Source organism: Faecalibacterium sp. An192 (assembly GCF_002160175.1).
Lineage (GTDB): Bacteria > Bacillota > Clostridia > Oscillospirales > Ruminococcaceae > Faecalibacterium.
Genome location: NZ_NFKB01000010.1, coordinates 1 through 56,217, shown reverse-complemented (window position 1 = coordinate 56,217; position 56,217 = coordinate 1). Strand labels below are relative to the sequence as shown.

54 protein-coding genes, 1 tRNA gene and 2 pseudogenes (1 of these 57 only partly in view) are annotated in these 56,217 nt (G+C 61.2%); 24 read left to right on the top strand and 33 right to left on the bottom strand.

Annotation, left to right across the window (positions count from 1 at the left end):
- The 3 genes from B5F27_RS05055 to dnaJ form a co-directional block, all read left to right on the top strand.
- Positions 1-220, top strand: the final stretch of a protein-coding gene (locus tag B5F27_RS05055; RefSeq protein ID WP_087365163.1) for a nucleotide exchange factor GrpE. Its footprint begins 437 nt before the window's first position; 220 of the gene's 657 nt are visible here — the last part of the coding sequence; its start codon lies beyond the left edge, outside the window; it ends in the stop codon at positions 218-220.
- Positions 221-342: 122 nt separating this feature from the next.
- A complete protein-coding gene (dnaK, locus tag B5F27_RS05050; RefSeq protein WP_087365161.1) occupies positions 343-2,175 on the top strand; it encodes a molecular chaperone DnaK in 1,833 nt (610 codons plus the stop codon).
- 169 nt (positions 2,176-2,344) lie between these two features.
- Entirely contained in the window at positions 2,345-3,508 is a 1,164-nt protein-coding gene (gene dnaJ / locus B5F27_RS05045; protein ID WP_087246089.1) for a molecular chaperone DnaJ, read from the top strand.
- A gap of 316 nt (positions 3,509-3,824) precedes the next feature.
- On the opposite strand, the gene B5F27_RS05040 is transcribed toward dnaJ, so the two are convergent.
- The 6 genes from B5F27_RS05040 to B5F27_RS05015 all read right to left on the bottom strand — a co-directional run bounded on the left by B5F27_RS05040 (position 3,825) and on the right by B5F27_RS05015 (position 9,374).
- Positions 3,825-4,184, bottom strand: coding sequence for a hypothetical protein (locus tag B5F27_RS05040; protein ID WP_087365159.1), 360 nt, complete (start codon positions 4,182-4,184; stop codon positions 3,825-3,827).
- Between the two features lie 105 nt (positions 4,185-4,289).
- A complete protein-coding gene (locus B5F27_RS05035; RefSeq protein WP_087246093.1) occupies positions 4,290-4,682 on the bottom strand; it encodes a hypothetical protein in 393 nt (130 codons plus the stop codon).
- 204 nt (positions 4,683-4,886) lie between these two features.
- Positions 4,887-6,062, bottom strand: a complete 1,176-nt coding sequence (locus tag B5F27_RS05030) for a DHHW family protein (protein WP_087365157.1) — start codon at positions 6,060-6,062, stop codon at positions 4,887-4,889.
- 12 nt (positions 6,063-6,074) lie between these two features.
- The gene (locus tag B5F27_RS05025; RefSeq protein WP_087365155.1) at positions 6,075-7,493 is read right to left on the bottom strand and encodes an MBOAT family O-acyltransferase; all 1,419 of its coding nucleotides are present in this window, start codon (positions 7,491-7,493) and stop codon (positions 6,075-6,077) included.
- A 173-nt stretch (positions 7,494-7,666) separates the two neighbouring features.
- Complete coding sequence (locus tag B5F27_RS05020; RefSeq protein WP_087365153.1) at positions 7,667-8,269, bottom strand: DUF4358 domain-containing protein; 603 nt, start codon at positions 8,267-8,269, stop codon at positions 7,667-7,669.
- A gap of 151 nt (positions 8,270-8,420) precedes the next feature.
- Positions 8,421-9,374, bottom strand: a complete 954-nt coding sequence (locus tag B5F27_RS05015) for a M15 family metallopeptidase (RefSeq protein WP_242962086.1) — start codon at positions 9,372-9,374, stop codon at positions 8,421-8,423.
- A gap of 98 nt (positions 9,375-9,472) precedes the next feature.
- Here B5F27_RS05015 and B5F27_RS05010 point away from each other — a divergent pair, with 98 nt between their 5' ends.
- From B5F27_RS05010 to B5F27_RS04995, 4 genes are all read left to right on the top strand, one after another.
- On the top strand, positions 9,473-9,916 hold the full coding sequence (locus B5F27_RS05010) for a SpoVA/SpoVAEb family sporulation membrane protein (RefSeq protein WP_087365151.1): 444 nt from the start codon (positions 9,473-9,475) through the stop codon (positions 9,914-9,916).
- A 95-nt stretch (positions 9,917-10,011) separates the two neighbouring features.
- Positions 10,012-11,031 (top strand): stage V sporulation protein AD, encoded by a 1,020-nt coding sequence (locus tag B5F27_RS05005; RefSeq protein WP_087246103.1) that lies wholly within the window; start codon positions 10,012-10,014, stop codon positions 11,029-11,031.
- Between the two features lie 2 nt (positions 11,032-11,033).
- On the top strand, positions 11,034-11,390 hold the full coding sequence (spoVAE, locus tag B5F27_RS05000) for a stage V sporulation protein AE (protein ID WP_087246105.1): 357 nt from the start codon (positions 11,034-11,036) through the stop codon (positions 11,388-11,390).
- A 76-nt stretch (positions 11,391-11,466) separates the two neighbouring features.
- Entirely contained in the window at positions 11,467-11,775 is a 309-nt protein-coding gene (locus B5F27_RS04995; protein ID WP_087365149.1) for a hypothetical protein, read from the top strand.
- A 6-nt stretch (positions 11,776-11,781) separates the two neighbouring features.
- Here the strand turns inward: B5F27_RS04995 and rpsT are convergent, their stop codons facing one another.
- A complete protein-coding gene (gene rpsT, locus B5F27_RS04990) occupies positions 11,782-12,042 on the bottom strand; it encodes a 30S ribosomal protein S20 (protein ID WP_087246109.1) in 261 nt (86 codons plus the stop codon).
- A gap of 157 nt (positions 12,043-12,199) precedes the next feature.
- Here rpsT and gpr point away from each other — a divergent pair, with 157 nt between their 5' ends.
- The 7 genes from gpr (at position 12,200) to B5F27_RS04955 (ending at position 19,495) form a co-directional block, all read left to right on the top strand.
- Positions 12,200-12,994 carry a GPR endopeptidase gene (gene gpr / locus B5F27_RS04985; protein WP_087365147.1) on the top strand — a complete coding sequence of 265 codons (795 nt, stop codon included), beginning with the start codon at positions 12,200-12,202 and terminating at the stop codon, positions 12,992-12,994.
- A 57-nt stretch (positions 12,995-13,051) separates the two neighbouring features.
- Complete coding sequence (locus tag B5F27_RS04980) at positions 13,052-14,167, top strand: stage II sporulation protein P (protein ID WP_087365145.1); 1,116 nt, start codon at positions 13,052-13,054, stop codon at positions 14,165-14,167.
- A 343-nt stretch (positions 14,168-14,510) separates the two neighbouring features.
- Positions 14,511-15,899: an asparagine--tRNA ligase gene (asnS, locus tag B5F27_RS04975; RefSeq protein ID WP_087365143.1), complete on the top strand. Its 1,389-nt coding sequence runs from the start codon at positions 14,511-14,513 to the stop codon at positions 15,897-15,899.
- 88 nt (positions 15,900-15,987) lie between these two features.
- The gene (locus B5F27_RS04970; RefSeq protein WP_204246539.1) at positions 15,988-17,043 is read left to right on the top strand and encodes an A/G-specific adenine glycosylase; all 1,056 of its coding nucleotides are present in this window, start codon (positions 15,988-15,990) and stop codon (positions 17,041-17,043) included.
- Positions 17,044-17,344: 301 nt separating this feature from the next.
- The gene (locus B5F27_RS04965) at positions 17,345-17,566 is read left to right on the top strand and encodes a phosphatase (RefSeq protein ID WP_087246117.1); all 222 of its coding nucleotides are present in this window, start codon (positions 17,345-17,347) and stop codon (positions 17,564-17,566) included.
- 151 nt (positions 17,567-17,717) lie between these two features.
- Entirely contained in the window at positions 17,718-19,034 is a 1,317-nt protein-coding gene (locus B5F27_RS04960) for a M23 family metallopeptidase (RefSeq protein WP_242962085.1), read from the top strand.
- Positions 19,035-19,129: 95 nt separating this feature from the next.
- Positions 19,130-19,495 (top strand): helix-turn-helix transcriptional regulator, encoded by a 366-nt coding sequence (locus B5F27_RS04955; RefSeq protein ID WP_087365141.1) that lies wholly within the window; start codon positions 19,130-19,132, stop codon positions 19,493-19,495.
- 212 nt (positions 19,496-19,707) lie between these two features.
- Here B5F27_RS04955 and B5F27_RS04950 read toward each other — a convergent pair whose 3' ends face one another.
- Positions 19,708-21,051 (bottom strand): trypsin-like peptidase domain-containing protein, encoded by a 1,344-nt coding sequence (locus B5F27_RS04950; RefSeq protein WP_087365139.1) that lies wholly within the window; start codon positions 21,049-21,051, stop codon positions 19,708-19,710.
- A gap of 208 nt (positions 21,052-21,259) precedes the next feature.
- Between B5F27_RS04950 and B5F27_RS04945 the strand changes: the two genes are divergently transcribed.
- Together B5F27_RS04945 and B5F27_RS04940 are read left to right on the top strand one after the other, a co-directional pair.
- A complete protein-coding gene (locus B5F27_RS04945; protein ID WP_087365137.1) occupies positions 21,260-22,126 on the top strand; it encodes a GNAT family N-acetyltransferase in 867 nt (288 codons plus the stop codon).
- Between the two features lie 163 nt (positions 22,127-22,289).
- Entirely contained in the window at positions 22,290-23,900 is a 1,611-nt protein-coding gene (locus B5F27_RS04940) for a peptide chain release factor 3 (RefSeq protein WP_087246125.1), read from the top strand.
- A 381-nt stretch (positions 23,901-24,281) separates the two neighbouring features.
- On the opposite strand, the gene B5F27_RS04935 is transcribed toward B5F27_RS04940, so the two are convergent.
- The 4 genes from B5F27_RS04935 to B5F27_RS04920 all read right to left on the bottom strand — a co-directional run bounded on the left by B5F27_RS04935 (position 24,282) and on the right by B5F27_RS04920 (position 26,834).
- Positions 24,282-25,142 (bottom strand): IS3 family transposase, encoded by an 861-nt coding sequence (locus B5F27_RS04935; RefSeq protein WP_087365135.1) that lies wholly within the window; start codon positions 25,140-25,142, stop codon positions 24,282-24,284.
- Positions 25,139-25,423 (bottom strand): hypothetical protein, encoded by a 285-nt coding sequence (locus tag B5F27_RS04930; RefSeq protein ID WP_087365133.1) that lies wholly within the window; start codon positions 25,421-25,423, stop codon positions 25,139-25,141. The genes B5F27_RS04935 and B5F27_RS04930 overlap by 4 nt, the downstream gene beginning before the upstream one ends.
- A gap of 288 nt (positions 25,424-25,711) precedes the next feature.
- Complete coding sequence (locus B5F27_RS04925) at positions 25,712-26,257, bottom strand: helix-turn-helix domain-containing protein (RefSeq protein ID WP_087365131.1); 546 nt, start codon at positions 26,255-26,257, stop codon at positions 25,712-25,714.
- 118 nt (positions 26,258-26,375) lie between these two features.
- Positions 26,376-26,834, bottom strand: coding sequence for an Lrp/AsnC family transcriptional regulator (locus B5F27_RS04920; protein ID WP_087365129.1), 459 nt, complete (start codon positions 26,832-26,834; stop codon positions 26,376-26,378).
- Between the two features lie 144 nt (positions 26,835-26,978).
- Here B5F27_RS04920 and B5F27_RS04915 point away from each other — a divergent pair, with 144 nt between their 5' ends.
- Positions 26,979-28,343, top strand: coding sequence for an MATE family efflux transporter (locus tag B5F27_RS04915; protein WP_087365127.1), 1,365 nt, complete (start codon positions 26,979-26,981; stop codon positions 28,341-28,343).
- Between the two features lie 215 nt (positions 28,344-28,558).
- Positions 28,559-30,274, top strand: a complete 1,716-nt coding sequence (locus B5F27_RS04910; RefSeq protein WP_087246133.1) for an ammonium transporter — start codon at positions 28,559-28,561, stop codon at positions 30,272-30,274.
- A 495-nt stretch (positions 30,275-30,769) separates the two neighbouring features.
- On the opposite strand, the gene B5F27_RS04905 is transcribed toward B5F27_RS04910, so the two are convergent.
- The 6 genes from B5F27_RS04905 to B5F27_RS04880 all read right to left on the bottom strand — a co-directional run bounded on the left by B5F27_RS04905 (position 30,770) and on the right by B5F27_RS04880 (position 34,409).
- Complete coding sequence (locus tag B5F27_RS04905; protein WP_087249602.1) at positions 30,770-31,345, bottom strand: DJ-1 family glyoxalase III; 576 nt, start codon at positions 31,343-31,345, stop codon at positions 30,770-30,772.
- Between the two features lie 23 nt (positions 31,346-31,368).
- Positions 31,369-31,674, bottom strand: a complete 306-nt coding sequence (locus B5F27_RS04900; protein WP_087249604.1) for a YerC/YecD family TrpR-related protein — start codon at positions 31,672-31,674, stop codon at positions 31,369-31,371.
- Between the two features lie 103 nt (positions 31,675-31,777).
- Positions 31,778-32,269 (bottom strand): GNAT family N-acetyltransferase, encoded by a 492-nt coding sequence (locus tag B5F27_RS04895; protein WP_087249606.1) that lies wholly within the window; start codon positions 32,267-32,269, stop codon positions 31,778-31,780.
- 28 nt (positions 32,270-32,297) lie between these two features.
- Positions 32,298-32,969: a pentapeptide repeat-containing protein gene (locus tag B5F27_RS04890; protein ID WP_158098194.1), complete on the bottom strand. Its 672-nt coding sequence runs from the start codon at positions 32,967-32,969 to the stop codon at positions 32,298-32,300.
- Positions 32,966-33,490, bottom strand: coding sequence for a nitroreductase (locus tag B5F27_RS04885; protein ID WP_087249610.1), 525 nt, complete (start codon positions 33,488-33,490; stop codon positions 32,966-32,968). The genes B5F27_RS04890 and B5F27_RS04885 overlap by 4 nt, the downstream gene beginning before the upstream one ends.
- Before the next feature lie 184 nt (positions 33,491-33,674).
- Positions 33,675-34,409: a UTRA domain-containing protein gene (locus B5F27_RS04880; protein WP_087249612.1), complete on the bottom strand. Its 735-nt coding sequence runs from the start codon at positions 34,407-34,409 to the stop codon at positions 33,675-33,677.
- Positions 34,410-34,810: 401 nt separating this feature from the next.
- Between B5F27_RS04880 and trxA the strand changes: the two genes are divergently transcribed.
- Positions 34,811-35,122 carry a thioredoxin gene (gene trxA / locus B5F27_RS04875; RefSeq protein ID WP_087249614.1) on the top strand — a complete coding sequence of 104 codons (312 nt, stop codon included), beginning with the start codon at positions 34,811-34,813 and terminating at the stop codon, positions 35,120-35,122.
- Positions 35,123-35,326: 204 nt separating this feature from the next.
- On the opposite strand, the gene B5F27_RS04870 is transcribed toward trxA, so the two are convergent.
- Entirely contained in the window at positions 35,327-36,271 is a 945-nt protein-coding gene (locus B5F27_RS04870; RefSeq protein ID WP_087365123.1) for a transketolase family protein, read from the bottom strand.
- 1 nt (position 36,272) lies between these two features.
- Positions 36,273-37,127, bottom strand: a complete 855-nt coding sequence (locus B5F27_RS04865; RefSeq protein ID WP_087365121.1) for a transketolase — start codon at positions 37,125-37,127, stop codon at positions 36,273-36,275.
- A gap of 893 nt (positions 37,128-38,020) precedes the next feature.
- On the opposite strand from B5F27_RS04865, the gene brnQ reads away from it, so the two are divergent.
- Positions 38,021-39,370 carry a branched-chain amino acid transport system II carrier protein gene (gene brnQ / locus B5F27_RS04860; RefSeq protein ID WP_087365119.1) on the top strand — a complete coding sequence of 450 codons (1,350 nt, stop codon included), beginning with the start codon at positions 38,021-38,023 and terminating at the stop codon, positions 39,368-39,370.
- Positions 39,371-39,461: 91 nt separating this feature from the next.
- On the opposite strand, the gene pulA is transcribed toward brnQ, so the two are convergent.
- On the bottom strand, positions 39,462-41,417 hold the full coding sequence (gene pulA, locus B5F27_RS04855; protein ID WP_206422992.1) for a type I pullulanase: 1,956 nt from the start codon (positions 41,415-41,417) through the stop codon (positions 39,462-39,464).
- Positions 41,418-41,678: 261 nt separating this feature from the next.
- On the opposite strand from pulA, the gene B5F27_RS04850 reads away from it, so the two are divergent.
- A complete protein-coding gene (locus B5F27_RS04850) occupies positions 41,679-43,775 on the top strand; it encodes an AAA family ATPase (protein ID WP_087247507.1) in 2,097 nt (698 codons plus the stop codon).
- Positions 43,776-44,737: 962 nt separating this feature from the next.
- Here B5F27_RS04850 and B5F27_RS04845 read toward each other — a convergent pair.
- The 5 genes from B5F27_RS04845 to B5F27_RS04825 form a co-directional block, all read right to left on the bottom strand.
- The gene (locus B5F27_RS04845; protein ID WP_087365117.1) at positions 44,738-46,234 is read right to left on the bottom strand and encodes a polysaccharide biosynthesis C-terminal domain-containing protein; all 1,497 of its coding nucleotides are present in this window, start codon (positions 46,232-46,234) and stop codon (positions 44,738-44,740) included.
- Between the two features lie 20 nt (positions 46,235-46,254).
- Positions 46,255-46,803, bottom strand: coding sequence for a YgjP-like metallopeptidase domain-containing protein (locus B5F27_RS04840; RefSeq protein ID WP_343214629.1), 549 nt, complete (start codon positions 46,801-46,803; stop codon positions 46,255-46,257).
- On the bottom strand, positions 46,796-47,728 hold the full coding sequence (locus B5F27_RS04835) for a DMT family transporter (protein WP_087247501.1): 933 nt from the start codon (positions 47,726-47,728) through the stop codon (positions 46,796-46,798). Before B5F27_RS04835 ends, B5F27_RS04840 begins: the two co-directional genes overlap by 8 nt.
- A complete protein-coding gene (locus B5F27_RS04830) occupies positions 47,725-48,273 on the bottom strand; it encodes a hypothetical protein (RefSeq protein ID WP_087365113.1) in 549 nt (182 codons plus the stop codon). Before B5F27_RS04830 ends, B5F27_RS04835 begins: the two co-directional genes overlap by 4 nt.
- A gap of 116 nt (positions 48,274-48,389) precedes the next feature.
- Positions 48,390-49,694, bottom strand: coding sequence for a family 10 glycosylhydrolase (locus tag B5F27_RS04825; protein ID WP_087365111.1), 1,305 nt, complete (start codon positions 49,692-49,694; stop codon positions 48,390-48,392).
- A gap of 784 nt (positions 49,695-50,478) precedes the next feature.
- Here B5F27_RS04825 and B5F27_RS04815 point away from each other — a divergent pair.
- Positions 50,479-50,554 (top strand) — tRNA-Ile (locus B5F27_RS04815).
- Between the two features lie 56 nt (positions 50,555-50,610).
- Here B5F27_RS04815 and B5F27_RS04810 read toward each other — a convergent pair.
- The 3 genes from B5F27_RS04810 to B5F27_RS04800 all read right to left on the bottom strand — a co-directional run bounded on the left by B5F27_RS04810 (position 50,611) and on the right by B5F27_RS04800 (position 53,105).
- The gene (locus B5F27_RS04810) at positions 50,611-52,092 is read right to left on the bottom strand and encodes a site-specific integrase (RefSeq protein WP_087365109.1); all 1,482 of its coding nucleotides are present in this window, start codon (positions 52,090-52,092) and stop codon (positions 50,611-50,613) included.
- A gap of 93 nt (positions 52,093-52,185) precedes the next feature.
- Positions 52,186-52,416, bottom strand: a complete 231-nt coding sequence (locus B5F27_RS04805; protein ID WP_087365107.1) for a hypothetical protein — start codon at positions 52,414-52,416, stop codon at positions 52,186-52,188.
- 23 nt (positions 52,417-52,439) lie between these two features.
- The gene (locus tag B5F27_RS04800; RefSeq protein ID WP_087365105.1) at positions 52,440-53,105 is read right to left on the bottom strand and encodes a DUF6551 family protein; all 666 of its coding nucleotides are present in this window, start codon (positions 53,103-53,105) and stop codon (positions 52,440-52,442) included.
- 84 nt (positions 53,106-53,189) lie between these two features.
- Between B5F27_RS04800 and B5F27_RS17135 the strand changes: the two are divergent.
- A pseudogene (locus B5F27_RS17135) lies at positions 53,190-53,522 on the top strand (hypothetical protein).
- 315 nt (positions 53,523-53,837) lie between these two features.
- Here B5F27_RS17135 and B5F27_RS17130 read toward each other — a convergent pair.
- The 4 genes and pseudogenes from B5F27_RS17130 to B5F27_RS16470 form a co-directional block, all read right to left on the bottom strand.
- Positions 53,838-53,983 (bottom strand): annotated as a pseudogene (locus B5F27_RS17130) (DUF3847 domain-containing protein); the annotation flags it as partial.
- Complete coding sequence (locus B5F27_RS04790) at positions 53,980-54,225, bottom strand: hypothetical protein (protein ID WP_087365193.1); 246 nt, start codon at positions 54,223-54,225, stop codon at positions 53,980-53,982. The pseudogene B5F27_RS17130 and the gene B5F27_RS04790, both read right to left, overlap by 4 nt.
- Positions 54,226-54,615: 390 nt before the next feature.
- Entirely contained in the window at positions 54,616-54,903 is a 288-nt protein-coding gene (locus tag B5F27_RS04785; RefSeq protein ID WP_087365103.1) for a helix-turn-helix transcriptional regulator, read from the bottom strand.
- A 336-nt stretch (positions 54,904-55,239) separates the two neighbouring features.
- Positions 55,240-55,449 carry a hypothetical protein gene (locus B5F27_RS16470; protein ID WP_144064147.1) on the bottom strand — a complete coding sequence of 70 codons (210 nt, stop codon included), beginning with the start codon at positions 55,447-55,449 and terminating at the stop codon, positions 55,240-55,242.
- Between the two features lie 272 nt (positions 55,450-55,721).
- On the opposite strand from B5F27_RS16470, the gene B5F27_RS04780 reads away from it, so the two are divergent.
- The gene (locus B5F27_RS04780) at positions 55,722-56,084 is read left to right on the top strand and encodes a helix-turn-helix transcriptional regulator (protein WP_087365191.1); all 363 of its coding nucleotides are present in this window, start codon (positions 55,722-55,724) and stop codon (positions 56,082-56,084) included.
- Positions 56,085-56,217 lie beyond the last annotated feature (133 nt).

Here is a 56,217-nt window from a genome sequence, read left to right as displayed (position 1 = left end):
CATCATGACCCTGGATAAGGCCGCCAAAGCCTTTCAGACCCTGCGGGTGGAGGAAATCGAGGTGCTGGGCAAGCCCTTCGATCCCAACTTCATGAACGCAGTGCAGCAGGTTCCCGCCCAGGAGGGCCAGGAGAGCGGCACGGTGGTCACCGTCTACCAGAAGGGCTACAAGCTGGGCGACAAGATCGTCCGTCACGCCACCGTGGTGGTGGCCGAATAGTCTGCCGCAGCTCCCGCCCCGGCGGGAGTCCCGATAGAATCAATCCCGTAACACATTGCGATCACTGATAAACAAACAACAAAAAACATTTCAAGCTGAGCTTTGAGAGAGGAGCCATTTTTATGAGCAAGATTATTGGTATCGACCTTGGTACTACGAATAGCTGCGTTGCCGTGATGGAAGGCGGCGAGCCCGTCGTCATCCCCAACGCGGAAGGTGCACGCACCACCCCGTCTGTGGTGGGCTTCACCAAGACCGGCGACCGCCTGGTGGGCCAGGTGGCAAAGCGCCAGGCCATCACCAACCCCGACAACACCGTCTCGTCCATCAAGCGTAAGATGGGCACCAACGAGAAGGTCACCCTGGACGGCAAGGAGTACACTCCCCAGCAGGTCAGCGCTATGATCCTGCAGAAGCTGAAGGCTGACGCCGAGGCTTACCTGGGCGAGACCGTCACCGAGGCCGTCATCACCGTTCCCGCATACTTCAACGACAGCCAGCGTCAGGCCACCAAGGACGCAGGCACCATCGCCGGCCTGAACGTCCGCCGCATCATCAACGAGCCCACCGCCGCATCTCTGGCCTACGGCATCGACAAGGAAGAGGACCAGAAGATCATGGTCTACGACCTGGGCGGCGGCACCTTCGACGTCTCCATCATTGAGATGGGCGACGGCGTCACCGAGGTTCTGTCCACCAACGGCGACACCCACCTGGGCGGCGACGACTTCGACCAGCGCATCATCGACTGGATGGCAGACGCTTTCCAGACCGAGAACGGCATCGACCTGCGCAAGGACAAGATGGCTGCCCAGCGCCTGAAGGAGGCCGCTGAGAAGGCCAAGATCGAGCTGTCCAGCGCCATGACCAGCCAGATCAACCTGCCCTTCATCACCGCCGACGCCACCGGCCCCAAGCACCTGGATATGACCCTGACCCGCGCCAAGTTCAACGAGCTGACCGCAGATCTGGTTGACCGCACCATGACCCCCGTCCGCAAGGCTCTGGCTGACGCCGGCCTGCGCGCTTCCGACCTGAAGAAGGTCCTGATGGTGGGCGGCTCCACCCGTATCCCCGCCGTCTACGACGCCGTCAAGAAGGAACTGAACTGCGAGCCCTTCAAGGGCATCAACCCCGACGAGTGCGTGGCCGTGGGCGCTGCCATCCAGGGCGGCGTTCTGCAGGGCGACGTCAAGGGCCTGCTGCTGCTGGATGTCACCCCGCTGAGCCTGGGCATTGAGACCCTGGGCGGCGTCTGCACCAAGATCATCGAGCGCAACACCACCATCCCCACCCACAAGAGCCAGGTCTTCTCCACCGCCGCTGACAACCAGCCCTCGGTTGAGGTCAACGTCCTGCAGGGCGAGCGTGAGTTTGCCCGCGACAACAAGAGCCTGGGTGTGTTCCACCTGGACGGCATTGCACCGGCTCCCCGCGGCGTGCCTCAGATTGAGGTCACCTTCGATATCGACGCCAACGGCATCGTGAAGGTCAGCGCCAAGGACCTGGGCACCGGCAAGGAGCAGAACATCACCATCACCGCTTCCACCAACATGTCCAAGGACGACATCGACAAGGCTGTCAAGGAAGCCGAGCAGTATGCCGCTGAGGACAAGAAGAAGCGCGAGGAAGTAGACATCCGCAACGGCGCCGACCAGATGGTCTTCCAGACTGAGAAGATGCTGAAGGAGAACGGCGACAAGCTGCCCGCCGACGTCAAGAGCGAGGCCGAGAGCAAGCTGGCCGACCTGAAGAACACCCTGCAGTCCGGCAGCATCGACGACATCAAGGCCAAGCAGGAGGCTCTGAGCCAGGTGTTCGAGCGGATGTATCAGTCCGCCGCAGCCGCCCAGCAGGCCGCCGGCGCCAACCCCGGCCCCGATGCTGGCAGCAGCAACAGCAGCAACCAGGCCAACGATGACGGCGTCGTGGACGCCGACTTCAAGGAAGTCTGAGAATAAAATGCACTGACACCCCGGCCAAACCGGCGGGGTGCACAGGCTGAAAGGAGGGCGCGGCCTCTGGCCGCAGCCCCTGGACATGGCAAAGCCGCTCCGGTTTTCCCCGGGGCGGCATTTGCCGGTTTTAGAGCCAGCGCGGCTGGCAGGCGAGAGGTGAGTGGAAATGGCACAGGAGAAACGTGACTATTACGAGGTCCTGGGTGTGTCCAAGACGGCCACGGACGAGGAAATCAAAAAGGCCTACCGGAAGCTGGCCCTGAAGTACCACCCGGACTACAACCCCGGCGACAAGACCGCCGAGGAAAAATTCAAAGAGATCAACGAGGCCCACGAGGTCTTGTCCGACCCCGACAAGCGCAAGCGCTATGACCAGTTCGGCTTTGCGGGCGTCGATCCCAACTACGCAGCCAGCCAGGGCGGCGCAGGCGGTTTCGGCGGCTTCGGCGGGGTGGACCTGGGCGACATCTTTGGGGATATTTTCGGCGGCGGCTTCGGCGGATTCGCCGGCGGCGGCGCCCGCTCCAACCCCAACGCCCCCCGCAAGGGCCAGGACATCCGGGTGCGGATCACCCTGAGCTTTGACGAGGCGGTCCACGGCTGCAAGAAGAACATCACCATCACCCGGCAGCAGACCTGTACCGAGTGCAATGGTTCCGGCGCAGCCCCCGGCACCACCCCCGAGGTGTGCCCCGACTGCAACGGCCGCGGCTACACCGTCCAGCAGCAGCGGACCCCCTTCGGCGTGATGCAGAGCCAGCAGCCCTGCACCCGCTGCGGCGGCAAGGGCAAGCTCATCAAGACCCCTTGCAAGGTCTGCCATGGCAGCGGCCGTGTGGCCACCAAAAAGACCCTGGAGGTCAATATCCCCATGGGTATTGACGACGATCAGAGCATTGCGCTGCGGGGCATGGGCGATGCCGGCACCAACGGCGGCCCCGCCGGTGATGTCATCGTGATGGTCACCGTCCGGCCCGACGACCTGTTCCAGCGGGACGGCTACGACGTCTGGGTCACCATCCCCATCACCTTCAGCCAGGCGGTTCTGGGCGACAACATCACCGTCCCCACCATCGACGGCAAGGTGGAGTACAACCTGCCCGAAGGCACCCAGAGCGGCACCACCTTCCGGCTGCGGGGCAAGGGCATTCAGTATCTGAACGGCCGCGGCCGGGGCGATATGTACGTCAAGTGCGACGTGGAAATCCCCAAGAAGCTGAACAAGACCCAGCGGGAGGCCCTGAAGAAGTTCGAGGGCACCCTGAAGGAGGACAACTACGAAAAGCGGAAGGGCTTCTTCCGCAAGCTGAAAGACATTCTCAACAAGTAATCCCCCAAGATCTCAAAGACCCCGAAAGGCAGCGATGCCCTTCGGGGTCTTTTTTGCAGGGGTTTGCAGGCCCTGGAGGGGCCTTTGGGTCAGGGGCGGGACTTTTCCCGTCCAAACCAAAGCGCCCCCTCCAGGCCGCCGGACAGGGCGCAGGGAAGGGGGCTGGCCCCCAGCAGCAAAGCCGGGGCCTATGCCGGCCCTCTGCGGCGGCTGCAGCGCGGCGGCACCGGGGGCTCGAAAGCATAAAAAGAGGGCGGCGGCCCCGCCCCGAAGGGAGGACCGCCGCCTGTTTAGGTCTTTGGTGGAATTGCAGAGGTTAGACGGTGGCGAATGCGACAGCCGACACAACCCAGCCCAGGGGGCTGCCGATGGAAGCGGCAGTAGCCAGAACGCTGCGGACGCAGTTCAGGACAGAGGTGGTGGTGTAGTTCAGCCAGGTGTCAACGCCCTTCTCCAGGTCGGTGCCGATGTTGCCGGTCTTGTTAGCAGCATACCAGCGGCGAGCGCCCAGCAGCTGATCGATCCAGTTGTACAGAAGCAGGCCGCTAACAGCCAGGGAGATGCCGCCGCTGATCAGAGCAGCAACGCTACCAGCGTCAGCGCCGCCGGTGGTATAGGTCATCTCGTCTTCCGTCATGAGGTTGTAATTAGCGGGCATACGAACGGTCATTTCCATAATGATGCTCCTTTTCTTTGCAAAGATTAGGCTATTGTGAACGGTACATTCCAGCCTTCGACTGGATGAGAGTTCCAGCAGAAATGCAACCGTTTGCAAACCAAATCAGGTGAAGATCAGCAGCGGGATGCTCAGGGGCCACAGGCCCACCACCGCAACGGCCGCCACCAGATCACGGGTAAAGTACGACAGCGACTTGGACATATCCGCGCCCAGGTCATCCACTGCCCTGCCCAAAATGGTGAAAATGTTGCCCTCCGCGTTGTCATCCAGCCAGCGGTTGGCCTGCTGGATGCCCCAAATGTAGCTGGTCGCCAGCACGGCAACGCCCACAATGGTGGCGATGGTGCCCATGGCATTGATGGCAGAGGCGGTGGTGTCCACCACGCTGTCCACAGCGTTGCCGACACTGTCCACAATACCGCCGCCAGTCAGGTAGACCATCTCGTCCTGTGCAACCGGGGCGAAATGTTCCGGGTAACGGATCGCATCTTTCATAGGTCAAATCTCCTTTGCTGATCGGATACCGGCGGGTTTTCACCTGCCCGCAAAACAGATTCTCCCACACCTTTTGGGTTCAATCCCATTTTACCACATTGTGAGAGAATGCTCAAGAGTTTCCTTGAAAAAAGTGTGAAATTTAGGCGGTTTTCATAATATTGTATAGCATTCTTTGTGGAAAGACGCCCCGTCTCGATTTTTTCACCCTTCAATCCCGGCCCGGTACAGGTAGGGATCGCTCTTGAAACTGTCAAAACTGTACAAAACCAGAATCTGGTCATAGTCGTTCTGGTCAATCAGGGTATCCAGGCCGTAGTTGTAGTTCCGCAGGTCCACCACGTCGATGTCGGCATAGTTTGCGGTCAGGAAGGGGACAAAGGAGTTGGCATAGCTGTCCTTGATAACCAGAATGCTGCCCTCGCCGTCGCCCTCCACCCGGCTCATGCCGTTGTTTCCGTGGAGGAAGGCCGCATATTTGTCGTAGACCTCCAGCTTGGACAGATCGTACAGGCCGGTGGTGTTGCCCGCCTCGGGCATGCCGGGCCCCGTGACGGTATAGATGGTCAGGGAGTTGTCCAGCTGGTAATAGGTCAGGGTGTCGGGCTGGGCGTTCCAGGTGCGGGCCCGGGAATAGAAGGTGCCGTAAAAGTCGGGCACTTCCACCGCCTGGTGGGCCGACAGGTCAAAGGGCGTCAGGCCCAGCAGGCTGCACAGATGGCTGTAGGCATAGTAGGCGCCCTGGGTGGTCCAGTGGTGGTCGGTGCGATAGTAGATATACTCGTCCCGGTGGTCGGACAAAGTCTGCGCCACCGACACGAAGGTGCCGCCGGCCTCCTCCACCGCCGTCTGAATCTGCTTCAGATAGACGGTTTCGTCCAGCAGGGGGGTGCCCACCGGCACCCGCTCGGGGTAGATGGTGGCCGCCGAGGGCACCACCATGGTATAGACCTTGCCGGGATAGCGGGAGGCCAGGGAGGTCACCGCGGCGATGTTCCGGGGCAGGGTCCGCTCCTCGCTGGACACCAGGCCGAAGGTCCGGTTGATCATCTGGCCCTCGTCCCCCAGCAGAACGCCGCCGCTCTGGGTCTTTTGGAACAGGGCCGTCTCCACAAAGCTCTGGAGGCTGATCCAGCCGTCGCGGCCGGGAATCTGGTCCTTGGTGTACTGGGTGTAGTTGCTGAAAAACTGGTTCAGGCCCTTGGCCGTCAGCAGCTGGGTGGTAATGGCGGGGCGCTGGGTCAGAGTGGTGTTTTCCAGCTCGCTGACCTGACGGTCAGGGGTCAGCAGGTCCAGCACAAACACGCCCACAAAAAAGACGCTGAACAGGATCAAAACCGGGTAATGGATCAGCCCGCCGCGTTTTTTCTTTTGTTCCATGGTGCGGCCTCCTTAGAAGTTGAAGTAGAGGAAGGGGCTGTTGGTGCTGCCCACCACATAGGCGGTGGAGACCACCAGCAGCAGGGCCACCGTCAGCACCCTTGTCCAGTTCCGCCGTTTGAGCAGGTCCCAGACCTTCCCGATGAGGGGGGTGCAGCAGATGGCCGACACCACCAGCAGGACGCCGTAGTTCCGGAGGAAGTACACCGGCGACACGCCGCCCGAGGGGATGAACAGCTTCTGGAACAGCAGGCCGAACTGGACGCCGGCGTCGTTGCCCACAAACATGGCCCAGCCCACCACCACAAAGAACAGGGTGTAAATGTGGGGCCAGATTTTGCCCTTTTGCAGGTATTTCAGGAGGAACAGCTTTTCCACCGCCAGCAGGACGAAATAGTACAGGCCCCAGCAGATGAAGTTCCAGTTGGCGCCGTGCCAGATGCCGGTGAGCAGCTCCACGATGAACAGGTTGAGGATCTGACGTTTGAGGCCCTTGCGGTTGCCGCCCAGGGGGATATACACATACTCCCGGAACCAGCCCGACAGGGTCATATGCCACCGCCGCCAGAACTCGGTGATGGAGGCGGAAATATACGGATAGTTGAAGTTCTGGGGGAACTCAAAGCCCATCATCTTGCCCATGCCGATGGCCATCATGGAGTAGCCCGAGAAGTCAAAGTACAGCTGGAAGCTGTAGGCCAGGATGCCCAGCCACACCAGCGGGGTGGAGGCATTGGCCAGGCCCACAAAGGTCACCGAGGCGTCGTCGGCGATGCCGATGATATCGGTCCAGAGGGCGCCGATGGCGTCGGCCAGCAGCACCTTTTTGGCCAGGCCGAAGGTGAAGATGGTCACGCCCTCCTCAATCTGGGCCAGGGAATAGCGGTGCTTGTAGACGTGGAGCTGGGCGGCCACATCCCGGTATTTGACGATGGGACCGGCGATCAGCTGGGGGAACATGACCACATAGGCGCCGAAGTCGATGATGTTCTTTTCGGCCGGGACGTTCCGCCAGTAGACGTCGATGGTATAGGACAACGTCTGGAAGGTGTAGAAGCTGATGCCCAGGGGCAAGACGCTGATGCCCTCGATGGGGGCAAAGCTTGTCCCCAGCAGGGCGTTGGCGCTTTCCAGCACAAAGTTGGTGTATTTGAAGTAGAACAGCATCCCCAGGCTGCCCACCAGGGCCACCGCCAGGAGGATTTTCCGCCCCAGGGGGCGGCGGTCAAAGAGGGCGATCCCCAAACCGCACAGGTAGTTGATGAGGATCAGGCCCAGCATCACCGGGAAAAACCGGACTTCGCCCCAGCAGTAGAACACCAGGCTGCACAAAAACAGGACGGTGTTCTTGGCCCGGGCGGGGGCAATATAATAGGCCGCCAGGGTAAAGGGCAGAAAATGAAACAGGAAGATGATCGAACTGAATATCAAGGCCGTATCTCCTTACCAGCAGGGTGGGTGTGGGGCCATTCTCGTGAGAACGCCTGGGTCAAATAAGAGCCGATGCCCCAGAGGCATTGGCTCAGGGACTACAGCAGATTTCCCGCCGGGCAGGGCCCGGGCGCCGGTCACGGCGGCCCGAACCCCATCGCGGGGGCAAAATCTTACTGTGCGTATCCGTTCATCACGTCGTCCACGGCCTGACCCAGGTCAGCGGTGGCCTCATTGGAGGCGATGACCATGACCACCAGGTTATCCCGGCCCGAGATCACTGCGTTTTCCACGTTGCTCTGGGCCTGGGCAAATTCAGAGTAGTTGCCGTAGAAGGCCACCTGGTCCTCCTTGTAGGTCTGCAGCTGCTCGCAGATGGCCTCGGACTTGCCGGCGGCGGGCTGGATCACCAGCACCAGGCCGGCGTCGCCGTTGTCATTGCTCTTGATGCCCTTGTAGCTGGCCACGTCCTCGGCCGCCAGGCCGAAGTCGTACTCGATGTTCATGGCCGAGATCTCAAACTGATTGGAGATGGGGTTGGCCTCCAGCAGCTGGTCCGCAATGGCCGACAGCTGGTCGGAACCGTTTTCCGCATTGTTCGGAGCGGCCGTGCCCGCATCATCGGTGCGGGCCTCGCCGGCGGCGGAGGAGGCGGGGGCAGACGCCGCCGAGCTGGCGGTGCTGCTGGCATCATCGGAAGATCCGCCGCAGCCTGCCAGCAGGGCAGCGCAGAGAATCAGTGCAGTCAACGAAAACAAGAAATTACGTTTCATCATAATATTTCCTTTTCCTTCTCTCGATTGTATCGTTGGTGCGCCCGGGGCGCAGCGCTACGCATACAGGTTTTTGCAAACCATGATTATCTTATCATATCAAACTGCAAAATGCAATCCGGGCCAAAACTTTCACACCCCGTTTCCAGGGTCTTTACACCGCCGCGGCGATCTTCTGCAGCTCGGCGATATACTCCTCAAAAACCAGCCCGCTTTCGTTGATTCGGGCGGCGTTTTCGGGGCCTACATAGCGCCAATGCCAGGGCTCATAGGTGATCTCGGTGACGGCCTCGGCCTCTTCTCCCTTGGGGTAGCGGAGGATGAAGCCGTACTGTTCGGCGTGCTCGCACAGCCAGGCAAAGGCGGTGGTGTTCTCAAAGCCGGTGTCCAGGTCGGTGAAGTCGGGGCAGTTCAGGTCGGCGGCCAGGCCGCAGTTGTGCTCGGAATATCCCGGAGGGTTGACGATGCCGGCGGCCAGCTCCCGGGCGGTGGCTTCATCGTAGCCCTGGTTCAGGTACTGCTGGGTTTTGTTGTTGTACAGGGTGGTCTGGTAGGACACGCTCCGGTAGCCGCTCTGCATCCAGATGGTGACGCCGTCGGCGGCTGCCGCGGCCTGCATCTCCAGGAAGGCGTCGGCGGCCTCGGTCTGAAGGGTCTTGTTGATGGCGGTGGCCGAGCCGCACTCCTTGGTGTCGAAGGTGTAGTCCTCCGGCATGGGGGAGTCGTGGTTCACCAGCACCATCCGGGAATCGTTCAGCATGGCCTGGGCCTCGGCGGCGGTGAGGCCCAGAGCGTTCTGGGGCACTGCCGGGGCCGAAGAAGCGGCCTGGGAAGAGGAGGATGCCGCCGGGCTGTTGGAGCCGGACGCCGCCGAGCCGGCGGGCAGGGTGCTGCTGGCCGGGGTGGTGGTGGAGGCACTGGACGCGGCGGCCTGCATCCGGGTGACGGCGAAGGAGACGCCTCCTGCCACCAGGGCCAGGGCACAGAAAAAGACGGTGAGGCGCCGGGCCGCACGGCGGCGGCGACGGCGGCGAATTTCGGCCCGGGTCAGTTTGCGGCGCGGGCGGTGGGACGGATCATTGGGCATAGGAGCCATAGGCTGCTGCATACAAAAGACCTCTCTGTTCTGAAATGTAGAATCTGGTATAATCACGCCGCACCCCGGGCAGACTATCTGCCAAACAGACGAGTGAGGCGAACGGTTTTATGCATCTGTCAAGCGAGGAATACGCCCGCCGGGTTCAGCAGGCCGGGCCGCCGTCCCCTATAGTGCGGGACTGCCTGTGGGCCTTCTGCGTGGGCGGAGGCATCTGCCTGCTGGGGGAATGGTTCCGCCAGCGGTATCTGGCGGCGGGTGCCGACCCCGACACCGCCGGCACCCTCACCAGCTGCACCCTGATCCTTTTGTCGGGGCTGTGCACCACCCTGGGGTGGTACCAGAAGCTGGCGGCCCGGGCCGGGGCGGGAAGTCTGGTGCCCATCACCGGCTTTGCCAACTCGGTGGTCAGCGCGGCCATTGAGTTTCAGTCCGAGGGCCGGGTCACCGGCACCGGGGCCAAGATGTTCACCATCGCCGGGCCGGTGATTGTCTACGGCACGGCGGCCTCGGCGGTGTACGGGCTGGTTCTGTGGCTGGCGGGCCTCATATAGAGGATACGTCCAGTGGATGGAAAATATTGCAAAAACAAGGCGAGAGATTTGATTTTCTCCGCCCTGGGAAACATCCGAAAGGAGTGGGGCATTCCATGGCGCAGCGGCATGGCGACACCCTGATTTTCTCCGCGCCGCCGGTCATCGCGGCGCACGCGGCGGTGGGCGGCAAAAAGGAGAGCCGCAGCCCTCTGGCCGAGGGCTTTGACGAGCTGAGCCGGGACAACCGCCTGGGCCAGAAAACCTGGGAGGCGGCCGAAAAGGTCCTGCAGCTGCGGGCCGCCCGGCTCTGCCTGCAAAAGGCGGGGGCCGCCGAGCGGTCGGTGAACCTGGTTCTGGCGGGGGACCTGCAGGCCCAGTGCACCGCCTCCAACTACACCATGCGGGAGCTGGACATCCCCTTTGCGGGGGTGTTCGGGGCCTGCAGCACCATGGCCGAGGCCCTGGGTCTGGGGGCCGCCCTCTGCGCCGGCGGGATGGCCGAGGGAATCCTGGCCATGGCGTCGGGGCACTTCTGCGCCGCCGAGCGGCAGTTCCGCACCCCTCTGAGCTACGGCGCCGTCCGCACCCCCACCTCCCAGTGGACCGCCACCGCTGCGGGCTGCTGCCTGCTGCGGCCGGCAGGGCCGGGGGTTCTGATCCGGGCCGCCACCTTTGGCCGGGTTCAGGACTACCGGGTGCGGGACATCAACAACATGGGGGCCGCCATGGCCCCGGCTGCCGCCGCCACCCTGCTGCACTATCTGGCCGACACCCACACCCAGCCCGCCGCCCTGGACTGCATCTACACCGGGGACCTGGGCCGGGTGGGCAGCGATCTGCTGGCCCAGCTGCTGGAAGCCGAGGGCATCGGCCCCTACCATCACGAGGACTGCGGCTGTCTGCTCTACGGCTCGGACCCCCAGGTCCACAGCGGCGGCTCGGGGCCGGGCTGCTGCGCCAGCGTCCTGTCGGCCCACATCCTGCCCCGGCTGGAATCGGGCGAGCTGAAACGGGTGGTGTTCATCGCCACCGGGGCCCTCATGAGCCAGACCACCTTTCTCCAAAAGGAGAGCATCCCCGCCATCGCCCATCTGGTGGAGCTGGCCGCCCCCGCCGCAGCACAGGAGGAATGAACATGCAATACGTCTGGGCCTTTCTGGTGGGGGGCAGTCTCTGCGTCATCGGGCAAATCCTCATCGACCGCACCAGCCTGACCCCCGCCCGCATCCTCACCGGCTATGTGGTGGCCGGGGTGATTTTGTCGGCTCTGGGGCTGTACGGCCCTCTGGCCGAGCTGGCGGGCAGCGGTGCCACCGTCCCCCTGCTGGGCTTTGGCCATCTGCTGGCCAAGGGCGTCCGCCAGGCGGTGGAGGAACAGGGCCTGCTGGGCTGCCTCACCGGCGGCCTGCAGGCGGGGGCTGCCGGTATCGCCGCCAGCCTCCTCTGCGGGCTGATCTTTTCCCTCATCGGGAAAAGCCACGACCAAAACTAATCACAGCATCGACATACAGCGCCCCTTTTTTCCGTCCGGCTGCGCTATGCTGGGAGGAAAAAGGGGGTTTTTACATATGAGGAACATCCGTTCGGTCTGCCGTTATGCCGCCGGGGCGCTGCCCTGTCTGCCCTCCCTGTACTGGGCCGCCGGGGGACTGGCCCGGGCCTTTGGGGGCGGGGAACCGGGCTTTGGGCCTGCCGCTCTGCTGCTGGCCGGCCTGGTCTGCCTGGGGTACGCTCTGGGATGGCTGTTTTGCCCCGAAACCGCCGTTCCGGCCGGGCCCGACGGCCTGCTGGAAAACCCCGCACAAACAACAAAAGCCCTCCTGCCGAATACATGGCGCGGAGAGCTTTGCTCGTCAATCGTATCGAACCAGTCGTGAACGGCTTTAGACGGCCTTGTTGGCGCGCTTGGCCAGACGGCTGATCTTGCGGGACGCGGTGTTTTTCTTCAGCACGCCTTTGGCGCGGGCCTTGTCGATCGCGGAAACAGCAGCCAGGACAGTTGCGTCCTTGTCAGCGGCTTTGGCATCGATGGCAGCGTTTGCCTTCTTGACGACTGTTTTCAGGTTGGTCTTAATGGCCTTGTTGTGAGCCTGCTCTGCAGCAGCCTGCACGACGCGGTCCTTCTGAGATTTGATGTTAGGCAATTCGTTCCACCTCCTTGGCTACCTATAACAGCGCATCTTATGATACCATATTCGCCGCATCTGCGCAAGCTTTTTTTGAAATTTTGTTTGAAAAAAATTTTTTTGCCCACACTTTGGCCAGAACAAGGCCTCCCAGAGGGCCAAAGGAGGGCACAATATGCGATCTACCGACATGGCAGACGAGCTGTTCGGCGCCCGGCAGGAGGCCGGCAGCGCCGCCGGGGTGCGTCTGGCCACCATGCGCCAGGGCGGGGTGGTGGTGACCCGGGTGGAGATTGCCCGGGACGGCCTGGCCCGGCCCCGGGGGCGCTACGTCACCCTGGAGACCCCCAGCGTCAGCCTGCTGGATGAGCGGGACAACACCGTCATTGAGCTGGCGGCGGCCGAGCTGGCCGCCCTGCTGCCCCCGGAAGGGCCGGTGCTGGTGCTGGGGATCGGCAACCGCCAGGTCACCGCCGACGCCCTGGGCCCCCGCACCGTCCAGCACGTTCTGGTCACCATGGGGGCGGGCCACGGCCTGCCCATCCGGGGCATCCGGCCGGTGGCGGCCATGGCGCCGGGGGTATCCCAGGCGGCGGGCATCAGCCTTCAGGCCCTGGCGGGGGCTTTGGTGCAGGCGGTCCGCCCCACCGCCCTGATCTGCGTGGACAGCCTCTGTTCCTCCGAGCCGGAGCGACTGGGCCGCACCATCCAGTTTTCCGACACCGGGCTGGCGCCCGCCAGTCCCGACAATCCCCGCCATCTGGACGCCGCCGCCCTGGGCCTGCCGGTGATTGCGGCGGGCATCCCCACTTTAATGGAAGCGGAGGAGAGCAAGGACCTGGTGGTCACCCCCCGGGCCCTGGACAGCGTCATCGCCCACGGGGCCGCCCTGCTGGGGGCCTCCATCAACCGGGCTTTGCAGCCCCGTCTCACCGTCAACCAGCTCTGCTGGCTGTCCAGTCAGGCATAACAGCCGCCCCGCCCGCATAGAACAGATAGTAAGTCATGCGGGAAGGGAGGCAAACGGATGCAGGAAAACCACCATGACCCCCAGGGCGGCCGCGCCGGTTCAGGGACAGGCTGGGCGGCGCTGGGGGCGGCTGCGGTGATGCTGGCCCTGACCCTGTGGGGGCGGGGGATTGCCCTGACGCTGGCGGGAGCCCTGGTGGGGCCGGTGCCCGCCCTGCGCACCGCCTTTGCCCTCAGTCCGGCGGGGCAGGCCGATTCCGCCGGGAGCACGGCGGACAGCATGGCGGCCTCCTCGGCGGCAGAATCCGTCCCCGACACCTCCATTGAGCAGTATCTGGTGGAGCTGACCCCCGACGACCAGAAGCCCGCCGACGCCGGCACCGTCATCGAGACATCCTACGGCCAGGGCAGCGGCGAAAAGTACATCGCCTGCGACGCCGGCACCATCAAGAACAACACCAGCGTCTCCTCGGCGGAGGTAGCCGCCGAGATCCAGAACCCGCTGCCCTTCAACGTGGAGCTGAACAGCGCCGATCCCCAGGTCCTCATCATGCACACCCACGCCACCGAGTGCTACCGGCCGGCGTCGGGGCTGTGGTTTGCCCCCGGAGACGGGGCCCGCACCACCGACCGGGCCAACAATATGTGCGCAGTGGGCCGGGTGATGGCCGACACCCTCAACGCCGCCGGCATCAACACCCTTCACGACGAATCCCTCAACGACTATCCCAGCTACACCGGCAGCTATTCCAACAGTCGGGCGGTGGTGCAGCAGTATCTGGCCCAGTACCCCAGCATCAAGGTGGTGCTGGACGTCCACCGGGACGCCATCGAAAACGACGCCGGGGCCCGGATGGCTCCGGTGGTGGAGATCAACGGCCGCAAGGCCGCCCAGGTCATGCTGATCTGCGGCTGCGACAACGGCTCCACCGTCTCGCTGCCCAACTGGCGGCAGAATCTGCGGTTTGCCGCCGCCTGGGAATCCGCCATGGAGGGGATGTACCCAGGGTTCACCCGGCCGGTGCTGTTCAGCTACCGGTTCTACAACCAGGACCTGACCACCGGCAGCCTGCTGATTGAGATCGGCACCCACGGCAACAACCTCAACGAGGCCCTCTACGCCGGGCAGCTGGCGGCCAACGCACTGGCGTCCCTTTTTGGCGGCGCGGGTTGACAAACGTACGCAGTTATGCTATAGTGCCACTATCTGAAAAGCCTTGATCGGGAAAAGTACCTCCCCCCACGACGGCACAGAGAGCAGGCGTTGCTGAGAGCCTGCCCGCAGGGGAAGGGAACGAACACCCGGGAGCTGCAAACTGAACCCCGCCCCGCGGGCAGTAGGTGCGCCGCCCACCCCAGCGTTACCAGGGGAGTGCTTCGCCGCATGGGGCGGCGCGAGCATACGAGACCGGCCGCCGGCCGGTGAATTCAGGTGGCACCGCGGACATTACAAGACAGCTTGTTCGCCCTGGAATACGGGGAGAAAGCTGTCTTTTTACTTTTCAGGAGGTATCTTTATGGAACGCACCGAGATTGCATCCCTCTACCGCGAGACCCCTGCCGACGGCACCGTCCTGACCGTCTGCGGCTGGGCCAAGAACATCCGCGACAGCAAGAACATCGGCTTCATCGCCCTGTCGGACGGCGGCTGCTTCAAGACCCTGCAGGTGGTCTTTGAGGCCGCCAAGCTGGACAACTACGAGGAAGTGGCCCACGCCGGCCTCTACACCAGCATGCAGGTCACCGGCCGCCTGATCCTCACCCCCGGCGCCAAGCAGCCCTTTGAGCTGAACGCCGACTCCATCCAGCTGCTGGGCGCCTGCCCCTCGGAGGAGTATCCCCTGCAGAAAAAGAAGATGAGCATGGAGTATCTGCGCACCATGCCCACCCTGCGCCCCCGCACCAACACCTTCAACGCAGCCTTCCGGGTCCGCAGCGTGGCCGCCTACGCCATCCACCGCTTCTTCCAGGAGAACGGCTTTGTCTACTCCCATTCGCCCATCCTCACCGGTTCGGACTGCGAGGGCGCCGGCGAGATGTTCCGCGTCACCACCCTGGACCTGGACAACCTGCCCAAGACCGAGGACGGCCGCACCGACTACAGCGAGGACTTCTTCGGCCGTCCGGTGAACCTGACCGTCTCCGGCCAGCTGGAGGCTGAGGCCATGGCCATGGCCTTCGGCAAGGTGTACACCTTCGGACCCACCTTCCGCGCCGAGAAGAGCTTCACCACCCGCCACGCCGCCGAGTTCTGGATGATCGAGCCCGAAATGGCCTTCTGCGACCTGTCCGGCTACATGGACGTGGCCGAGGCCATGACCAAGTACGTCATCCGCTATGTGCTGGACAACTGCCCCGATGAGATGGACTTCTTCAACAAGTTCATCGACAAGGGCCTCATCGAGCGCCTGGAGCTGGTGGCCGGCAGCGAGTTCGGCCGCATCACCTACACCGAGGCCATCGAGATCCTGAGGGAGAACAACAAAAAGTTCCAGTACCCGGTGGAGTGGGGCGTGGACATCCAGACCGAGCACGAGCGCTACCTGACCGAAGTGGTGTTCAAGAAGCCGGTCTTTGTCACCGACTACCCCAAGGAGATCAAGAGCTTCTACATGAAGCAGAACCCCGACGGCAAGACGGTGGCCGCAGCCGATATGCTGGTGCCCGGCATCGGCGAGCTGATCGGCGGCAGCCAGCGTGAGGAAGACTACGACAAGCTGGCCGCCCGCATGGACGAGCTGGGCCTGGACAAGGCCAGCTACGACTGGTATCTGGACCTGCGGCGTTTCGGCACCGTGGAGCACGCCGGCTTCGGCCTGGGCTTCGAGCGGATGCTGATGTACCTCACCGGCATCCAGAACATCCGGGACGTGCTGCCCTTCCCCCGCACCGCCTACGGCATGTAACCCATCTGTCACCCCGTCCGGCCTGTACGTCCATCACGTCCAGACCGGACGTTTCTTTTTTCATTTTGCACCATGGAGGACCACGCCTGTGGAAAACATTGCCCCCGCCCTTTTGGACTGGTTCAACCAGAACCGCCGCTCCCTGCCTTTCCGGGACGACCCCACCCCTTACCACGTCTGGGTCAGCGAGATCATGCTGCAGCAGACCCGGGTGTCGGCGGCGCTGCCCTATTATGAGCGGTTCATCGAGGAACTGCCCGACATCCCGGCCCTGGCCGCCTGCCCGCCCGAACGGCTGGACAAACTGTGGGAGGGCCTGGGCTACTACCGCCGGGTTCACAGCCTGCAGAAGGCCGCCCAGGTGGTATGCGAGCAGTACGGCGGCGCCCTGCCCGCCGACTACGACGCCCTGCTGGCCCTGCCTGGGGTAGGGCCCTACACCGCCGGGGCCATCGCCTCCATCGGCTTCGGGCTGGCGGCCCCTGCGGTGGACGGCAACGTCCTGCGGGTGTTCGCCCGGCTGTACAACGACCCGTCCCCCGTCACCGACGCCGCCGTCAAGCGGACCTTCACCCAGCGGGTGATGGCCCACCAGCCCCCCGACAACCCCGGGGACTACAACCAGGCTCTGATGGAGCTGGGCGCCCTGGTCTGCCTGCCCGGAGGCGAGCCTCTGTGCGGCCGGTGTCCTCTGGCCGATCTGTGCCAGGGCCGGAAGGCCGGCACCGCCCTGGAACTGCCCAAAAAGGCCGAGCCCAAGCCCCGCCGGGTGGTGCCGGTGACGGTGCTGCTGATCCGGCAGGAGGGGACCGGAGCCTGGCTGCTCCAGAAGCGGCCCGAGACCGGCCTGCTGGCCGGCCTGTGGCAGCCCCCGGCCCTGGAAGGGGTCTGTCTGGAGGGGCCCGACGCCGTCCGCCAGGCTGCCGCCGGGCTGGGTCTTGTGCCCGGCAGCGATGCGCCCCGGCCCCGGCCCGCCGCCAAGCACATTTTCAGCCATGTGGAATGGCACCTCAGCGGCTGGGTGATGACCCTGCCGGCTCAGCCCGCCCCGGAGGGCTGCGTCTGGGCCAGCCGGGAGGACCTGGAGGGCCGCTACGCCCTGCCCGGGGCCTTCAAGGCCTACCGCAAGGTGTTGCTGGGATAAATTTCCAGCCGGGCAGGGTGGAGCCTTGGGCAATATGGAATACTTTTCGGAGGCAGGCAACGGAAATTTTGTGGATTCCGGTTGTAATTTTGTCCGGCAGCGGGTATAATAGAGTTATTCCGGGGGCAGAACACTTCGGCCCCCGCCGGCTGGGAGGGTATTTCAAATGTCTCTCGTCATTCAAACTTCCATCCATATCTTTTCAGCACTGACTGGAATGCTGAAAATCGCGCTGTACCTTGTCTGCCGGTACAATGATTTGAAAAAACGCTTGATGCGTAAAAAGGAGAGTGCTCAACCTATGAAGAAATCCTGTCTGATCGCCGTCGTCGCTGCGCTGGCCGCCGTGGCTGGCGCCCTGGTCGCCGTGGCTGTCTATCTCCGCCGCCGCGAGAAGGAACTGGACGAATACGAGCGTCTGCTGTTTGGTGAGGACGAGGCCGTCCCCGCCGATGTCGATGACACCGACGCTGCCCCCGCCACCGAGGCTGTGGAGCAGGCCGACGAGGACACCGCAGAGTAAGTTTCGAAGGCTCTGCGCAGAAAATCTGCCAAGATGCATGCAGGGCGCACCGTGGAAGCCTTTGACCGGCTTCTGCTGGTGCGCCCTTTTTCTATCCCGCGCCGGATGCGGACGGCGGCGGGTGCTGTGAATCCAAACAGGAGGAATCAAGATGCAGATCGTGAAAAACATTCTGCTGTGGCTGGCGGGGGTGGTGCTGGGTGTGGCCGTCCTGCTGGGCGCCGTCATGGCCGCCAGCTATTCCTTTACCACCAGCGGCAGCCAGCCCGACCCGGCGGCCCAGTTCGGCGGGGCGGACCTGGAAGTCAACGGCAGCTGCTGGCAGGTGCCCCTGATCGGCGGGATGCTGGACAAGGCCTTTTATTCGCCCTCCACCCTGTCGGTCCAGAAGCTGGGGGTCCTCTACGACGCCCACCCCGAGCTGACCCTGCCCGAATGGGCCACCTCCGCCCAGCTGACCATCACCGCCGACGGCATGGGGGACGCCTATTATTTCCAGGGTGATATTTCCGAATACGCCAGCTTCCTCTACCCGTCCAACGGGGAGTACAAGGCCCAGCTGACGGTCTGGCGTCTGCCGGAGGGGATGACCCCGGCGGACTTCACCTGGCCCGCCGACGGCGCCATCCTCCGCAACACCGGCCTGGAACGGCCCTCCCGGGCATCGGGCTGCTATCAGTATTCCTTCCGGTTCACCATCCAGGCCTCGGCGGAGCTGGAACTGTCCTCCGAGCGGATCGAGCAGGGCGGGGTGGCCGCCCTGGAAATCAGCGGCATGGTGGGCAGCGAAAAGCCCCAGATCGAGACCGATCTGGGCAGCGTCCAGTGTGTCCGCAGCCCGGCGGGCTGGCGGTGCTACATACCGGCGGCCTACAACGCCTCGGCCGGCGGCCACGAAATCGCCGTCACCGTCAACGGCGAGACCCTCACCACCTCCCTGGTGGTCACCGCCAAGAACTTCGGCGAGGCGGAGGCCCAGCCCGACCCGCCCGCTCCCGACGGCGCCGGCGAGGAGTTCCGGAACGTGATCTGGTCCCTCTATGACGCCGAAGCCCGGGACAAGATGTGGCACGGGGCCTTCCTCTGCCCGCTGGAAAACTACACCGTCCTGCTGGACTACGGCCAGACCAAAGTCATGAGCGGAGCCCGGGCGGGCCAGTCCAACTCCACCTTGCTGTATGCGGTGCCGGGAGATGCGGTCCGCGCCCCCGCCGACGGGGTGGTTGTGGTGGCCCAGAACCTGGGCCTCACCGGGAACACGGTGGTCATCGACCACGGCTGCGGCCTGCGCAGCTATCTCTACGGCCTGGCGGACATCCACGTCAAATCCGGCCAGACGGTGAGCCGGGGCGACGCCGTGGGCCAGGTGGGGGAAACCCTCACCATGGACTTCAAGCTGGGCAGCAAGAGCATCAGCCCCTGGCCCCTGTTCCAGACCAGCGGCGGGCTGTTCTGGCTGGAATTTTAACGTACCTTCGCTCTGCAACCTGAGGTTGCGGAGCAGTTGGTGGACGCAACCGCTCCTTTTTTGTATCCTGGAACCACCGGAAAGGAGTTGATTCGATGCGCTTGGCAATAATCGAAATTGTGGTGATGCTGGGGTTTGGGCTGCTGTTTCTGGGCCTGTTTGTCACCCTGGTGGTCTTCCTCATCCGGGCCCTGCGGACCTACATCAAAAGCCACAGCCGGCCCCCGGAGAACCGGCAGGAAGCGGCCGCCGCCCCTTCCAAAACCCTAGCCCAGGCTTTGAAAGACCACCGCACCCGCTGCAAGCTCACCCAGGAATATGTGGCCGAAGCGGTGGGGGTATCCCGCCAGGCAGTGAGCAAGTGGGAGACAGGGGAGTCAGAGCCCACCATGTCCAATCTGACCCTGCTGGCCAAAGTCTACGGCGTCAGCCTGGCCCAGCTGCTGGAGGACGTGACGTAAAATCAGCGCAGCGGGCTGCTGCATGGGTTTCGGTGTCTGCGAAGCCCTGCGGCGGCCCGTTTTTTGCGTTCCAAGCCGCCCGGACGCGCAAAAAACTCCCCCGCCGGGTCTAGGGACGGGGGAGTCTTTTGTAAGGAGGAAAATCAGAAGGGAGTTTCTGTATTCCGGAAAATGGACCTGTAAAACCTGTTTTGGTGGGTTTTCAATGAAACTCAGTTGTTGGGGGTCTGCTCGCCCAGGGTGGCGGAGACGGTCAGCATCTGGCCGTTCCGGGCCACCGTGATGGAGATGGTGTCTCCGGCGGTGTGCTGATCCACGATCGATGTGACATCGTCGCGGGAGGCAATCTCCGCGCCGTCGATGCTGATGATCCGGTCGCCCGGCTCCAGGCCGGCGTTGGCGGCGCCGGAACCTGCGGCCACATCCACGATATAGATGCCGTAGGCCGACACGCCCAGCTGCTGGGCGGTGGACTCATCGGTGACAGCCACATAGGTGATGCCCAGATAGGGACGGCCGCTGACGTAGCCGTTCTCCAGCAGATCCTGGGCGATGTCGATGGCGGTGTTGATGGGGATGGCGAAGCCCAGGCCCTCAGCGCCCGAAGCTTCCGACTTGGCGTTGACAATGCCCACCAGCTCGCCGGCCATGTTGAACAGGCCGCCGCCCGAGTTGCCCGGGCTGATGCTGGCGTTGGTCTGGATCAGGGACAGATTCAGGATGGAGCCGTCGTTGTTCTCGATGGCCACATCGCGGTCCAGAGCGCTGACGATGCCGTTGGTGACGGTGCCGCTCAGATTACCCAGAGGGTTGCCCACAGCCACCACTTCTTCGCCCACCGCCAGGGCGTTGCTGTCGCCCACCACAGCGGGGGTCAGGCCCTCGGCCTCGATTTTCAGGACGGCCACGTCGCTGGCGGTGTCCGAGCCAATGACGGTGGCGGTGTAGTCCACGTCGTCGATGGTGACGGTGACGTTGGACGCGCCGTCCACCACGTGGGCACAGGTCAGAATATAGCCGTCGTCGCTGATGATGACGCCGCTGCCTGCACCCGACTCAACCTGGCGCTGGCCAAACCAGGACCAGTTGGAGTAGATCACTTCTTCGGTGGTGATGGGCACCACGCTGGGGGTGACCAGGGCCGCCACCTGGGCGGTGGACAGGTCGTCCCCGCCGGTGGAGGTGGAGGAGGCCAGCGCATTGCTGATCTGCTCCGACCGGTCGGAGGCCTGGATCACCAGACGGTGCTCGTTGCCCACCATGCTGCCCACGTAGCCGCCGGCAAAGCCCACCGCTGCGGCCAGCACCAGGGCCAGCACGCTGCGGAGCACCCGCCCGGCCCGGCCGCGCCGGGGTTTGCGGGGAGGCTCCTCCGGGTTGGGGACCGGACGGTAGTCGGGGGTGACGGGCGGCGGATTGCCACCGCCGTTGGCGTCGTACTGATTGGCGGCGTTGGTCCCGCTGCTGCCTACGTTGGCATAGCCGGTATCATTGCCGTTGCCGGAGGAATGGTAGAGGGAAGAATAGTCGTATTCCCATTTATTCTCGTTATCCATAGTTCAAATCATCCTTTCAGGGGGAGCGGAAAAGGGAAGGCGGGGGATAGGGTCTTGACCTTTCCCTTCTGGCTGATTATAGTGTAACCTGAAATTGTGAAAACCGCTTCATGCCGCCGTGAAGAAAATGTGAAATCCAGTCGTTTTCCGGCGCGGAGGCGGCCCCTGCTTGCATTCCCAAAGCAAGCCGCCCCAAAAGGAGGTCTTTATGCGCCTTGTTCAAACAGAGGAGGGCTTTGCCCTTTATAAAGAAAAGTCCGAGATCGGCCGCTGCGCCGTGGCCTCCAGCGGGCCCGAGACCCATATTTCGGCCCTGTGGATTGCGCCCGACTGGCGCCGCCGGGGCTATGGCTCCTATCTTCTGCGCCAGGTGCTTCACCAGCTGGGCGGCTATGACCGGGAGGCGGCCAGCTGTTTCACCGCGCCCCTGCCCGATGTGCCGGAGGAGGCTGCGTTTTGGGCCAAGTTTGACTTTGTGCCCCAAGGGGGCCGTCTGGTCCGCCGCCGCAAGCCCGACCTGACCGCCGTCCGGCTGGCCCAGGATTTTCTGGCGGGACACCTGGACCGGCCCCGTCTCCTGATCGACGCCACCTGCGGCAACGGGGGAGACACCGTCTTTCTCTGCCGTCTGGCCGGGGAGGAAGGGCAGGTGCTGGCCTTTGACATCCAGCCCGCCGCCCTGGACTCCACCCGGGCCCGGCTGGCCCGGGAGGGCATCCCCGAAAGCCGCTGCCGCCTGATTCTGGACAGCCACGCCCATCTTCTGGACTACGTCCAGCCCGGCACCGCCGACGGGGTGGTCTTTAACTTCGGCTGGCTGCCCGGCGCCGACCATTCGGTCCACAGCGGCGCCGACACCAGCATCCCGGCCCTGGAGGCCGCCCTCCAGGCCCTGCGTCCCGGCGGGGTGCTGTCGGCGGTGCTCTACAGCGGGGCGGTCATCGGGAACAGCGAGAAGCTGGCCGCCCTGGACTGGCTGGAAGCATTGCCTTTAACAAAGTATACGGTCCTGGTCTGCCGCTTCGCCAACTGGGCCGACACCGCCCCTCTGCCCTGTTTTGTCATAAAAAAGTAGTCCAGCCCCTTGCACCGGGGGCCGTTTTGGCGTAATATATATGTATGTGTGTTTTTTTAGGAACAGAATCCAACAGACAGGAGAACCACCCATGTAAATCCCGGTGCATCTCGAAGCTATGCAGCCTTTTTATAGAGATTGACAGAGAAAGACAAGAGGTACTATGACAAATCGCGAAGAAATCGAACGCCGCCGCACGTTCGCTATCATCAGCCACCCCGACGCAGGTAAGACCACTCTCACCGAAAAGCTCCTGCTCTACGGCGGAGCCATCAACCAGGCCGGCTCGGTCAAGGGCAAGCAGAGCGCCCGCCACGCCGTGTCGGACTGGATGGACATCGAGAAGCAGCGCGGCATCTCGGTCACCTCGTCGGTGCTGCAGTTTGATTACGCCGGCAAGTGCGTCAACATTCTGGACACCCCGGGCCACCAGGACTTCTCGGAGGACACCTACCGCACCCTGATGGCAGCCGACTCGGCGGTCATGGTCATCGACGCCGCCAAGGGCGTCGAGGCCCAGACCATCAAGCTGTTCAAGGTCTGCACCCTGCGGCACATTCCTATCTTCACCTTCATCAACAAGATGGACCGGGAAGCCCGGGATCCCTTTGAGCTGATGGAGAACATCGAGGAAATTCTGGGCATCAAGACCTTCCCCATGAACTGGCCCATCGGCTGCGGCAAGGACTTCAAGGGCGTCTTTGACCGGATGCGCCGCAAGGTCCTGGCCTTTGAGAGCGACGGCCGCGCCAACGGCGTCAAGAAGGTGGACGAGATCACCCTGGAACTGGGAGATCCCGGCCTGGACGAGCTGCTGACCCCCTATCTGCACCAGCAGCTGGTGGACGAAATCGAGCTTCTGGACGGCGCCGCCGAGGAGTTCGATCTGGACAAGGTTCTGCGGGGCGAGCTGAGCCCGGTGTTCTTTGGTTCGGCTCTGACCAACTTTGGCGTGGAGCCCTTCCTGCAGGAGTTCCTGCGTCTGACCCCCACCCCGCTGGCCCGTGTGGACAGCCTGACCGGCGAGGCCGTGGACCCCTGCCGCGAGGAGTTCTCGGGCTTCATCTTCAAGATTCAGGCCAACATGAACAAGGCACACCGGGACCGCATTGCCTTTATGCGGATTTGCTCGGGCAAGTTCGAGCGCGGCATGGACGCCTATCATGTCCAGGAGGGCAAGAACATCAAGCTGGCCACCGGCACCCAGCTGATGGCCCAGGACCGTGCCATTGTGGACGAGGCCTATGCGGGCGACATCATCGGCCTGTTTGACCCGGGCATCTTCTCCATCGGCGACACCTTGTGCACCGGCAAGAAGAAGGTGCAGTTTGCAGGCATTCCCACCTTTGCGCCCGAGCATTTTGCACGCATCGAGCAGAAGGACACCATGAAGCGCAAGCAGTTCGTGAAAGGCATGGAGCAGATCGCCCAGGAGGGCGCCATCCAGATTTTCCGCGAAGTGGGCGGCGGCATGGAGGAAGTTGTGGTTGGCGTTGTGGGCGTTCTGCAGCTGGAAGTGCTGGAGTACCGTCTGAACACCGAGTACAACGTGGAAATCCGGATGCAGCATCTGCCCTTTGAGCAGATTCGGTGGATTCAGAACGATCCCGACACCTACACGCTGCGGGATCTGGATCTGACCAGCGACACCAAGCCGGTGGAGGACATGCGCGGAAACCGTCTGCTCCTCTTCACCTCCGAGTGGGCTGTCCGCTGGGCCACCGACCACAACGAAGACCTCAAGCTCAGCGAATTCGGCAACATCGACACCTAAACCCCGCTTTTTCGAGAAAAAGCTTGGCAAAAAGCTTTTCACTGGGTACCATACACTCTGGCCGCTCTTTATAAAGTGACAGCGGGTTGCAGGCTATGCCGCGCTCACGTTACGTCCGGGCTGCGCCCGGGTACGATGCTAAGTTCGTCATAGACGGATTTTTTCTGTCCCTATGACAAAAACAGCCGAGTTGGTATTAAGCATCGGCGGCGACCGCATCCAGTGAATAAAGCAGGGAGCCGCGCCATCACCCCTTTTAATCCGCGGGTCGTGGCCGGCAGTGCTCTCCCTCTTTTAATCATAAGAAAATCCCCGCTCCGGTTGAACCGGACCAGATTGTGCGGACAGTACAAAAATCCCCCTAAAGTAGAATATTGGGATTTAGCAGGAGTGGCGCAGCGTCAAGGGCGCCACTCCTGTTTTGGTTTGGATTCGTTCGTGGTTATAAAACTGGATATAGCGGTCAATCATTTCGTTGGCCTCGGAGAATGTAGCAGGTTTGTGGCGGTAGATGCACTCCGTTTTGAGAATAGAGAAGAAATTTTCTGCCATTGCGTTGTCATACGGATTCCCGCGTCTTGACATCGAGGGAGTAATGCCGTATTCTTTAGTCAGGTTAAAGTACGCTTGGGAAGTATACTGAAACCCCTGGTCGCTGTGGAGCTGCAACTCTGCGGCGACCTTCTTCTTTTCTCTGCGCACTGCCTGGCGGATGGTATCCAGCACCAGGTTCACTGTTTGCTGGGTTGCAGTCTTGTAAGCCACAATGCTGTTATCATACAGATCTCGGATCATGGACAGGTACAGTACACCTTGTTTGGTCTGGATGTAGGAAATATCAGTCACCCATTTGCGGTTTGGCGCTTCAGCGTGAAAGTCCCGGTTGAGAAGGTTCTGGTACTTGTGCAGTTGCTGGCCCATCTGCTGCCAGCGTCTGCGGCGGCGGATTTCAGACAGCAAGCCGTATTTTTTCATAACACGCAGGATCGTTTTAGGGTTATGGCAGATTGCTTCACTGTTTTTCAGCCACTGCCACATTCTGCGATAGCCATATGTATGAAAACATTTGTCCTGCTGATTTCGAATTTTCTCTGCCAATGCGGCGTCTTTCTCGGGCCGGTTCAGATTCTTTACAAAGCTGTAATAGCCGCTTCTGGACACCGAAAAGAATCTGCACATGACAAGCACAGGGTACTTTTCTCTGTGACGGTAGATGACGGCATATTTTGCCTTTGCTCTCACTTCCTTCCTGTGGATTGCAGAAAATCCCGCAGCAACTCATTCTCCATTTGCAAACGTTTATTCTCCCGTTTATATTCTGCTAATGTTTTGGCTGGCTTTCGTCCACGTTGTTTGCGTATTCCCTGTATTTCTTTCTTCCGTTCTCGCTTCAGCAGGTCATGCACAGGCTGCTCTCCTTTTAGCCCTAAGGATTCTGCAACTTCTCTCTGACTCATTCCCTGCTCAAGCATTTGCTTGATCTGCGGCAGCAACTCCTGCACTTTCTGATATCTTCTGGACATACAATAACCCCCTGACGTAGTACTTTCATTGTCCTACTTCAGGGGGCTTTTGTCTATTGTCTGTTTTTACTGGTTCGCTTCAGGTTGGAACGGGGATTTTTTCGGGCTGTTTTCAATTTCCGTTTCAAGCGGGCGAGGATTTATTCCTTTTTCGCTTGAATCCTGCCACGCCGTCTCCGGCGGGACAGGGGAGAGGGGTTTCTCCGATCAAGCCCACGTTTACAAGGCGTATAAATACAGATTGTATAGGAGCAACATTTCTCCATCCGCTCCCATTTGGAATATCATTCAGGCGGCGGGGTCTGTCTTTTTGTCAAAAAAGCGGCCCAAAACCTTCCTCTTGACCCGATGGAAGAGTTTGCCCCAGGGGCCGGTAAGAAGGGCGAAGGTCAGCAGAATCCCCCAGGCCAGCCCCAGCACAAAGCCTGCCGCCGCGGCAGCCAGGCCGCTGTCCGCAAAGCCCAGGCTTTCCAGCACCATGTACACCCCCAGAGCCGCCACGCCCAGCCAGGCGCTCCAGTGGATATTGCGGGTAATCCGCCGGTTGATCTCCTCCGAATAGCCCGCCGCCTTCAGCAGGGTGTCGCGGGCTTCGCTGTCCGGGTCCTGGGCCGGGGTCTGGGGCCGTCGCTCTCCGTCCAGAAGCTCCCGTAGTCCCACCCCGTAAAAATCCGCCAGAGCCAGCAGGATACTCAAATCGGGCAGGTTGGACCCGGTTTCCCACCGGGACACCGTCCGGCTGGACACCTGCATCTGACCGGCCAGCTGTTCCTGGGTCAGGCCCTTCTCGGCCCGCAGGGCCTTGAGAAAGGCCCCGATCCTCTTTTGATCCATTGCGCCGCCTCCTTTTACCCCAGCATACCACAGCGCCCCGCCCAAAACCAGGACGCAGGCCGGGAACCGACCAATTTTCCACCGGACACGGTGTGTCGGGTGGAAAAAATCGTGTTTTTTACAGCCGCAGGCCCTTGATATCCTTGATGCGGGACAAAATGGTATTGCAGCTGCAGCTCACCACCCCCGGCAGCGGGTCGATAACCTCCCGAATCAGGGTTTCCATCTCCTCGCCCGAGGCCGCCACCGCGTGGACATGGAGTTTATCTTTGCCGGTGACCCGGTAAATCTGGGTAATGGTTTCGTTGTCTGCCAGACGCCGGGTCACCTCGGCCAGGGCGTCGGGCCGGGTCTCGATCTCAAAATAGCAGGACACCGCCCCGCTGATCTTCTGGGGATTGATGATGGTGGTGTATTCCTCAATGACTCCCCGCTGTTCCAGGGCCTGAATTCGGGCTTTCACCGCCACCCGCGAAATTCCCACCGCCTGCCCGATGTCGGAATAGGACATCCGGGCGTTTTCGATCAGCAGCCGGACAATGCGTTGGTCCAGCGCGTCCAATCCCTCCAGAAACATACGCAAAACGCCTCCCTCATGTGGTTTTTTCCACAGTATACCACCCCATCCCCAAAAAAGAAACCGCCCGTTGACACCGCCGCGCCCCGGCGCTATAATGGGTTGCGAAACGTAAGTTATAACTTTCGGTTTGGAGGTAACGCCATGAATCAGGACTTGACCCGGGGGCCGGTCATGCGGTCGATGCTGCTGTTTGCCATCCCCATGATTTTGGGCAATCTGCTGCAGCAGTGCTATAACGTGGCCGACACCCTGATTGTGGGCCGGTTCGCCGGGACCGACGCCCTGGCCGCCGTGGGCTCCTCCTATTCCTTGATGACCTTTCTGACCTCCATCCTGCTGGGCCTGTGCATGGGCAGCGGGGCCCTGTTCTCCATGCGGTTCGGACGCCGGGACGAGGCGGGCCTGCGGGAGAGCATCGTCTCCTCCTTTGTCCTCATTGCCGGGGTGGCGGTGGTCCTCAATCTGGTGTCCTTCGCCTGTCTGGACTGGATTCAGGTCTTTCTCCAGGTGCCGGACCAGGTGTGGGGGCTGATGCGGGCCTATCTGGTGGTGATTTTTGCCGGAATTCCCGCCATCTTTTTGTACAACTATTTCGCGTCCTTCCTGCGGGCGGTGGGGAACAGCGTGGCGCCCCTGGCCTTTCTGGCGGTGTCCGCCTGCCTGAATATCGCCCTGGACCTGTGGTTTGTGCTGGGTCTGGGCCGGGGCGTGGCCGGCGCCGCCGAGGCCACCGTCATTGCTCAATACGTCTCAGGGGTGGGCATCACCCTCTATGCCCTGGCCCGGTGCCCCCAGTTCCGGGGCCTGCGGCCCTATCTGCGGGTGAGGGGCAGCTGCCTGCGGGAGGTGGCCAGCTATTCCTTCCTGACCTGCATCCAGCAGTCGGTGATGAATCTGGGCATTCTGATGGTGCAGGGCCTGGTGAACAGTTTCGGCCCCACCATCATGGCCGCTTTTGCCGCCGCCGTCAAGATTGATTCCTTCGCCTATCTGCCGGTGCAGGACTTCGGCAACGCTTTTTCCACCTTCATCGCCCAGAACTACGGCGCCAAAAAGGCCGACCGCATCCGCGCCGGGCTGAAAGGGGCGGTGGTGACCTCCATGGGCTTTGGCGTGGTGCTGTCGGCCCTGGTGTGGGTCTTTGCCGAGCCCCTGATGGGCCTGTTTGTGGAGGCGGGAGAGGTGGCCGTCATCCAGGCCGGCGTCCTCTATCTCCACATCGAAGGGGCGTTTTACTGCGGGATTGGCTGTCTGTTCCTCCTTTACGGCCTGTATCGCGCCCTGGGCCGCCCCGGGATGAGCGTGGTTCTTACCGTCATCTCTCTGGGCACCCGGGTGGCCCTGGCCTACCTCCTGTCGGCCATCCCCGCCATCGGGGTCAGCGGCATCTGGAGCGCCGTGCCCATCGGCTGGTTTTTGGCCGACGCCGCCGGCGTGGGCTACTATCTGCTCCGCAAAAACCGCCTGCTGGCCTGGCCGGAGGAGGGGGCGTCCCCCCGTTCCTGACCCCCGATTTCCCGTCGAAGTCCCCAAAAATACGGTCCTGCGCGGGGCGGCGGACGGGCAAGACACCGAAATTCACTGCCGTGAATCAATTTTTGCTTGACCTCGCGGTCGGGCTGTGCTACCATAAGCGCAACAAACCAGATGGCAAAGGCGCCGGGCGGAACATTCCGCCCGGCGCCTTTGTCGTTTGAGGGGTTAGAAAGGGGTTTTGATTCATGTACAATTCTGCGGACGTCACCTGGACGCTGGTTGCAGCGTTCATGGTCTTTTTCATGCAGGCCGGCTTCGCCTTGTGCGAGGCAGGACTCACCCGGGCCAAAAATACCGGCAATATTCTCATGAAGAATATGATGGATTTTTGTATCGGGACACCATGCTTCTGGATCGTGGGCTTCGGCCTGATGTTCGGCGGCACCGGCGCGCTGATCGGCGGGTTTGACCCCTTCATCCGGGGCAGCTACGACTTCGGCGGCCTGCCTCTGTGGGTGTATGTGGTGTTCCAGACGGTGTTCTGTGCCACCGCCGCCACCATCGTGTCCGGCTCCATGGCCGAGCGCACCAAGTTCAGCGCCTACTGCGTTTACTCGGCGGCCATCAGCCTGATTGTCTATCCCATCTCGGGCCACTGGATCTGGGGCGGCGGCTGGCTGGCACAGCTGGGCTTCCATGATTTTGCGGGCTCCACCGCAGTCCACTTTGTGGGCGGCATCACCGCCTGCCTGGGCGCCTGGATGCTGGGTCCCCGGATCGGCAAATACGGCAAGGACGGCAAGGCCCGGGCCATTCCCGGCCACAACCTCACCGCCATGGCTCTGGGCGTGTTCATCCTGTGGTTCTGCTGGTTCGGCTTCAACGGCGGTTCCACCGTCAGCATGACCGGCGACGACACCATGATTTCCGCCGGCCTCATCTGCTTCAACACCAACCTGGCCGCCGCTCTGGCCACCGTGGCCGCCCTCATCACCACCTGGGTCCGCTACGGCAAGCCGGATGTCTCCCTGACCTTCAACGGCGCCCTGGCCGGCCTGGTGGCCATCACCGCCGGCTGTGACATGGTGGACCCCTACGGCGCCGCCATCATCGGCATTGTGGCCGGCATCCTCTGCGTGTTCTCGGTGGAGTTCTTCGACAACGTGGCCAAGATCGATGACCCTGTGGGCGCTGTCTCGGTCCACTTCGCAAACGGTGCCTGGGGCACCCTGGCCACCGGCCTGTTCTCCACCAGCCAGGGCGTATTCTACGGCCATGGCTTCCGCTTCTTCGGCATCCAGGTGCTGGGCCTGGTGAGCGTGGCCGCCTGGGTTCTGGTGTCCATGTTCATCATCTTCACCCTCATCAAGAAAACCATCGGCCTGCGGGTCAGCGAAAAGGAAGAAATCGACGGTCTGGACATCCATGAGCACGGCCTCACCAGCGCTTACGCCGGCTTCGCCATCAGCGACGCCACCCACGCCGACCTGGACGTGAACGAAAACACCGATCTGGGCGAGGATGACATCGCCAAGGCCAGCCCCGCTCAGGTGGCGGCGGCCGTCAAGGTCCAGCGGGAAGCTCCGCTGCCCGCCAGCCTGGACACCGGCATGCACAAGGTGACCATGATTGTCCAGCTGGCCAAGTTTGACGCCCTGAAGCAGGCCCTGAACAAGGTGGGCGTCACCGGCATGACGGTGACCCAGGTCATGGGCTGCGGCCTCCAGAAGGGAAGCGGCACCAAGTACCGCGGCGCCGAGGTGGACGCCACCCTGCTGCCCAAGGTCAAGGTGGAAGTGGTGGTCAGCAAGATCCCGGTGGACACCATCATCGACGCTGCCACCAAAGCCCTGTACACCGGCCACATCGGCGACGGCAAGATCTTTGTCTACAACGTGGCCAAGGTGGTCAAGGTCCGCACCGGCGAGCAGGATTATGCCGCCCTGCAGGACGTAGAGTAACGTTTCTCTGTTCCTTTCCCGCAAGGGAAACCATCCATTTCCTCTGAAAAGGGCCCTCGTTCCGCGCTGTGGACGGGGGCTCTTTTCTGCAAACCAAAAAGGCAGACCCCGGTGGGGGTCTGCCTCAAACTGTCAAAAAAGTCCCGGCCGGACGACATGTGCGTACGGCTGGGACACCTACAGGGAAATTTGCCGCAGAGAGTGTGCGAGGCCGCAAGGCCGAGTGCGCGGTTCTGCGGCAAATTTTGTCCCCAGGGGGATATTAGGGACTGCGGAGCTGAGCCGCTGCCTGCGGTAGAAACAGGCGAAGCGGAGCAGAGGCCGCGGTCTGTCTTTTGCAAGGGCGCCGTGACGCCCGCCGCAAAAGCAGGGAACCGCAACTAAGGAATTTCTGTCACGCGTATGCGTGCAGAAATGGGTTCCCCCTAAAGCGTGTCGTTTTTCGACACGCCCAGGCAGGCCCCGGTGGGGGTCTGCCTTGCTTTTGGGGTGGGATCAGCGGTGGGTCTTGTACAGCAGGCTGTGCTTGTAGGCGATGGCCTTCTGGACGCGGGCTGCCTCATCGGGGCCCACCAGCTGGCGCACCAGCTCCAGGCCGAAGGGGATGGCGCCGCCCAGGCCGTAGCTGGTGGTGATGTTGCCATCCACCACCACTTCCTGGTCCAGCACCACAGCGCCGGTCAGCTTATCCTGGAAGGTGAAATGCGAGGTAGCCTTCTTGCCCTCCAGCAGGCCCAGATCGGCCAGGATGCTGGGAGCGGCGCAGATGGCGGCCACCTTCTTGCCGGCCTCGGCAAAGGCCTTGACGGTGCTGGTCACGGTGGAATTGGCGGCCAGGTTGGGGGTGCCGGGGATGCCGCCGGGCAGCACCACCAGGTCCACATCGCTGTAGTCCACATCCTCGGCCAGAGCGTCGGCGGTGATGGTGACCTTGTGGCTGCCGGTGACCGTCAGGCTGCCCGAGGCAGAAGCCACCACAACCTCGATCTTGCCGCGCCGCAGCAGATCCACAACCAGAAGGGCCTCGCACTCCTCAGTGCCTTCAGCGAAAAATACAACTGCTTTGCTCATAGGTGTTACCTCCATTTTTGATGTTATGTCGGGTCATCCGGGCTGTCGGGGCCGGCCTGTTCCACAAACTGGAGCAGGACGCTGTCCTCCGAAGACAAAACCCGGTTCACCCGGCTGATGATGGCGCTGGACGCGCCGGTCTTTTCCTTGATGTCGGCATAAATCCGTTTGTCCGCCAGCATTTCGGCGATGTCGTAGCGCTGCTCCATGGCGCTCAGCTCGGAGTAGCTGCACACATCCTGAAAGAAGCGGTAGCACTGTTCCGGCGTTTCCAGCCGGAGGATGGCCTGGTACAGACCGGATTTACCGGTCGGATGATCTTTACCCATGATAGAATCCTCACTGATTGCAAGATACGCTTTAATGGTTTAATGCAAGTGTATACCATACTGAACAAAATTGCAATCATTATTTGCGCAGAATGTGCTGAAATCAGAGAAATTTTTCCACCGGGGTCAGGTCCATCAGGATGCCGTCCACATCGTTCTGGACGGGGGCGCCTGGGCGGTAGCCCCGCTCCTTGAAGAAAGCCAGCACCGGCAGAGCTTTGGTGTGGACCTCGGCGTAGACCCGGCCCTTGCCGTCGCTGCGGGCCAGACGCTCACAGGAGCTGAGGATATCCCTGCCCAGGGCTTTGCCCCGCCATGCGGGCTGCAGATAGACGTGGAGCAGGTGAAGGGCGGTGTTGTCCATCTTCCAGGCAAAGTAGCCGATGGGCTTGCCGCCCATCTGGACGATGAAGTAGTTGACCTCCCGGTCGATGTCCTCCTCAATGGCGTCGGCGCTCTGCAGTTTTTCGATCAGGGCGGCCAGCTGCTTGGGGGGATAATACTTCTTGTAGCACTCCTGCCACAGCTCTGCGGCGAGGTCTGCGGTCAAATGGATGTATTTGGCCTTGGCGACCAGCTTGTAATCAGGCTTCATAGCGTTCCTTTCAGCGTGGGGATTGGTTTCATCGGATGTCGAGGCCCAGCAGGCGGGCCAGCTCAGCGGCCTGGATGGGGTCCACGATGGCGCCCCGCAGCTCCCGCAGGGAGTCGCCGGCGGTGAGGCCTTCCAGGCGGCAGGACCGCAGGTCCAGCCCCTTGAGGGAGGTGCCCGCCACATTGGCCCCCGACAGGTCCGCCTCGTCCAGCTCCACCTGTTTCCAGCGGAGGCCGGACAGATTGGCGCCCGCCAGGCTGGACCGGACCACATGGACCGATTCCAGGGCGGCGCCGTCCAGGCGGAGGGCGTCCAGGCGGCAGTCCACCACCTCCCAGCCCCGGGCCCGGCTTCCGGCCAGGCTGCAGCCCAGGGCCTTGGACCCCTGCCACCGGCACCGGGTCAGGCTGCTGTCGTAGGCCTGGGCCCCCGACAAGTCGCAGCGGACCAGGATGCAGTCGGTGAGGGAGAGGCGGCGCAGGCCTGCGCCGGTAAAGCGGCAGTCCTCCAGCAGGCAGCGGGACAGGTCCAGCCCGTCCAGCTCCTCGCCGGTGAGGTCGGCGCCTCGAATCCGCAGGGCGGCGCCTTCTTCCTGGCCCTGGGCCAGCTCATAGAGGCAGGCGGCCCCCTCGGGGCCTTCCAGACAGGTCAGGCCCGCCCCGTCGGCGGGAAGATTCGGCAGACGGTCCCGGCGCATCATACCCGGACGATATAGTCGGCTTTGCGGGGGGCGGCGGGCTTGGGATCGGCGGCAGGGTAGCCCAGAATGCAGAAGCCCACGCCCTGCCATTCGCCCTGGATGCCCCACCGGGCCAGCAGGGCCTTGCCCTCGGCCGAGTCAAACATTTCCCGGGCGCGGTTGATCCAGCAGCTGCCCAGCCCCAGGCTGGCGGCGGCATTCATCAGGTTGCCCATCACCAGGCTGCCGTCCTGCTGGGCGGTGGGCCGGGCGGCATCGGCCAGAACCAGCAGATAGGTGGGGGCTCCATACATGGGGTCGGACCCTTCGCGGCCCATGACGGCGGCATTCATCCGGGACAGCAGGGCCCGGGTTTCGGGGTCCTGAATCACCACGATTTTGGGGCTCTGCAGGCCCATGGCGGTGGGAGCGTAGGTGCCGGCTTCCAGCACGGCGTTCAGTTCCTCCTCCGAGACCTGGTCCGGCTTATAGGCACGGCAGCTGCGCCGGGTCTTGAGTGTCTCAAGGGTTTCATTGGTCATAAAAAGCAGTCCCTCCTTTTTATAAAGAATTGGGCGGATGCACCACAGCATCCCGATAGGTTTAGTATACCGCAGAAATGGGTAGAAAGCAATCCGGCCCCGCGCCCCCAAAAATCAAAAAGGAGCCCGGCTGCTTTTGGGCGCAGCGGCTCCTTCACAAATGGCACAAAGACACAAAGCGGTCTTATTCGGTTTTCCGGGTGCGGCGGCAGGCGGTGTCCTGAAAGCGGAAGTACTCCGGGTGATAGTGGGAGACCGTATACTCAAAGAGGATGCCGTCGGCGTTGAAGGCCTGGTTGGTGACCACGGCCAGACAGTCAAAGCTCCCCATGTCCAGATACAGCCGGTCGGCGGGGGTGGCCCGCTCCACCGTGATGGTCCGCTTGCTGGTCATGATCTGGATGCCCAGCTCCTTTTCCAGATAGGCGTAGATGGACTGTTCGGCGGCCTCGGGGGTGAGGGTGTTCACCACCGACCGCAGGAAGTAGCTCACGTCCAGGATCAGGGCCCGGCCCTCCACGATCCGCACCCGTTCCACATGGTAGACGTCCATCCGGGCAGGGAAGCCGCTGGCGGCCGCCAGGGCGTTGTCGGTCTGGGTCATGGAAAAATGGACCACCCGGGTTTCATAGTGGGTGCGGCAGCGGACCGCCGTGTCGTGAAAACTCTCCATCCGCCCCAGGGTGAAGGGAGCCTTGGCGGCGGGGCGGTAGAGCACACGCACCCCCTTGCCCTGGATGGGCTGGACATAGCCGGCCTCGATCAGGCCAGCCAGAGCCCGCCGCACCGTGTTGCGGGAGCACCCGTACACCGACACGAGGGTATTTTCGGACGGGACAAGGGACTGGTAGGGGTACTCGCCATCTTCAATCTTGGTTTTTAAGTCGCGGTAGATATCACCAAATTTGGAACGGGGCATAAAGGTCTTCCTCTCTGCTGCCTGCCTGGGCGCCGGCGAACAGACTGTTGGTCCGCCGGAAATTTCAAAAAGCGGATGAGGCGTCAAACCCGCTAGTTTACTGTTACAAGTTTACAGCAAAAACTTGCAAAAATCAACCCGCAATTTTGTGCGCCATGCCAAAAAGTGAGAAAAAATCTTATTTTCTCTTGACTTGTGTGCACATGTGTGCTATATATAACTTTATATCCTTGTATAAACAAGACTTTCGCGCCCGGCCTTTTGACGGCAAGGCGCGTGTTTTTTTAGGGTCCTTTTTTCGGTGACGCAGTTACGGAAAGAACCGCCCCGTCTGGGCTATACTAAGCTCAGAAAAAACGAACCGCGCACAGCGCAAACTGAAATGTGGGAGGTAGAAAAAGATGTCTGTTGTGACCATTACCAAAGAGAACTTTAACAGCGAGGTGCTGCAGAGCGACAAGCCCGTCCTGCTGGACTTCTGGGCCACCTGGTGCGGCCCCTGCCGGATGCTGTCCCCCATTGTGGACCAGGTGGCAGATGAGCGCCCCGACGTCAAGGTCGGCAAGGTGAATGTGGACGAGCAGCCCGACCTGGCCGCTCAGTTCGGCGTCATGAGCATCCCCACTCTGCTGGTGTTCAAGAACGGCAAACTGGTGAACCAGTCTGTGGGTTCCCGTCCCAAGGCCGGCGTCCTGGCCCTGCTGGATGTGTAAGAGATAGGACCTGAAACAACAAATCAAAGCGGCGCGCCCATTCCTCCGGGCGCGCCGCTTTTGCTGTGCCATTTTGGGATTTGACCTTTGGGAGCCCTGCCGCGGGACACCCTTTCGGGCGGCCGGGCCGGGGCCGCCAGCGCAAAAAGAGTCGGCGCAGAAATCTGCGCCGGCTCTTGGTTTTGCTTTTTGTCCGGTGAGGGATCAGCGGCCCAGCATTTCGTGGGCAGTCTTTTCGATGGTGGCTGCATCCAGGCCGAAGGCGTGGATCAGGTCCCATGCGGGGCCGGAGCAGGCGAAGCGGTCCTGCACGCCGATGCGGCGGACAGGAACAGGGTACTTCTCGCTGAGCAGCGAGCAGACAGCCTCGCCCAGGCCGCCGATGACGCTGTGCTCCTCGCAGGTGATGACCCGGCCGCAGTCGCGGGCGGCCTCCAGGATCAGCTCCTCGTCCAGGGGCTTGATGGTGTGGATGTTCAGCACCCGGGCGCTGATGCCCTGCTCGGCCAGATGTTCGGCAGCGATGCGGGCCTCATTGACCTCCAGGCCGGTGGCGATGATGGCGATGTCGTTGCCGTCGGTGATCTTCTCGCCCTTGCCGATGGTGAAGGTGTAGTTGTCGGGGTCATGGAACACGGGGACAGCCAGACGGCCAAACCGCAGGTAGACCGGGCCCTTCATCTCGTAGGCGGCGCGGACGGCAGCCCGGGCCTCAATGTCGTCGGAGGGGCAGATCACGGTCATGCCGGGGAGGGAACGCATCAGGGCGAAGTCCTCGCAGCACTGGTGGGATGCGCCGTCCTCGCCCACCGAGATGCCGCCGTGGGAAGCGCCAATCTTGACGTTCAGGCAGGGGTAGGCGATGGAGTTGAGAATCTGCTCAAAGGCGCGGGCGGCGGCAAACATGGCAAAGCTGGACACAAAGGGGGTCATGCCCATGGTGGACAGGCCAGCTGCCACGCCGATCATGTTGGCCTCGGCGATGCCGCAGTCAAAGAACCGGTCGGGAGCCACCGACTGGAACATGGAGGTGCGGGTGGCGGCCGAGAGGTCGGCGTCCAGCACCACCAGGTCGGGGTGCTCGGCGGCCAGCTCCCGGAGGGTGGCGCCATAGCTGTCGCGGGTGGCGATCTTCTTTACTTCTGCCATATTAGCCCTCCTCCTTTTCCAGCTGGGCCAGAGCGGCCTTCAGCTCGTCCATCGCGGTGGCATAGTCGGCGTCGCCAGGGGCTTTGCCGTGCCAGTCGGCGTCGTTCTCCATATACGAGACGCCTTTGCCCTTGGTGGTGTTGAGGATAATGAAGGTGGGGCGGCCCTTTTCGGCGTGGAACGCCTCCACGGCGGCCTCGATCTGGTCATAGTCATGGCCGTCGATGGACAGCACGTTGAAGCCAAAGGCCTCCAGCTTTTTGTCCTGGGGAGCGCTGTTCATAACCTTCTCGATGGCGCCGTCAATCTGCAGGTGGTTCAGGTCCAGGAACACGCAGAGGTTATCCAGCTTGTAGTGAGAGGCGAACATGAAAGCCTCCCAGCACTCGCCCTCCTCGATCTCGCCGTCGCCGACGATGGCGTAGACGCGCACGTCGTCCAGGCCCTTGACCTTGGCGCCCAGAGCCATGCCGCAGGCAGAGGAAATGCCCTGGCCCAGGCTGCCGGTGGACATATCCACGCCAGGGACCGTGTTCATATTGGGATGGCCCTGCAGGCGGCTGCCCATATGGCGCAGGGTCAAAAGCTCCTCGGTGGGGAAGAAACCGCGCTCGGCCAGAGCAGAATAAAGGGCCGGCGCTGCGTGGCCCTTGGAGAGGACCAGGCGGTCCCGCTCAGGCCAGGCAGGGTTGGCGGGGTCCACCCGAATTTCCCGGAAGTACAAAAAGGACAGCACCTCTGCGATGGACAGGCTGCCGCCGGGATGGCCGCATTTGGCACTGTGGGTGCTCTCGATCACGCCGATCCGAATATGGCAGGCGTGTTTTTGCAGGGCAAGTTTTTCTGCGTTTGTCATAGATCGTCCTTCCATTTGCACTGGTTCGTCTCCTGGATGGGTAGATACATCATGAGCACTGATGCCGGAATGCCGGAGACACGCTGTATTCCAATTTAATATTATCTATTCTGCCCGGAAAGGTCAAGATGATTTTGTCAAAATGTACAGCAGAGGGGAATTTTGTGCCGCAGTCGCGCCTTTTTTGTGGAAATTGCCCTCCTTCCGCTTTTTCGAGAAAAAGCTTGGCAAAAAGCTTTACTGGGTACCATACACTCTGGCCGCTCTTTACAGGGTGACAGAGGGTTGCAGACTATGCCGCGCTCACGTTACGTTTGGCAACGTAGGCGAGGCGCTGCCTGCGGCAGAAACAGCCGAGCCGGAGTTGGGGCCGCCGTCCAAATTTTCAAGCGGACCGCGTCCGGCGCAGAAAATTTGGGCAACGGCAACCCGGACCTGCGCCCGGGTACGATGCAAACTTGAGTGTAGCCTGGGATTTTGGAACACTGAAAAAAACATAGAATCAATGCGTACGCTCCTGTCCGGCCAAGTGAGACTGTAGCAGACTTTGCATCGTACCGGGGCACAGCCCCGAACGCAGCAAATGAGCAGGAGCGTAACGGCCCCGCGGAACCTTCGGAGACCCGGAGAGTGCATGGTACCCAATGAACGCCTTTTCTGAAAAAGAGAAACCAGGTTGCAAAAAGACTTTGCATCGTACCGGGGCACAGCCCCGAACGCAGCAAATGAGCAGAAGCGTAACGGCCCCGCGGAACCTTCGGAGACCCGGAGAGTGCATGGTACCCAGTGAAGTTCTTTTTGCATCCTTTTTCTTTCAAGAAAAAGGATGTGTACTTTCATGTTTAAGTATGTTATCATGAAAGAAATAGAATACCATGACAGAAGGTGTTTGGATGAAAAAGAACCTTTCTTTCCGCCAGCTGGCGGCGGTGGGCAGTATGCTGTTCGGGTTGTTCTTTGGCGCGGGCAACCTGATTTTTCCCGCGTCCATGGGCCAGCTGGCCGGTGGCAGCGTCCTGACCGCATCGGCCGGCCTGCTGATCACCGGCGTGGGCCTGCCTCTGCTGGGCGTCGCCGCTCTGGGCATCAGCCGGTGCGACGGCCTGGCCTCCCTTTCCAGCCGTGTGGGCAAGCCCTACGGCCTGTTTTTCACCTGCCTGCTGTATCTGACCATCGGGCCTTTCTTCGCCATTCCCCGGTGCGCCACCGTCCCCTTTGAGGTGGGCGTGGTGCCCGCTCTGGGCGGGCAGGGCTCCCAGGGTGCTCTGGTGGTGTTCTCGCTGGTGTTTTTCGCCGCGGTGCTGTGGTTTTCTCTCCGGCCAGGCAAGATCCTCACCTGGGTGGGCAAAGTTTTGAACCCCCTGTTTCTGATCTGCCTGGCCATTCTGCTGGTGACCGCTCTGGTCCAGCCCATGGGCCCCATCGCCGACCTGCCGCCCGAGGGCAGCTATGCCCAGTCCGCCTTTGTCAGCGGCTTCCTGGAGGGCTACAACACCATGGACGCCCTGGCCGGGCTGGCCTTCGGCATTGTGGTGGTCAACGTCATCCGGGACCTGGGCGTCACCGAGCCGGGAGCCATCGCCGCCAACACCGTCCTGGCGGGCTGCCTGGGCTGCGGCCTGATGGGGGTTATTTATCTGGCGGTGGCGGTGGCTGGCGCCCAGACCCGGGCCCTCTATCCCACCGCCTCCAACGGCGGCGAGGTGCTCCTCACCATGGCACAGCACTATTTCGGCTCCTTTGGGGCGGTGCTGCTGGCGGTCACCGTTACCTTTGCCTGCCTGAAAACCGCCGTGGGCCTCATCACCAGCTGTTCCGAGACCTTCTGCGCCCTGTTCCCCAAGGGCCCGTCCTATCGGGTCTGGGCGGTGAGCTTCTCGCTGTTCTCTCTGGGAGCCGCCAACTTCGGCCTGGAAACCATTCTGGCCTGGGCCACGCCGGTGCTGATGTTCCTGTATCCGTTGGCCATCACTTTGATTCTGCTGTCCCTGGCCGGGGGCCTGTTCGGCAACGACCAGCGGGTTTACGCCTGCGTCACCGCCTTTACTTTGCCGGCGGCGGTGGTGGACTTTCTCCACGCCCTGCCCGCCGGGGCCCAGACCGCTCTGGGCCTGAAACCTTTCCTGGAGGCCGTGGGACAGTATCTGCCCCTGTTCACTCTGGGTCTGGGCTGGGTTTGTCCCGCCGCCGCGGGTCTGGCCGTCGGCCTGGCCCTCCACTTCCTGCGCCCGGCCCGCGCCTGATCTGAAAACGTCAAAAAAGCCCCGCATCCTCTCAGCAAGATGCGGGGCTTTTTTCAATGGGGCAGGGGCGCACAAGGGGAAAAGGGCGCCCTCAGACTGCGCCCAGGATGGTTGCACTGTAGGGAAGCAGGACGGTGCTGCCGGTACGGATGATTTCGCCGCCCCGCCACAGACTGGAGGAAACGCCGTCGCACAGCAGCCGCCACCGGCCCTCGGGCAGGGAAACGGTGGCCTCGCTGCCGGTGGGGTTATAGAACACGGCGATTTCAGGCCAGGCGGCGGCGTCGCCGTCGGCGGCCTCCAGATGCCAGCCCTCCAGGGGCGGTTCCAGGGAGAAGAATTCGACGGCATGGGCGCTCTCCAGTTTGCCGTCCCCCAGCCGGGGGAACCGGGCCCGCAGGGCGATGAGCCCCCGGTAATAGTCCACCAGACTATGGAAGCTGGCCGCCCGGCTCCAGTCCAGCTGGTTGATGGAGGCAGGGGAGCGGTAGCTGTTCTTGATGCCCTTTTTGGTGCGGGCGAATTCCTCGCCGGCCTGCATAAAGGGCGTGCCCATGCAGGTCAGATAAATCCCCGCCGCCAGCCGGTTCTGGGCCACAATCACGTCGGGGCTGGCGTTGTAGTCGGGCTTTTTGAACCGAACCGCCATCAGCTTATCCCAGAGGGTCAGGTTATCATGGGCCGACACATAGCTGATGATCTGACTGGGAGCCCGGGGATTCACCCGGTCGTGGAGGCACCAGGCCCCCACCGCCGCGCCGATATCCCAGAAAGCCCCCTGTTTTCCCTCCACATAGCCGGGGTCCCGGGCATCGAAGCAGTTGCCCTTGATGGCGTCCCGGGTGTCGTCGCTGAACACGCCGATGCGGGTGCTGAGCATCTGCAGGTTGGCCTTGTTGGCCTCGTACCGGCGCAGCATGCTCTGGCCGCCCTGCCAGGGCTCGCCGTACATCAGAATCTCCTTGCCCCGAGGCAGTCTGTCCAGGGCGGCCCGGATTTCGTTCATGGTCTCCACGTCAAACAGGCCCATCAGGTCAAACCGGAAGCCGTCGATGTGGTATTCTCTGGCCCAGTAGAGGATGGAGTCAATCATATAGCGGCGGGCCATGGGCCGCTCGCAGCAGAACTCACACCCGCAGCCGCTGCCGTTGGAGAAGGTGCCGTCGGGATTCTGGCGGAAAAAGTAGTAGGGCACCGTGTTGTTCAGGACGTTTTCGTGGCGGTACATGTGATTGTACACCACGTCCATCACCACGCCGAATCCCGCCTTGTGGAGGGCCGCCACCATCTGTTTGAACTCATGAATCCGCACCTCCCCGTGATAGGGGTCGGTGGAGTAGCTGCCCTCGGGGATATTATAGTTGGTGGGGTCATAGCCCCAGTTGTACTGAAGCCGGAGGGGCCGGGCCTCGTCCACGCTGCCGAAATCAAACACCGGCATCAGCTGGATGTAGGTCACCCCCAGGCGGCGCAGGTAATTCAGCCCGGTGGGAAAGACGTTGTCCCCCGCCAGGGTGGTGCCCTCCTGGGTGAAGGCCAGATATTTGCCCCGCCAGGGCCGGGCAAACCCGCCGTTGGGGTCCCAGGAAAAATCCCGGACGCTGACCTCCCAGATCACCCGCCGGGAGGGCGGGATCACCGGCCGGCGGTCAAACTGCCAGCCGGAAGGATCGGTGCGGCGCAGATCCACAATCATGCTGCGCAGGCCGTTGACCCCCGCCGCCCGGGCATAGGGGTCCCCGGTTTCCCGGATCTGGCCGTTGACCCGCACCGAGAACGTATAGTACATCCCGTGCTGGTCTCCGGGCAGGTAGATGGTCCAGCAGCCGTGTTCCCGCCGCTCCATGGCGAGGGAACCGATGCAGAAACCCTTGTCCCCCTGACGGTAGAGGTTGACCATGACCTGTTCCGCTGTGGGGGCCCACAGGCGCAGCCGGGTCCCCTCGCGGGAATAGTCCGGCCCCAGGGGCCCGTCGTAAAGGGAATCCTTCTCAAACCTCTCGCTGTCGTAGTAGGATCTCAGGCTTTTCGGGGTCTTTACGCTCACACCTCGTCACATCCTTCTGTCAACTGCGCTGAGGGACAGACCGGCCCGCAGGCCGGCCTGTTCCCTCTGCATTCTATGATATCTTTATTTTAAAGGACACCGGGCCGCATTGCAAGAGCTATTCCTATATAATCCGCATTTTGTTGCAAGGATTTGGACATTCTGCCCAAAAGGGCCGGATTTGCCCGCGGCTGCCGCTTGCAAAAAACCACGGCACCCGCTATACTTGAATCAACAGAGAAAGAACAACCGGAGGGTGCTATGGGCTACAACGACGACTGGGAAAGTTTGATGAACAGTGTATTCGGCTCACAGGGTCGGGTGCGCAGCGGCGGCACGGCCGAAAAAGCCGCCAAAGAGGACGCAAAGCCGTCGGGAAAGCCGGCAGGGAAGGCCGCGGGACCCCGTCCGGCCCGGGCCAGCGGGATGCCTGACCTGAACAAAGCCCTGCAGGAACAGCAGAAAACCCTCGACGCCCTCCTGAAAAAGCAGAATGCCGCCCTGCGGGCCCAGGACCAGAGCAGCACCCGCCAGGCCCTGGAGGAAAGCCGCCAGCTTCTGCGGGACATGGAGGCGGACGGGCTGCTGGCCCGGGGCACCTCCGACACCCCGGTCGAGCACATGGGAAGCTTTGAGGGTCTGGCCGCCGAGGTGAAAAAGACGGTTCTGGGCCAGGACGCCTATGTGGACGCCCTGGTGCGGGCCATGCGGCGGCCCTTTGTGCTGGGGACTTCGGGCCCCCGGGCACGGAATGTGATTTTGCTGTGGGGCCCCAGCGGGACGGGACGCCACTTTGCCCTGGCCGAGACCGCCCGCCTGATGGCGGCCCGGGGCCTGCTCCAGAGCGACCAGGCCGCCCGGATGGATCTGGCCCTTTACGCCGACCCCGGCGCCGAGCGGCTCTTTTTACAGGACCTGTACGCCGCCCTGTACGCCCCGGGGGAGATGGTTCTCTTTGACCACTACGAGCGGTGCTGCCCGGCCTTCCTCAAGACCCTGGCCAGCCTGGCGGTGAAGGGTTCCGCGCCTTTGACCTCCCGCTATCTGGTGAACCGGGAGGGGATTCTGGTGGATGCCGGCAGCGCCCTGGCGCCCGGCGCCGTCAGCCGCATCACCCCCCAGGGAAAATATCTGATCTTCTTCTCCCACAAGGGCCGGGACGCCATGGCGGACCTGCTGGGGGCCGGGTTTGTGTCGGCCATCGGGGATGTGTGCCAGACCCAGCCCTTTACCGCCGACCATCTCCAGGCCCTGGCGGCCCAGCAGATCAACGAGCTGGCCCGCCGCTGCCTCCGCCAGCTGAAATTGACCCTGACCGCCGGGGCCGACGTCCGGGATTATGTGGCGGATTTCACCACCGAACGGGAAGGGGCCGCCGGTCTGGCCGCCTGCTGCGACCAGATGTTCCGGGCCCTCAGCGAGTATTGCCTGCGGAATGACAGTTTCCGCCAGGGAAGCGTGGCTCTGGACGTTCAGGACGGGGTGCTGCGGTTCTCCATCGACAAGAGCGAGCCGGCCCCTCTGCTGGACCTGCTGCCTCCGGCCTGGAACGGGGACATCGACGAGGTGCGCCGGGAGCTGGACGCCCTGGTGGGCCTGAAAGAAGTGAAGGAATACGTCTTTGGCCTGGCGGACAACGTGCAGGTTCAGAAGCGGCGGGCCGACGCGGGAATGAAGACCGCCAGCCTGTCCATGCACATGATCTTCACCGGCAACCCCGGCACCGGCAAGACCACCATTGCCCGGCTGGTGGCCCGGTATCTGAAAGCCATCGGCGCTTTGCGGGGCGGCCAGCTGGTGGAGGTGAGCCGGGGCGACCTGGTGGGCCGGTACACTGGCCACACCGCCCCCCTGACCAACAGCGTCATCGAGAGCGCCCTGGGCGGCGTGCTGTTCATCGACGAGGCCTACAGCCTCTACCGCGGAGAACAGGACAGCTTTGGCCTGGAGGCCATCGACACCCTGGTGAAGGGAATGGAGGACCACCGGGACGATCTGGTGGTGATTCTGGCGGGCTACACCAAAGAAATGCAGCAGTTCCTGACCGCCAACAGCGGCCTGGCCAGCCGGTTCCCCAACCAGATTGAGTTCCCCGACTACACCGCCGACCAGCTGCTGGACATCACCGCCGCGCTGGCGTCGGCCCGGGGATACCGTCTGGACGAACAGTGCACCTTCCCGCTGCTGGGCTTTTACCAGCGGCGGCAGGCGGCCGACAGCCGCACCGCCGGCAACGGACGCCTGGCCCGGAATACCCTGGAACGGGCCATCTACAACCAGAGCCGCCGTCTGGTGGCCGAGCCGGACGCGCCCCTGGATCTGATTCTTCCCGGGGACCTGGATCTGGACGACGACTAACCCCCAACGCCAAAGCCCCTGCCCCGGCATGCGCCGGCCGGACAGGGGCTTTTTGTTTTTCGTATCCATAGAAAAGGCCCCGAGCCCACCGTCCCGAAAGGGACAGCTGACCCGGGGCCTTTTCCCGCACCAAAACAAAAGTTTTGTAGGCCCCACCACAGGGCCTGCTCCTATTCTAAGGGATTTTACTCTCTGCGTCAAGCCCCTTACTTTTCTAGAAGAAAAGGATGCAAAAGACTTTTCACTGTGTACCATACACTCTCCGGGTCTCCCAAGGTTCCGCGGGGCCGTTATGTTCCGGCTCGCACCCGGCGTTTGTGCCTGCGGCACGGTACGATGCAAACCACCTCAAACCTGGTTTTCAGGCCTCCGCAAAAGCTCTATAAAATCAAAAATCCCCGCCCCTGCGGGAAGCAGGAGCGGAGATCTTGTACTTATGGAGCTTTCCCATCTACTGGAAAACAGCACATCAAAATAAAAGACAGATTCGGCCTCGCAAAACTTTGGACTCACCGGGGCGCAGCCCGGGAGCCTCCCAAAGCGGCTGAAACCTCGCCGCCGGCAGGGCCTTGTGAGGCCCGCAGCAGTCAGCGGTACCATGTGAAAAGCTTTTGCCTGCTTTTTCTCAAAAAGAGAAAATCAGGTTCTGCTTGAGCCTTGCATCGTACCGGGGCGCAGCCCGGGAGCCTCCCAAAGCGGCTGAAACCTTGCCGCCGGCAGGGGTTTGTGAGGCCCACAGCAGTCAGCGGTACCAGGTGAAAAGCTTTTTGCCTGCTTTTTCTCAAAAAGAGAAAATCAGATTCTGCTTGAGCCTTGCATCGTACCGGGGCGCAGCCCGGGAACCTCCTAAAGCGGCTGAGACCTCGCCGCCGGCAGGGGTTTGTGAGGCCCACAGCAGTCAGCGGTACCATGTGAAAAGCTTTTTGCCAAGCTTTTTCTCGAAAAAGCGGAAAAAGCGGGGGTTACTTTTTTTCAAAAAAGTAACGGTCCAGGAAGGCGACGAAGGGGGCGGCGCGGCGGCCCAGCAGGCGGGGAAGGATGACCCGGCCCATGGCCCAGACGCCCTTGAAATTGTAGAGGATGACCACGGCGCACAGCAGGCCGGTCCACAGGCCGTACCAGGGCACCTCCGCCAGGGTGATGCCCGCCTCGATCACCAGAAAGACCACGTTCACCAGAACGTGCATGGGCTCCAGCCGCAGATCCATCATCTTGCGGCTGTCGATGGCCCGCAGCACAAAGACCAGCGCCATGGACAGGAAAGAGGCATAGGTGACGCCCACCGGGCCAAACCAGAGAATCCCCAGATAGTTCAGGATGCAGTTGGCCACGGCGCCCGCCAGCATGGTGTAGAGGCTGTGGGTGGAGCGCTTGTAGACCACGTAGATGCTGTTCATGAACTGGGTGAAGCAGGTGAACACCGCCGCCAGGGTCAGGTAGGGCACAAACTGCCAGGCATCAAAATAGCTGGACTTCATGACCAGCATCACCGGCCGGCACAGCCAGAGGATGCCCGCCGCACAGCAGAACATGACGCTGGAATAGCTGCGGAACACGGTGGTGAAGAAGCGGCCCCGGTCCTGTTCTTCGGTGACCGCCGACAGCTGCCAGGCGTCGTAGAAGATGGTGCCCAGGGTGCTCAGGATGGTGGGCAGGAAATAGCCGGTGGACAAAAGGCCGCTCCACTCGGCGCCGCTGCGGCCCTGGATGCCGCCGCACATGGCGTTGACAAAGAACATGTCCGAGGCATTGATGATCCAGAAACTGATCTGGGCCGGGATCATGGGCAGGGAAAACCGCAACATCTCTTTCCAGAGGGCGCGGTTGATGTAGCTGAAATCAATGTACTGCCACAGCTTGCCGGTGAAGAACAGGAACAGGCTGCTGGTGACGTCGCCGCAGATGATGGCCAGCAGGTAGCCCTCGGCGCCCAGCTTGAGCACCACCAGGTACAGCACATAGAACATCAGGGTGGCGAAGGTGCACAGCACGCCGTCCACGCCCACCAGACGGTTCATCTCGCGGCTGCGGATGAACTGGGTGCAGAGGGTGCGCAGGCAGCTGGTGAGCACATACACGCACAGGAAAATCTCATACCCCTGCACGCCCGGCACCTGCCGCAGCAGCGGCCAGAACAAAAGCAGAATGCCATAGCCCAGCAGAATGGTCAACAGGCCGTTGGTAAAGACCTGCTTTTTGCTGTTGCCGCGGTCCAGGCCAAAGCGGATGATGGCGTTGCTCATGCCCATGGACACAAAGGGAATCAGCAGGTTGGCGCACTGGCTCAGCAGCTTGGAAATGCCCATGCTCTCCACGTCCCGCATGGCGTAGGTCAGGAAAGGCTGGACAATCAGGGTCAACAGTTTGGACGAAAAGCTGGAAATGGCAAAAATCAGAGTATTGCCGGCCAGCTTGCTGTATTTATTCTGTCCCTCCTGGGGGACACGACGGTTTTCCAAAGATTTGTACCTCCCGGTTTTTATTCCTCCCGCAGCAGGGCGCGGCGGGCTTTCCAGTCGGGCATCCGCTGTTCCACCTGGGCCCAGAAGGCCGGGCTGTGGTTGGGCACCAGGAAATGGCAGAATTCATGCACCACCACATATTCCTGGGCCGCAGCGGGCTCGTTCCAGAGGGCCAGGGCAAAGGTAATCTGCCGTTTGGCGGGGACGCAGACGCCCCAGCGGCTGGTCATGGCCCGGACCTTGATGACCGGCATCTGTCCCCCCAGCGCCTCGGCAAAGGAGGGAAACACCGCCCGGCTCAGGGCGGTGAAATGTTCCAGGGCCGCGGCCCGGTCGGGCAGAGGACGGGCCGCCCGGCGCTGTTGGCGCAGGACGGCCTGTTGGATCCACTCCGCATGGGCCGTCACGAAGGCATCCGCCTGGCGGAGGGAGGCCCGCATGGGGATGCTCACCGCCACGGTGCCGTCGGAACGGACCCGGAGATTCAGATTTTTCACCCTTCGCCGGGTCAGCTGGTAGCAGATGCCGCCGGCCTGACGCAGCTGGGTTGTCTCGTGCTTAGCCACCACGGCTGCTGCGGGCCGGACGCCGGATCAGGCGGCCCAGCGGCAGCTGAGCGCCCACCACGGCGGCAAAAATCAAAGCGCAGCCCCACAGTTCCCGCACCGAGAGGCTCTGGCTCAAAAGCAGCCAGCCGCCCAGGGCGCCAAAGACGCTCTCCAGACACATGGCCAGGCTGGCAATGGCGGGGTTCAGATCCCGCTGGCCCAGAATCTGGAGGGTATAGCCCACGCCGCTGGACAGGATGCCGCAGTAGAGCACCGGCAGAGCCGCGCCGGTGATGTCGGCCAGGGTCACCGTCTCGGTGAGGAAGGAGGCGATGGTGCTCTCCACCGCCACCACCAGAAACTGCAGCATGCTCAGCCGCACGCCGTCCACCTGGGGGGAGAAGTGGTCCACCGACACAATCTGGAAGGTGAACAGCACAGCGCACAGCAGCAGAATGCCGTCGCTGAGCTCCACCCCGCCGAAGCCCCCCTGCATGCACAGCAGGTAGAGGCCCGCCACCGAAAGAACCACACAGCCCCAGATCTGGGCCGGGCTCTTGCGGCCGAACAGAAGCCCCACCACCGGCACCAGGACCACATACATGGCGGTGATGAAGCTGGCCTTGGCGGTGGAGGGGTTGAGGGTAATGCCAATCTGCTGGGCCGCCGACGCGGCAAAGAGGAAGGTGCCGCAGATCAGGCCGCCCCGCAGCAGAACACGGCGGGCCTCCCCCTGGGGCGGGCCGGCGGGCTCCCCGCGGCGGCGGTGGACCGCGTCAAAGACGCGGCACAGGGGCCACAGGAACACGATGGCCAGCCAGCTGCGGCAGGCCAGAAAGGCGAAGGGCGCCAACGTCGAGCCGGCGCTCTGGGCCACAAAGGCCAGGCCCCAGATCAGGGCGCAGAGCACCAGCAAAAAGGTGTTTCTTGTTTGTACTTTCATCCCACAATTCCCTCAGCTGCAAACATCCCGTACAGATAATACCGGCTCGAGTCGTACGAGACGGTGATGCGGTACTGGGCCGACGGGTCCAGCCCGGTGATGGTATAGCGGTAATTGGTGCCGTCGGTGCGGATATAGCCGGTGGAGCCGTCCACATACTGGGCCCCGCCGTCCACCTTTTTCCACAATGCCAGCTTGTACTCCTGGACGCCCTCGGCGGTGCCGCAGGCCGTGATGGTCAGAGTATCCCCCGCCACCTGGAAATAACCGGTGTTCCGCTTCCAGATGCCATTGTAAATGCCGTAGAGGGTGCCGTTTGACACCACGTTGGCCCACTGGGCCGTGGAATCGGTGCCCTCGGGCAGCATGATGGGATCGGTGGTGGCCGCCGCCCAGTTTTCGGTGTCCTCTTCCTGGGCGGTGTTGGAAAAGCCCATCAGGCTGGCCACCCCGTTTTTGATGCTCTCACATCCCGCCAGGCTGAGGGTCAGCGCCGCCGCCAGCACCAGCGCAAAAAACCGTTTCATCTTTGTTTTCCGTTCCATAAGACCTCCGGGCAGAGACGCCGCTTTGCCCTGTTTTCATTCTCGTTGGTGGTTGTGTTCCAATCACTTCTTGTTAGTATACCGCATTTTCCTCTTAGACACAACCTTTTCCGGCCTTATTCTGGGGCGTTTGCCTCGGTCAGGGCCGCGCACTCGGCCCCGGCCAGCTGGGGCCAGGCCTCATTTCCGAACAGGGAACCGTACCGGTACAAGGCATAACCCCCGGCCCCCTGGGCCCGCAGGTCCGCCACCTGATCGGCCAGCGCCCGCCCGGTGGACCACCGTGCCACGCTGTTTTCGTCCGAGCCGCCGTCGCCGTCCCCAATCCGCCAGGCCCCCAGCCCGATGTACAGGGCCGCAGATCCCCGGGGCATGGCCAGCCATTCCGGGAGGATGTTCTCATAGGCGAACCGGTCCGACCCGCTGGACAGCCGGTATCCATAGCCCCAGTACAGCTGGGGACAGAGGTAATCCACCACGGCCTCCTCCCCGGAGGCCTCCAGCCAGGCGTAAACGTCGCTGTACTGCTGGTTCAGGTCGTTGTCGGGGTTGCCCTGGGGGCTGACCCCAAACCGCAGAGTGGGGTCCTTGGCCTTGACGGCGTCGTGGGCCGCCTTGACCAGGGCGGTGACATTCTGACGCCGCCAGCCGGCCAGATCGGCGGCGCCGCTGGCGGCAAACTGAGCCGCGTCAATGGAAGGGTCGGTGGTGGGGTAGAAGTAGTCGTCAAAATGCACCCCGTCCACCGGATAATTCCGCACCAGCTCAGCCACCCCTTCCACCACATAGGCCGCCGCCTCGGGGATGGCCGGGTTGAGGTAAAGGCCGCCGTTGACCTCCACCACCCATTCCGGGTGGGTGTTGGCCAGATTTTCCGCCGCCAGCTGGGCCGGCGACGAGGCCGTCGCCCGCAGCCGGTAGGGGTTGATCCAGCCTTCCAGGGAAAGGCCCCGGTTGTGGGCCTCGGTCAACAGAATGTCCAGCGGGTCAAAGCCGGGGTCCACCCCCTGGGTGCCGGTGCAGATATGGCTACAGGGATAGAGGGCGCTGGGATAGAGGGCGTCCCCAAAGGGCCGCACCTGAACCAGCACCGTATTGAGCCCCAGGGCGGCACAGTTGTCCATCATGGCGGCGGCCTGGGCCCGGAACCCCTCCGCCGAGGCATAGTCCATCCCCTGAAGCTCAATGTAGCTGATCCACATGGCCCGGTATTCTCCGGCCCCCGGCCCGGAAGAACGGGACTCAGGGCCTGCCATCCAGCTTTGCCGGCTCAGCCAGAGGGCTCCCGCCCCCACGGCCGCCGCCCCGGCTCCCACCAAAAAAGCCCGCCGGGTTACCTTACCCCCGGACTTTTTCCGGGCCCGGGTCCGGCCCTTAGGGGCCGTCCGGGTGGTGGTTCGGGTGTTTTTCGTCTGGGGCATCAGACCGCCTCCCTGTACTGTAGCTTGTTGTGTTTCATCCCAACCCCTCCGCTCTCTCTGACCGGGCCGCATCGCCCGGATGCTGTTCTGTGAACTTTCTCCCGAAATGAATGGGTTCGATCGCCGCACCATTCCTGTATTCTCAGGCGGACAAACGCCACTCCGCACGGAGCCTGCACTTCTGGGTCAAATAACCGCCTTAGCGGTTATTATACCGTGTCCGCCAAAGCGGGCAAAAACCAATCCACGCGAAGCGTGCACCTTTTGGTCAAATAGCTGCCCTCGCAGCTATTATACCGTGTCCGCCAAAGCGGACAAAAACTGACCCACGCGGAGCGTGCACCTCTTGGTCAAATAACCGCCTTAGCGGTTATTATACCGTGTCCGCCGAAGCGGACAAAAATCGATCCACGCGAAGCGTGCACCTTTTGGTCAAATAGCTGCTTTTGCAGCTATTATACCACAATCCCGCCTTTATGTGCGCTTTTTCCACAGAGCGAAATCGAGCCAAAGTCTTTTCATTTGAGCACAAATCTGCTATAATAATTTTATTAGTGCACTGCAAACCGCCTGTTACAGCATATGCAAAGCATTTGCGGGCCAGTAGCTCAGTTGGTCAGAGCTGGCGGCTCATAACCGCTTGGTCTTATCGTCCGGCGCTTCCAAAACATCCGCATATTCGTCGTTTTCTCGCCGTCATAACGGCAAAAAAGTGTTTTCACCTACTTTTTACCTACGAAGGGCATCCGAATGCGCCCTCGCAGGTCCAGCTTCATCTCCATAAGGGCCAGTAGTTCAGCGGTCAGAACTCCCCGCTCATAACGGGGTTATCGCGGGTTCGAATCCTGCCTGGCCCACCAAAAAGCACGAAACATCGCGTTTCGTGCTTTTCTTTCTGCCTTTTGGCGGAAATTGTTTATTCGCTGTACAGTTCCTGGCTCATCTGTTTGCGTATCTCCTCGCGGCGGCGGTCATACACCTGGGTATAGATCGCCAGCGTTGTGCTGGGCTGGGCGTGGCCCGCTTCCGCCGCCACTGTGGCGATGCCGATGTTGGGGTTGGACAACAGGATGCTGACGAAGGTGTGCCGGAACATGTGGGGGTGCAGCCCTTCGATGCCCGCCTTTTTGCCGACCCGCCGCACCAGACTGCCGTAGCTATCCGGGTTGATGGGGAAGCCGTGGTCGTTGCAGATCACAAAGTCATTCCCTCGCAGAGCCAGCAGGGAAGAAGCATACTTGGCCGATTTTCTATCCAGGCTTTTCTGCCAGGCCGCGCCCATCACCTTTTTCTGAGCTTTCCACTGCCGGTAGTAGTCCTCCAGGAAAGCCATAAATTCCGGCGCAACGTCCACATCCCGGACATTGTTCTCTTTGGTTGCGGTGAGCTGGTAGCCGAAATTCTGAAAGACCAGCAGAGACTTGGAAATGTGGATGGTGCACTCCTTGAAGTTCACATCCTGCCACGTCAGTCCGGCCAGCTCTCCGCGGCGGACGCCGGTATTCAGCAAAGACAGAATGATCGCCCGCTCCAGCAGGGAGCACTCTTTTAGCGTTTGCTGCAGGCGCTCCACCTCGTCTTTATGCAGGCAGTCCACGCTCTTTCCTTTCTTACCGCAGGCCCGTATCTGGGGCGGCTTGGCGTCTACGTTGTAGTTCTCGTTGGCGTAGTTGATCACGGCACGGATAAACAGAACGTATTCCCGCATGGTTTTCTGGGTGATGGGCCGCTCGTCCGTCTCTACCTCAAAGAGAGTCTCAACCTCCTGTCCCAGCGCTTTTGCAATCTGCTGCGCGGAATCAAGCGAGACGCTTTCCCCGCGGAAGGACTTTTCCACCGTTTCTTCTTTGATGGTGCAAAATTCTGCGATTTTGGGGCAGGACATGGTCTTGTACGCCTTGGCCCCCGGTTTCAGCGTCGCCCGCTGATAGACCCGGGTGCATCCTTTCTCCAACAGGCGGAGGACCTGGTCGCAATCCTTCTTGGTGATGGTGCCGATCGGTTTTTGTGCGAACTGGGGATAGCCTCTGATTTTGTTGAGGTAGCCATTCTTATTACGGGTCGTATTCGCCTTATTCCGGTGCTGTTCAGCATCGCCTTTCAGGCGGGCGGACGGCTCCAACAAAGAACGGTTGGAGTCAATGTACTCTCTTGCCATCTGCTCGAACGTTTTGCCGCCGCCAGCCATTTCCTTGTCGATCTGAGCCTGCTGCTCCCGCTCAAACTCCACTGCCGCCGCATTCGCCGCTGCCAGGCGCTGGCGGGCCGTTTTCAGCTCGGTAGGGTCAAAGTCAAAGCGGCCATAGCGCCGCTCCGATTTTCCATTCACCATGACAATGGCGGTGAGCTGGAAATACTTGGGCTTTTTCTTGGGTTCGATCAGTTTTACAGAAGCCATACTCGTAACCTCCTTTCTTCTGTCATGGTGAGTATAACAGGTTGCAGCGTAAATTTTTAGGATGCCGCCAACCGCGCCGGCATCCTTGACAAATCAGGCAGAGGTCATTCCGTTGTTGAAATATTCCGCCATTTTTCCAAGGTTGACATACCACTTGACGCCGGACTGGAACGCCATCCCCGGCACCTCTTTGCACAGGCGGCGAACGTAGTAAACAGGCAGCCCCATCCGCTGGCTGGCCTGCTTGATGCTGACGATCTGGGGCAGCACCACTTCTTCCACCTGGATAGGGGCCGCTTCGTTCAAAACAGGATTCTCGTACATGATGCTACCTCCAATCCAACTTCTCAGAACTTCACCGGCAGCATATTCTTTTTGCTGCATCCGTTATACAGCTTCAGGACCTGCATCATGTACCGGTAGGACGCCGCCCCGCTCATGGCGTCGGCGTCGCGGACCAGCTTCATGGGGTAGACGGTGGCCAGTCGTTTGACCAGACGGTCATATTTGTATTCATCCTTATAGAGGGCGATGAAGCGCATCACGCCCTGGATGATGCCCGGCCGCAGGGAATCGGGGTCGCCGTCCCAGGCTTCGGCAATGGCCCGCAGGCTCTCGATATAGATGTCCGGGCCATACTGCCGGAATTCTTTGAGGGCGGTGCTGACGCAGATGATTTTGCGGTTGGCCCGTACATGATCGGTGCCCAGCTGCAGCCCCGCCGCCTCGGTGGCGGCCAGGAAAGCGTGGGACTCGGCATCCTGGCCCACCAGCTTGGCCCGCAGCTTCGCACCCGCAGAAAGGGGAGTGGATGCGCCGGTCTGCTGAGCAAACACGAGAGCTTCTTCCTCTTTGGTCAGACCAACGTAGACCCGGCAGAGGATGGGCAAGTCATTGCCGCCGTTGAGGGTCTTAAGGCCCACGATGGTATGCTGGCCGTCGATCACGATGTACCTCCCGTCCCGGTAGCTGACCTTGGGCGGGTTGACAATGACGCCGTTGAACTCGGCCACCTAAGCCGTGTCCGACAGCCAAGAGCCGGAGAAAACACCCGAAAAATGCCTTATTGCGTAACGGGGGTCTGAAAAAGAGCTTGCATGAGAACAGGGCTTACCAAGCGGGAAAAGCCCGCCGATATTCGGTTTGACGAGAAAGCCCCCATATCCATATCCGCACCCACAACACCGCCTTGAAAAAGCGTCTGCTTGCATACAGCCGCCGTTATTCGGCGTCCGGCGATCTGTCAGAAGACCGACGCAGACCCGGAAACGGGCTGCATGGAGTTTGACGTTGAGAAAGGACGCTTCTCTTTCCGTCTGGCCACCCCATACAGTGAGGAACGGCGGGAAGCAGCGCGGCAGTTTGCCAGAGAGAACACTGCTGTTGACAGATTGAAATGTTGTAGATTTGTTCACAGCCTTATGGTATAATTTACTTAAAACAACAAAGCGACAAATCGGAATTAATGGAGGTAAAAAATGAAGGAGTATCAATACTTAATCGGTAAAATTATTATCGCAGCGGCGATTATAGTTGCCGTAATCATTATAGCAGGTGCTATCGAGGGGGCGGGAGAGAGCGTCCGTAGTGGTTTGTTTCAGTTAGGGGATCTACTTCGTTAGATTCTCATTTATCGGCGTTTGCCGCCCGCTTAAACAACTAAATCCATTCACCAAGAGCAGCTATTTTCCACCACGAAACGGCTGCTCCTTTCTTTTACCCATGAGCTACCGGTACTTCCAGACAATGATACTTCCGTAACTCGCAGCCCGGACGATCAGCCTGTGGTTTCTCGCCTTGCGTTCCTCAACGGACAACTTCTGTCGTAACATTTTTCCTGGTTCCCAAACTGCCGGATTTTCTTCTTCCCGTCCTCAATCTTGGCGGTCAATCCTGAGCTGCTGAAGCATACACCTTCGCCTCCCTCCGGTTCGGGTCTCTGTGAACCATAGGCTGGGCATAGTAGTCAAACCCATAACGGGTCTGGCAGTAAGTACAAGTGTCCTTGTTGCGCTGGCGCAGGTCTGCGCGGCGCAATGTCGCTCGCTTGGCATCCTGAAAGGAATGCAGGCAGACCGGACACAGCGTGATGAGAGATACGGTATTCAGATTGCGCGTGTAACTACGGCTCATCGTTGACCTCCGTTTCTTTGTATTGTGGATATTAGAAAAGCCCGCCAGTTTGGAAAGCTTTTTCCAGCCGGCGGGCCGAAATCTTGTTTGGGTTTCCTTCCCCCATTTGTCCTCGACGCCCCGGGGAGGATTGGGAACCTTCTGGCGGCGGATTTGCACCGCTCCATCGGCATTTCAGCCGCCCCGCCTTCTTTGTGGCCGGGCCGCGAGTTACGGAAGTATCATTGTCTGGAAGTACCAGAAGGCTGTTTATTCATTTTTCAAGGTCCGCTGGCTTCGGGCTTGTCCTCCGTTTGGGGAGGCCCTTGCTGTGACTCTATGATACCTTAGAAATTTTCGTTGCGGGAGTGACTGGTTGTCACAGTTTACTGTGACAGATTGTCACACTCTTTATAGCTCGCGTTTAACTTTCTCTATTATTTCAACAGCTCTTTGCAATTCTGTTTTAACCGCGTCCAACTGTGAAGTTTTTCCAAGAATCAGATAATCCAACGACACATCAAACAAAATATGTAAATCTACCAGTAATTCGATAGAGCAAGTTCTTCTGCCATGTTCGATTGCTCTTAAATGATCAAAGCTAATTCTTATAGTTTCCGAAAGCTGAACTTGGGTATAACCTTTTTCTTCACGCAGGGACTTGATTCTCTTTCCGCATTCAACAGGATCGAAGCGCATAGGGGTATCCTCCAGATTTTGACGCGTGTATAGACGTGCAAAATCCGAAGGTCAGGGGTATTTGGCGATGTACGTTTCCCAGTGTTGGCGCATCTGTCACTCCCGCGGGGCGACGGAAGCGACAACCAGAAAGCAAATAAAAAGGCCGGCAGACAGCCGCAATTTCCCTAAGGAAATCGCTTCCGTCTGCCGGTCTCGTCCGGCCTATAGCCGGTTCAGTCCTATCGAACAAACTTTTGACTCCCGAATTCCGTCCCTGAGGGCTATACCCAATTCGACGCAGATACGGTATGTCTCATTCCATATTCAGTTTTCGTTTCATGAGATTCGAAAGAATCAGGCGAATCTTTCAAGTTCTTCAGGCTTTTCGAAATGTAGGGATGCCCTCGTCACAGTGACCTTGTTCTTTTCCATCTGGATCACCCAGTGGCGATTGCACCTGGAGCATTTATGCAATCCAGTGACAATAATTTTTCCACACATCAGTCGGGTGCCACATCGGGGGCAGTTGGAGACGTTTAAATCCGCTCGCAGAACTTCACTCATAATGGTACCTCCTCATATTGAACGGTTGAACGAAGCGAAGTCTTTACTACTCTATCGAATTAAATCGCAGTAGAAAAAAGACCTCTTCTATTATCCGTGACAAAAAAAGGCATTTTTACCCCCTCTCTAAATGTAAAAAATCAAGGCTGATTTTTGGTAATTTTGCCACAAAGCATGAAAAGAGCATTTTAATACTTATTTTTGAGAACTAAAATGTTATTCCAATGCTTTTATAAGTACGATAAACTATTTGTAAGGGGACGATAATGCTTATGACTGTGTTGGAAAAATTGGGGTATAATATAAGGGTTGTACGAAAAAGAAAGGGACTGACCCAGCAGCAACTTGCAGATCAGAGCCACATTTCTTTGAAGCATTTGCAGCTGATTGAGAAGGGAGTCAAAAATCCTTCCTTCGAGATTCTTCGCTCGCTAACAGGAGTTCTGGATCTTTCTATCGACGCCTTATTAAATTCCTCGGATGGAGAAGATAAATCTGCGGATGAAATGCGTCAGCTCTACCTTTCCTGTCCATCTGAAGCCAGAGAAACACTACTAAACGCAACACGTACGCTTTCCCATGAACTAAAAAAACTTATGGACAAATCCACAGATCAAGCGGATTCTTCATCCTGATAAAATAAAACACAAGCCGGTGGGGGTGAACCGCCCCATATTGTGCGGACAGTACAAAAAAGAGGCCTGCAAGGGGTAGAACAAGCGAATCAAAGACTGGCCTGGCGAAGCGAGAGCGGAGCCAGGCCAGTCT

Coding starts and splice junctions, on each gene's coding strand:
- dnaK (WP_087365161.1), top strand. CDS start 343: ATGAGCAAGATTATTGGTATCGACCTTGGTACTACGAATAGCTGCGTT.
- dnaJ (WP_087246089.1), top strand. CDS start 2,345: ATGGCACAGGAGAAACGTGACTATTACGAGGTCCTGGGTGTGTCCAAG.
- B5F27_RS05040 (WP_087365159.1), bottom strand. CDS start 4,184: ATGGAAATGACCGTTCGTATGCCCGCTAATTACAACCTCATGACGGAA.
- B5F27_RS05035 (WP_087246093.1), bottom strand. CDS start 4,682: ATGAAAGATGCGATCCGTTACCCGGAACATTTCGCCCCGGTTGCACAG.
- B5F27_RS05030 (WP_087365157.1), bottom strand. CDS start 6,062: ATGGAACAAAAGAAAAAACGCGGCGGGCTGATCCATTACCCGGTTTTG.
- B5F27_RS05020 (WP_087365153.1), bottom strand. CDS start 8,269: ATGATGAAACGTAATTTCTTGTTTTCGTTGACTGCACTGATTCTCTGC.
- B5F27_RS05015 (WP_242962086.1), bottom strand. CDS start 9,374: ATGCAGCAGCCTATGGCTCCTATGCCCAATGATCCGTCCCACCGCCCG.
- B5F27_RS05010 (WP_087365151.1), top strand. CDS start 9,473: ATGCATCTGTCAAGCGAGGAATACGCCCGCCGGGTTCAGCAGGCCGGG.
- B5F27_RS05005 (WP_087246103.1), top strand. CDS start 10,012: ATGGCGCAGCGGCATGGCGACACCCTGATTTTCTCCGCGCCGCCGGTC.
- spoVAE (WP_087246105.1), top strand. CDS start 11,034: ATGCAATACGTCTGGGCCTTTCTGGTGGGGGGCAGTCTCTGCGTCATC.
- B5F27_RS04995 (WP_087365149.1), top strand. CDS start 11,467: ATGAGGAACATCCGTTCGGTCTGCCGTTATGCCGCCGGGGCGCTGCCC.
- gpr (WP_087365147.1), top strand. CDS start 12,200: ATGCGATCTACCGACATGGCAGACGAGCTGTTCGGCGCCCGGCAGGAG.
- B5F27_RS04980 (WP_087365145.1), top strand. CDS start 13,052: ATGCAGGAAAACCACCATGACCCCCAGGGCGGCCGCGCCGGTTCAGGG.
- asnS (WP_087365143.1), top strand. CDS start 14,511: ATGGAACGCACCGAGATTGCATCCCTCTACCGCGAGACCCCTGCCGAC.
- B5F27_RS04965 (WP_087246117.1), top strand. CDS start 17,345: ATGAAGAAATCCTGTCTGATCGCCGTCGTCGCTGCGCTGGCCGCCGTG.
- B5F27_RS04960 (WP_242962085.1), top strand. CDS start 17,718: ATGCAGATCGTGAAAAACATTCTGCTGTGGCTGGCGGGGGTGGTGCTG.
- B5F27_RS04955 (WP_087365141.1), top strand. CDS start 19,130: ATGCGCTTGGCAATAATCGAAATTGTGGTGATGCTGGGGTTTGGGCTG.
- B5F27_RS04950 (WP_087365139.1), bottom strand. CDS start 21,051: ATGGATAACGAGAATAAATGGGAATACGACTATTCTTCCCTCTACCAT.
- B5F27_RS04945 (WP_087365137.1), top strand. CDS start 21,260: ATGCGCCTTGTTCAAACAGAGGAGGGCTTTGCCCTTTATAAAGAAAAG.
- B5F27_RS04940 (WP_087246125.1), top strand. CDS start 22,290: ATGACAAATCGCGAAGAAATCGAACGCCGCCGCACGTTCGCTATCATC.
- B5F27_RS04930 (WP_087365133.1), bottom strand. CDS start 25,423: ATGTCCAGAAGATATCAGAAAGTGCAGGAGTTGCTGCCGCAGATCAAG.
- B5F27_RS04925 (WP_087365131.1), bottom strand. CDS start 26,257: ATGGATCAAAAGAGGATCGGGGCCTTTCTCAAGGCCCTGCGGGCCGAG.
- B5F27_RS04920 (WP_087365129.1), bottom strand. CDS start 26,834: ATGTTTCTGGAGGGATTGGACGCGCTGGACCAACGCATTGTCCGGCTG.
- B5F27_RS04915 (WP_087365127.1), top strand. CDS start 26,979: ATGAATCAGGACTTGACCCGGGGGCCGGTCATGCGGTCGATGCTGCTG.
- B5F27_RS04910 (WP_087246133.1), top strand. CDS start 28,559: ATGTACAATTCTGCGGACGTCACCTGGACGCTGGTTGCAGCGTTCATG.
- B5F27_RS04905 (WP_087249602.1), bottom strand. CDS start 31,345: ATGAGCAAAGCAGTTGTATTTTTCGCTGAAGGCACTGAGGAGTGCGAG.
- B5F27_RS04900 (WP_087249604.1), bottom strand. CDS start 31,674: ATGGGTAAAGATCATCCGACCGGTAAATCCGGTCTGTACCAGGCCATC.
- B5F27_RS04895 (WP_087249606.1), bottom strand. CDS start 32,269: ATGAAGCCTGATTACAAGCTGGTCGCCAAGGCCAAATACATCCATTTG.
- B5F27_RS04890 (WP_158098194.1), bottom strand. CDS start 32,969: ATGATGCGCCGGGACCGTCTGCCGAATCTTCCCGCCGACGGGGCGGGC.
- B5F27_RS04885 (WP_087249610.1), bottom strand. CDS start 33,490: ATGACCAATGAAACCCTTGAGACACTCAAGACCCGGCGCAGCTGCCGT.
- B5F27_RS04880 (WP_087249612.1), bottom strand. CDS start 34,409: ATGCCCCGTTCCAAATTTGGTGATATCTACCGCGACTTAAAAACCAAG.
- trxA (WP_087249614.1), top strand. CDS start 34,811: ATGTCTGTTGTGACCATTACCAAAGAGAACTTTAACAGCGAGGTGCTG.
- B5F27_RS04870 (WP_087365123.1), bottom strand. CDS start 36,271: ATGGCAGAAGTAAAGAAGATCGCCACCCGCGACAGCTATGGCGCCACC.
- B5F27_RS04865 (WP_087365121.1), bottom strand. CDS start 37,127: ATGACAAACGCAGAAAAACTTGCCCTGCAAAAACACGCCTGCCATATT.
- brnQ (WP_087365119.1), top strand. CDS start 38,021: ATGAAAAAGAACCTTTCTTTCCGCCAGCTGGCGGCGGTGGGCAGTATG.
- B5F27_RS04850 (WP_087247507.1), top strand. CDS start 41,679: ATGGGCTACAACGACGACTGGGAAAGTTTGATGAACAGTGTATTCGGC.
- B5F27_RS04835 (WP_087247501.1), bottom strand. CDS start 47,728: ATGAAAGTACAAACAAGAAACACCTTTTTGCTGGTGCTCTGCGCCCTG.
- B5F27_RS04830 (WP_087365113.1), bottom strand. CDS start 48,273: ATGGAACGGAAAACAAAGATGAAACGGTTTTTTGCGCTGGTGCTGGCG.
- B5F27_RS04825 (WP_087365111.1), bottom strand. CDS start 49,694: ATGCCCCAGACGAAAAACACCCGAACCACCACCCGGACGGCCCCTAAG.
- B5F27_RS04810 (WP_087365109.1), bottom strand. CDS start 52,092: ATGGCTTCTGTAAAACTGATCGAACCCAAGAAAAAGCCCAAGTATTTC.
- B5F27_RS04805 (WP_087365107.1), bottom strand. CDS start 52,416: ATGTACGAGAATCCTGTTTTGAACGAAGCGGCCCCTATCCAGGTGGAA.
- B5F27_RS04790 (WP_087365193.1), bottom strand. CDS start 54,225: ATGAGCCGTAGTTACACGCGCAATCTGAATACCGTATCTCTCATCACG.
- B5F27_RS04785 (WP_087365103.1), bottom strand. CDS start 54,903: ATGCGCTTCGATCCTGTTGAATGCGGAAAGAGAATCAAGTCCCTGCGT.
- B5F27_RS16470 (WP_144064147.1), bottom strand. CDS start 55,449: ATGAGTGAAGTTCTGCGAGCGGATTTAAACGTCTCCAACTGCCCCCGA.
- B5F27_RS04780 (WP_087365191.1), top strand. CDS start 55,722: ATGACTGTGTTGGAAAAATTGGGGTATAATATAAGGGTTGTACGAAAA.